The sequence below is a fragment of the Kitasatospora sp. NPDC001664 genome, from assembly GCF_053596675.1.
Window position 1 is genome coordinate 392,204 of record NZ_JBSFGS010000003.1, and the last position, 55,463, is coordinate 447,666.

The window sequence follows — 55,463 nt, forward strand, 5'->3', positions numbered from 1 at the left end:
GCGCTCGCGGCCGAGCTGCGCTGGCTGGGCCGTGCGTTGGGCGGCGCCCGGGACGCCGAGGTGCTCGGTGCGGCCCTGGTCGAGGACGCCCTGGCCCTGCCGCCGGAGCTCGGCCCCGAGGAGATCGCCGCCGAACTGGCCGCCTGGACCCGTCACCGCAGCGAACGGGGCCGGGCCACCGCCCTGGCCGCGCTCGACAGCCCCCGCTACCGTGCCCTGCTCGGCGACCTTGGGGACCTGACGGCCCGTCCGCTCGACGGTGACGGCCTCCCGGAGCCCGCCGAGCTGGTGACGGCCGCCAGGCGACGGGTCCGCCGCCGTCTCAAGCGCGCCCGCAAGGCCACCGGCGCCGAGCGTGACACCGCGCTGCACGAGGCCCGCAAGGCCGCCAAGCGGGCCCGCTACCTCGGCGAGACCCTCGGGGTGCCCAAGCTGGCCGGGCGGATGAAGGCCCTCCAGGACGTGCTCGGGCTGCACCAGGACTCGGTGGTGGCCCGCGCGGCCCTGCGGGAGCTGGCCCGCGAGGGCCACGCCTTCGAGTACGGGGTCCTCTACGCCGGACAGGCGGCGGTCGCCCGGGCGGTCGAGCGCCAGCTCTGCTGACGTCGGGCCGGCCCCGCGCGCCGCCCGCATGACCGTCCGTCATACCGCCCGCGCACGGCCCGCAAGAGCGCCAATCGCACCCTGCCGCCCGGCGCAGCCCCAAGTGGCCGGCCCGCGCCCCGGCGGCGAGCGCATGACGCCCCGTCAGCTCGGAGGCCGGCCGGTCAGTCGATCCCCAGCGGCCCGATGCCCAGGTCCTCGCGCATCAGCTGCCGCATCCGCGCCATGGCCGCGCGCCGCCGCTCGACCAGCGGCGCGTCGTCCGCCGAGCCGACCGCCACGCCCCGGGCGTAGGAGTCGCGGAGCGCCCGCAGGCAGTGGAACGCCTCGTTCCCGGCCTCCACCACCTGGGGCGGGCCCACCAGCCAGAGGCGCTCGCTCGCCGGGTAGACGCCCGAGCGGCGGACGGCCTCCCGCACCGCCGCGTCACGCGCCGACTCGGACAGGTGGTCGCCGAGGGCGACGGCCCGTACCTCCTCGCCGGCGGCCTTCAGCGCGGACACGTACTCGGTGTACGCCTCGCGCCGCACCTGCTGGCCGTGCCGGATCTCCTCCCGACGCCAGCGGCTGCGGTCGGCGAGCAGAGTGGCGGCGATACCGATTCCGGCACCGGTCAGGGTCGAGAGCAGGGGCATCCAGTCCATGGGGCACAGCCTTTCCAGTTGTCCAAAGCGGCACGCGCGCACCGGCGTTCGGGGTGGTGGCCCCTGCGGGCGGCCTAGGATCGGGGGATGCATCCCGCCGAGGCGCACGCACTGCCCGACCTGGCCGCCCTGGACCGCGAGGTCACCCACTGCGGGGCCTGCCCGCGGCTGGTCGCCTGGCGCGAGGAGGCCGCCCGGGTCAAGCGCCGCGCCTACCAGGACTGGGACTACTGGGCCCGTCCGATCCCCGGCTTCGGCCCGCCGGACGCCTCCTTGCTGCTGGTCGGTCTGGCCCCCGCCGCCCACGGCGCCAACCGCACCGGCCGGATCTTCACCGGCGACCCCTCCGGCGACGTCCTCTACCGCACCCTGTACGGCCTCGGCCTGGCCAACCGCCCGGAGTCCGTGGTGCACGGCGACGGCCTGGAGCTGTACGGGGTGCGGATCACCGACCCGGTGCGCTGCGCGCCGCCGGAGAACAAGCCGAGCACCGAGGAGCGCGACACCTGCCGCCCTTGGATCGCACGGGAGTTGGAGTTCCTGCGCCCCACCGTGCGCACCGTCGTCGCCCTCGGCGGCTTCGCCTGGCAGGCCGTCCTGCCCGCCCTCGCCGCCGCCGGCTGGCAGGTCCCGCGCCCACGCCCGAAGTTCGGCCACGGCGCCGTCGCCGTCCTCCCGGCCGCCGACGGCGGCCCGCCGCTGAAGCTCTTCGGCTGCTATCACGTCAGCCCGCGCAACACCTACACCGGCCGCCTCACCACCGCCATGCTCCGCGAGCTGCTCGCCGAGGCGGCCCGCTCCGCGGGGCTGGAGCCCGTGGAGCATCCGCCGGAGTAGCGTGGACGGTGGGTCCGCCGTATCGCCGTGCCGAGGTGACGGGCATGATCGTGCTGGACGTGGTGATCGCCGTGCTGCTGCTGGCCGCGGTGGTGGCGGGGCTCGGGGTCCGGGTGGTGCAGCAGTACCAGCGCGGGGTGGTGTTCCGGTTCGGGCGGGTGCGGGAGGAGATCCGGCAGCCGGGGCTGGCGCTGATCGTGCCGGTGGTGGACCGGATGAGGCGGGTCAACGTCCAGATCATCACCATGCCGATCCCGGCCCAGGAGGGCATCACCCGGGACAACGTGACGGTGCGGGTGGACGCCGTCGTCTACTTCAACGTGGTGGACCCGGTCCGGGCCTCGGTGAACGTGCAGGACTACGAGTTCGCCATCTCCCAGGTGGCGCAGACCTCGCTGCGCTCGATCATCGGCAAGAGCGAGCTGGACGACCTGCTGGCCAACCGGGAGCCGCTCAACCAGGGCCTCGCGCTGATGCTGGACAGCCCGGCCCTGGGCTGGGGCATCCAGATCGACCGGGTGGAGATCAAGGACGTGGCACTGCCCGAGTCGATGAAGCGTTCGATGTCCCGGCAGGCGGAGGCCGAACGGGAGCGGCGGGCCAGGATCATCACCGCCGACGGCGAGTACCAGGCCTCGGCCCGGCTCTCGGAGGCGGCCACCATCATGAGCCGGGCGCCGGCGGCGCTCCAACTGCGGCTGCTGCAGACCGTGGTGGAGGTGGCGGCAGAGAAGAACTCGACCCTGGTACTGCCCTTCCCGGTGGAGCTGCTGCGCTTCCTGGACGTGGCGACCAAGGAGAAGGAGACGGCGAGCGGCGGTGACCCGGTCGTGCCGGAGCCGCCCGCGCCGGAGTCGGTCGAGCGCGCGGTGGAGCAGCTCGAACTGCCGGATCCGGACGAGGTGCTGGGCCACCCCGCGGTCGGACCGGGCAGCGGTGGCGAGGGTCTGGAGGGCGGCCCAGGATGGGAGGGGACCCGAGGTCAGGAGGCCGGACGATGAGTATGGCGAGAGACATCATGCACACCGGCGCCGAGTGCGTCCGGGAGCACCAGACCCTGGCCGAGGCGGCCCGGATCATGAAGGAGCGGGACGTCGGCGCCCTGCCGATCTGCGGCGAGGACGAGAAGCTGCTCGGCATCCTCACCGACCGGGACATCGTGCTCAAGTGCGTCGCCGACGGGCGGGACCCGGGCTCCGTGACGGCCGGTGAACTCGCCCAGGGCAGGCCGATGGTGGTGGAGGCGGACGAGGACACCGAGCAGGTGCTGCGCGTGATGGAGCAGTACCGGGTGCGGCGGCTGCCGGTGATCAACCATCCGGAGCACAAGCTGGTCGGCATGATCAGCGAGGCCGACATCGCGCGCGGGATGCCGCAGGAGCGGGTGGCGGAGTTCGTCTCCGCGATCTGCGCCGAGGCGGACTGAGCGGTCCGCGGCGGAACAGGGGCGCCGGTCCGTGGCAGCGGACCGGCGCCCCTGGCGTGTGCGGGCCTGGCGGTGCCTCGGCCCGTGCGGGCCCGGCGGTGCCTCAGCCCGGGAAGGCGTAGACGGTGGTGGCGTGGGCGGCCACCGCCTCGGTGCCCTCGGCGGTCAGGGTGACGTCGAGGAAGGCCAGCCGGCGGCCGAGCTTGGTGATCCGGGCGTCCACCAGGACGTCGGCGCCGAGCACCGCGCGCTGGAAGGTGATGGACTGCTGGGCGGTGGTCATCGGGCCGAAGCCGCCGAGGGCGGCGGAGACCGCGATCACGCTGGCGGTGTCGGCGGCGGCCATCAGGGCCTGCCCGGAGAGCCCGCCGCCCTCCCGGGCCAGCTGGTCGGACCACGGCAGCCGGAGCACCGCGTGCCGCTCGCCCGTCTCGGCCACCGACAGGCCCAGGGCCTGCACCCAGGGCGCGAAGTTGTCGGCCAGGATCTTGTCCGCCTCGGCGGTGGTGATGGTCACCGGGTCATTGTGGCGTCCGGGAATGCCCGGACGCCAGGGACCGGACGGGGTGACGGGGCCTGACGCCCGGTCAGGCGGCCAGTGCCACGCCCGTGGTGGCTCCGGCGAGGGCGGCCCAGACCACCTCGGGGTGTCTGATGTCGCTGTGTGCGCCGGAGAACGGCGACTGGTCCTCCTTGATCACCTCGTCGCCGCGCAGCCGGTAGAAGTGCCCGGCCCGCAGCGGGTACGGCTGCCCGGCCGGCCGCAGGTCGAACTGCTCGGCGCCGCCCTGCTGGAAGCCGTCGTGGCCCATGCCGCCCCAGCGGTAGGTCAGGTCGGATGCGGCCTGGCCGTCCTCGTTGTTGAGCAGGGAGGCCGCCGGGTACCACCAGCCGACCGCCCGGTCGCCGAGCGAGAAGGTGGAGAGCAGCGGGCCGGCCACCCGGTCGAAGTAGGGGGCCAGGAAGCCGTTGTGGCCGGTGTCGACCGGGATCGGCGCGGCGAAGGAGAAGTGCGAGAAGGCTCCTTGGACCAGCAGCAGCGAGGCGACCGGGCTGCCGATGCCCTCCGGGAGGCCGGGCAGCGCGAAGGAGACCAGCCGGGCGCCGAAGCTGTGGCCGATCAGGTGGACGCGCAGCCCGCCGCGCGCTGCGGTCGCGTGCGCGCAGCTGCCGAGCAGCGGGCCGAGCCCGTCGCGGCCGACCACGCCCGCCCGGTTCTTCATCTCGTAGTAGCTGGCGGTGCGCAGCGCCTCCCGGGCGCCGTGCCAGAGCACCTTGAAGGGGTTGGGGAGCCCCTGGGCGTCGCCCGGTTCGCTGGAGAGACCGGCCAGCGCGCTGAACACCTCGCCGGTCGGCCGGTCCAGCACCGCCTGCTGCCCGCTGTCCTCCCCGGCCAGCGCGGGGGAGGTGACCAGGCCGCTGACCAGCTGGTGGCACCGGCTCAACTGCTCGGCGCTCTCCGGCTGTTGCTCCAGCAGTGCGGTGACGGCGGCGAGCTTGTCCTGTTCGGCCGGGGCGAAGGCGGGGCCGAGCGCGGCGGCCAGCTCGGCCGGGGTGGAGGGGTCGGAGGGGGTGTCGGGGGCGTCCTCGGGGAAGAGCAGCGAGGGCCAGTACACCCCGGCCACCCCCACCTTCCCCTGCCAGGACGGGGCGAACGCGGCCAGCTGGCGGGCCAGTTCGCCGAAGGTGTAGGCGTAGAGCGCCCTGGCTCCGGCGTCCGAGGTGTTCCAGCCGTGGGAGAAGACGAACAGCTCCCGCACTCCGCTGCCGGGCAGGTCGGCCACCAGGCCGTCGTCCGCCAGCAGTGTCCCGTCGCTGTCGAACCGCAGCTCCCAGTACGGGAGTCCGGCAATCGGTGCAGCCATCTGTGGTCAACTCCTCATCGCAGGTCGCTAGACGGCGGACATCACGCGCATCAGGTCGAGCAGGCCGTGGCCCTCCAGGTAGCGGTCGCGGCCGAGCGAGGTGGCGTTGGCGCAGAACAGCTCCTTGATCTCGCGCGGCCGGCCGATGAACTCCGACCGGACGGAGAGGAAGGCGGCGACCGCGCCGGAGACGTGCGGGGCGGCCATCGAGGTGCCGCTCAGCTCGGTGTAGACGGCGGTGCCCGAACTCCCTTCCGGCAGAAGACCGGTGAGGTCTCCGGTGAGCGATCCGGTGGCGCAGGAGGTGATCAGCTCGCCGGGGGCCAGCAGGTCGGGCTTGAGGCGGCCGTCCAGGGTGGGGCCCTTGGAGGAGTTGTAGGTGACGCCGTACTCGTGCGGGCGGTCGCGGTGGGTGGAGCCGACGGTGATCGCGCCGTCCGCGTTGCCCGGGTCGGTGATGGAGGCGAGCACGCCGCGGGCGTCGGTGCCGCCCTCGCCGGGCAGCCGGGTGCCGAAGCCGCCGTTGCCCGCGCTCACCACGACCACCACCCCGCTGGCGGCCAGCAGGTTGACCTCCCGGCAGACCGGGCTCTGGCCGCAGGCGTACTCGCTGGCGTCCCAGGGGCAGCCCAGGCTGAGGTTCACCCCGTGCACCACCAGCATCCGGCCGCCGGTGTTCACCTTCTCGCGCAGGTAGTAGAGCGCCTCGATCACCGCGCTGGACGAGGTCACCAGCGAACTCCCGCGCTGCGCCAGGACCTTGAGGCTGACCAGGCGGGTCCTGGGGGCGATGCCGCGCAGCGTCCGGCCCTCGGTGAGCTCCCGGGTCTTGCGGACGGGCAGGCCGCCGATCTGTTCCAGGTGGGTGATCAGCGGGACGGTGCCGCCGGGCAGCGCCCCGGCGATGATGCCGGCCACGTGGGTGCCGTGGCCCTCGGGGTCGGCGAGCGGCCGGTCCAGCCCGCCGACCGGGTCCTCGCCGGGCACCAGGGCGGTGAAGTCCCGGTGCAGGGCGGCGGCTTGGCCGCCCAGGGTGCCGCCGGCGAAGTGCGGGTGGTGCTCGTCGATGCCGCTGTCCATCACCGCCCAGACCACGCCCTCGCCGCTGGCCCCGTAGCAGCGGGCCACGGCGTCGGCCTTGATGGTGGAGACCGAGCGGTCGATGTGCGCCTCCAGCGTGTAGTCCGGCCAGACCCGGAAGACGGTGGGGCGGCCGGACTCGCGGTCGCGGCGCAGCAGGCGCTGGATCTCCTCGGGGCTGAGCAGGCAGCGCAGGTAGCTGGCGGCGATCCGGACCGGCACCCGCTCGGTGGAGAACAGCTCGGCGTAGAGCTCGACGAAGGCCGTCCTGGTCACCTCGGTGTCCGCGTCCCGGGTGAGGTCCACCTCGACCAGCACCGGGCTGCGGTCGCCCGCCATGACCGGCACCACGTGCTCGCGGGTGGAGGAGGGGGTGGAGGGCTGGAGCATCGGGCCGACCTGACTCCGGGACGGGTCCGTCCGCATCCCGACCACCTCCCGAGGCGGCACGACGACACCCCCTCGCTCCACCATGCGCCCGGCCGCCGGGGCTGTCATCCGGGCTCGGTGCGGAGCGCCTCCCGCAGCAGTTCGGCCAGGTGGACGGCGCGGCGGCCGTCGGCGAGTTGGGCGATCTGGGTGCGGCAGCTGAAGCCGTCGGCCAGCACCACCGTCTGCGGGTCGGCGGCCCGGACGGCGGGGAGCAGGACGCGTTCGGCGGCCGCGGTGGAGACCTCGAAGTGGCCGCGCTCGAAGCCGAAGTTCCCGGCCAGTCCGCAGCAGCCCGAGTCGAGCACCTCGTTGTGCAGGCCGAGCCGGGCGTCCAGGCGGCGGTCGGCGGCGGTGCCCAGCACGGCGTGCTGGTGGCAGTGGGTCTGGGTGATCGCGCGCACGCCGTCCAGGCGGGGCAGCTCGACCTCGTCCAGGTCGAGGAACTCGGCCAGGGTGTGCACCCGGCCCGGGACGTCCCCGGCGGCCGGGCCGAGCAGCCGGGGCAGCTCCTCGCGGAGCGCCGCGGTGCAGCTCGGGTCCAGTCCGACGATCGGCAGATCGGGCGGCAGGGCGCGCAGGCTGCGGCGCAACACGGCCCGGGCGACGCCGAGTTGGCCGGTGGAGTACCAGGTGAGCCCGCAGCAGACCGGGCCGTCGGGGAGCCGGACGGCGTAGCCGAGGTGCTCCAGCACCTCGACGGCGGCCCGGGCCGGGGCCGGGTCCAGGTGGTTGGTGAAGGTGTCCGGCCAGAGCAGCACGGGGGTGCCGGCGGCCGGGGGCCGGGCGCGGTGCCAGCGCTCGAAGGTCTGCTCGGCGAGCGGTGGGAGCGTCCGGCGCGGTTCGATCCCGCCGATCCGCTTGAGCAGGGCCGCCGCGCGGGAGCGGAACAGGCGGTTGACCAGCCGCGGCGCCACCGCGGCCCGAAGGGTCAGCGGCAGCCAGCCCATCGCGTAGTGCGAGCGCGGGCGCAGCCGGCGGCGGTGGTGCTGGTGCAGGAACTCGGCGCGGTAGGTGGCCATGTCCACGTGCACCGGGCAGTCGCTCGCGCAGCCCTTGCAGCCCAGGCAGAGGTCCAGTGCCTCGCGGACCTCCTCGGAGCGCCAGCCGTCGGTGATCAGCGACTCGCCGGGCAGCAGCTCGCCCCGGAGCATCTCGGCCAGCAGCCGGGCCCGGCCCCGGGTGGAGTGCCGCTCCTCCTCGGTGGCCATGTAGCTCGGGCACATCACCCCCGTGCCGGTGTCCACGCACTTGCCGACCCCGACGCAGCGGTGCACGGCCCTGAGCAGGCTGCCGCCGTCCCGCTCGTACGGCAGCGCCAGCGGCAGCAGGTCCCGCCCGGGGAAGCGCAGGTCGGCGTCGAGCGGGCGCGGGTCGACCAGGGCGCCCGGGTTGAGCAGGCCGGCCGGGTCCCAGATCCGCTTGAAGGCGCCGAACAGGGCGATCACCTCCGGCGGGTACATCCGGGGCAGCAGCTCGGCCCGGGCCTGGCCGTCGCCGTGCTCGCCGGAGAGCGAGCCGCCGTGCGCGACCACCAGGTCGGCCGCCTCGGTCATGAACTCCCGGTACTCGGGCAGGTGTTGAGGATCCGTCAGCGGGAAGTCCAGTCGCAGGTGGATGCAGCCCTCGCCGAAGTGCCCGTACGGGACGCCGCGCAGGCCGTGCCGGGCCAGCAGGGCCCGCAGCCCGCGCAGGTAGTCGCCGAGCCGCTCCACCGGCACGGCCGAGTCCTCCCACCCGGGCCAGGCCTCGCCGCCGGAGGGCGTGCGGGTGACGATCCCGGCGCCGGCCTCCCGGACGGCCCAGAGCTGGCGCTGCTCGCCCGGGTCGGTGACCACGGCCACGCTCGCCCGGCGCTCGCGGCGGACGGCCCCGGCGAGCTCCCGGGCGGCGGCCAGGGCCTCGGCGGGGGTGGCGCCGCCGGTCTCCAGGAAGAGCCAGCAGCTGCCCTCCGGCAGGCGGTCCAGCGCGGGCGGGCGGGGGCCGGCGGCGAGCAGCGCCTCGACCAGGTCGGCCGCCATCCCCTCGGCGGTCAGCGGGCGCAGCGGCAGCAGCGCGGGCACCGCGTCGGCGGCGGCCGTCTCGTCCGGGTAGCCGGCCACCACCAGGGCGGTGGCGGCGGGGGCCTCGACCAGCTCGACCGTGGCGCCCAGCAGCAGTGCGCAGGTGCCCTCGGTGCCGGTCAGCGCCCGGGCCAGGTCGTGGCCGCGCTCGGGCAGCAGGGCGTCCAGCGGGTACCCGGAGCCGCGGCGGGGCAGGGTCGGCATCCCCTGCCGCAGCACGGCCAGGTGGGAGTCCGTCAGCTCCTGGAGCGCGCGGTGCAGTTCGCCCTCGCGGCCCGGGCGCCCGCGCAGCCGGGCGCGTTCGGCGGGGGTGAGCGGGCCGGTGACGGTCAGTTCGGTGGAGTCGGACAGCAGCAGGTCGAGGGAGCGCAGGTTGTCGGAGGTGCGGCCCCAGGCGAGGGAGTGCGAGCCGCAGGAGTCGTTGCCGATCATCCCGCCGAGGGTGCAGCGGCTGTGCGTGGACGGGTCCGGCCCGAAGCGCAGCCCGTACGGGCGGGCGGCGGCCTGCAGGGTGTCCAGCACGGTGCCCGGCTCGACGGTGGCGGTGCGGGCCTGCGGGTCGATCTCCAGCACCCGGCCGAGGTGGCGGCGGAAGTCCAGCACCACCGCGCCCGGGCCGATCGCCTGGCCGCCGATGCTGGTGCCCGCCCCGCGCGGCACCAGGGGCACCCCGTGCTCCCGGCAGAGCGCGAGGGCCGCGCGGACGTCGTCCAGGTCGGCGGGCTTGACCACGCCCAGCGGCGGGTGACGGTAGTTGGAGGCGTCGTGGCCGTAGACGGCCCGCTCGGCGGTGGAGAAGCGGACCTCGCCGCGGAGCTCTCGGCGCAGGGCACGGGCCAGATCGGCAGTCGGCATGCGCCCGATCATCCCAGCTACCGCCAGACCCCGGTGGGAGGTGACGCCATGTCATGTGGCACTGTGTGGGGGCATGAGCGATCTTGAGGAGAACCCTTACATCGCAGGGCTGCCCTACGGCCAGGACCTGCCCGTGCCCGACGCCGCCTCCTGGGAGATCTTTCCGCTGGCCGGCGAGCTGACCGTCAAGCGCCTGGAGCGCCCCGTGCTCCCCGAGCCGCCCCGGCACGGCGAGGACGGCCCGGAGAGCTGCGACGAGTGCAAGCGGCCCGACGAGTCCTTCCTGTGGACGGACGAGCACTGGCGGCTGACCGCGATGCGCGAGCCGGGGGCCCTGCCCGCCACCCTGCTGCTCTTCCCCCGTGCCCACCACGACCTGGCCGACCTGCCGCTGGAGCGCTCGGCCGAGATCGGCCCGCTGCTCCAGCGGATCGAGCGGGCGGTCAAGGAGATCGGCGGGATCGGCCGGGTGCACGTGAACCGCTGGGGCGACGGCGCCGCCCACCTCCACCTGTGGCTGCTGGCCCGGCCCGAGGGCATGCTCCAGCTGCGCGGCAGCTTCCTGCCGCTCTGGGACGAGGTGCTCCCGCCGGTCGGCTCCGAGCTCTGGGCCGCGCACAACAAGGTGATCGCCGCCGCGATGGCGAAGGACGGCGGCACCGCGCACGTCTGATCCGCCCGCCGGGCGCCGCTGACCGGCCGTCAGCGGCGCCCGGACACCGCCGTGCGGGCGATCTGGCCCAGCTTGGCCACCTCGAAGGCCGGGTAGGCGCCGTTCGCCAGCAGGGAGAACTTGACGCCCTCGCGCCCGCCCGGGCGGCGGTAGCCCTCCGGCAGGTACCTGCGGTAGGCCTCGGCGGCGCGCTGGAAGAACTGCGGGCGCTCGGCCCGGTCCACGCAGCCGGCCAGGTCGAAGACGAACAGCAGGTGCCGCACCATCCGGGTGAACAGGTGTGCGCGGAACGGCTCCAACTCCGGCTGGTCGTCCAGGAGTTCGAAGCCGTGCTGGTACTGCTCGAACAGGTCGAAGTGGCTGCTGCCCGGCGAGCCGGTCGGGTGCACCGTCTGCCGGCGGCGGATCCGCACGCACTCCCGGTCCAGCACCGCGACCCGACGGGCCGTCAGCATCGCCCGGTGCACCACCGGGACCTCCTCGTAGGCGCCGTCCGGGAAGGGCGGCACCAGCCCCCGCCGGAGCAGCCGGTCCCAGGCCAGCGGCGGTGCGCCCAGCAGCTCCGGGTGGTCCAGCGGGGAGAACACCTCCCGCCCGGTCGCGGCCCCGGCGGCCGCCAGCTCCGCCAGCAGCCCGGCCGAGCCGCCGGGCCAGACCCGGCCGCCGTGCTCGCGGGTGTGGCCGAACAGCAGCACGTCCACCGGCCCGGTCTCGGTCAGCCGCTCCGCCATCACGCCGAGCGCGTCGGGGTCGAGCAGGTGGTCGCTGTCCAGGAAGAGCAGGTACTCGCCGAGCGCACGGGCCGCCCCCGCGTTCCGGGCCCGGCCGATGCCGACCGCCGCGTTCAGCCGGAGCATCCGCACGCGCGGGTCGCGCAGCTCGTACGCGGCCGCCACGCGCTCGGGGGAGTCCGGGGAGCGGTCCACGACGAGGAGCACCTCGAAGTCGCGCAGGGTCTGCGCGAGGAGGGAGTCCAGGCAGTCCGTCAGCTGGTGCTGCCGGTCGTAGACGGGGAGCACCACGGAGATCAGCGGGTTGTGCATGGCCGGGAGGCTAGGTGTGCGTACACGGCCAGGCAAAGGTCGGAAAAGCCGCATAGCGGCTGATCATCGGGCAGAGCCGGAGCAACGTGCCCAGGATCTTCACCTCGCCCGCACGGAATGCCGCAGGGCGGTCACCCTCTGTTCGGGTGACCGCCCTGCGGGTGGGCTGACCTGGGATCAGTACCAGTTGTGGGACTGCCAGAAGCTCCAGGCGGCGCACGGGCTGCCGTAGCGCTCGTTCATGTAGGACAGGCCCCACTTGATCTGGGTGGCGGCGTTGGTGCGCCAGTCCGCGCCGGCCGAGGCCATCTTGGAGCCGGGCAGCGCCTGGACCAGGCCGTACGCGCCGGAGGAGGCGTTGGTGGCGGTGACGTTCCAGCCGCTCTCGCGCTCGACGATGTTGGAGAAGCACTGGAGCTGGCCGGCCGGGACGATCTGCGCGGCGATCTGCTTCGGCGAGCCGGCCGGGGCGGCCAGCGCGCTGCGCTGCTGGCTGCGGGAGGCGGCCTCGGCGTCGGACTTGGCCTTCGCGTCGGCGGCGGCCTTGGCATCGGCCGCGGCCTTCGCGTCGGCCTTCGCCTTGGCGTCGGCGGCGGCCTTGGCGTCGGCGTCCGCCTTGGCCTTGGCATCGGCGGCGGCCTTGGCGTCGGCGTCCGCCTTGGCCTGGGCGTCGGCGGCCGCCTGGGCCTCCTGGGCGGCCTTGGCGTCGGCCGCGGCCTTGGCGTCCGCGTCGGCCTTGGCCTGCGCCTGGGCGGAGGCCTCGGCGAGCGCCTTGGCGTCGGCCTCGGCGGTGCGCTGGGCCTCGGCGGCGGAGCTCGCGGCGGCGGCCGACACGGAGGCGGCGGCCTGCGGGGCGGCCTGGGCGTTGGTGGTGTCCTGCGGCAGCGCCAGCGCGAGGGTGGCGGAGCCCGCCACGGCGAGGGTGGCGACACCGGTGATGATGGCGTTGCGGCGGTTCTTGGGGAGCGGGAACTGCATGGAGGGGACGACCTCTTCCGTCGGGCGGCCGCACCGGGCACGCGGGTACCGCAGAACCTGTTCGGGGGAACAGTCCGCGTGCCGTGCGTCGGCGGCCAGGGCGCTCCGGGTGAGCCGGGGCTGGCGGGGGAGGGCGGGACCGGGCCTGCTGGACCGACCGCGCTGCCTTGTGGACCTGGCCATTCTTGGCAGACCGTTCCGACGGAGGCAAAGACCGCCGAAACGACTCCCGGTAGTAGATGCGGCGACGGGCGCGGCCGCCGTCGGACGGCCCGCAAAGCCATGCCCGGGCCGCCCCGGACCTCCGATCCCGACCCCCGGCACCCCCGGGACCAGCACGGTTCCCGGCCCCGGACGGGTCCTGGGGGCGGGTCAGGGCGGGATAAGGGGGCTTACCCCGTGTTTATCTCCTACGCAGGGCAGTAGACCCGTCGGAGCGTGTGGGCGGCCTCACAGGTTTGGCGCCCCGAGGTCGGCGCAGCGTGGCCGGCCGCTCACGCACCCGGGGCCGCCGCGAGGGCGGACCCGCTGCCGGGGCGCGATCGGCCACCTTCCATACTGGGGCCCGTGATCTTCCTGCTGATCGTGCCGCTGGTCCTCGGTCTCTACGCGCTGGTGCACTGGTACCTGTGGCGCCGGTTGGTCCGCGACGTCTCCGCGCCGGGCGGACGCTGGCGCCGGACCGGCACGGTGGCGGCGGTGGCACTGCCGCTGCTCGGGCTCGGGGCGCTGGTCGGCGGCCGGGCCCTGCCGCTGAGCGCGGAGCGGTGGGTGGCCTGGCCCGGGTACATGTGGCTGGCGACGCTGATCTACCTGATGCTGGCGCTGTTCGCGGGCGAGGTGGTCCGGGCGGTCTGGCTCCGGCTGCCGGCCCGTGCGGCGACGCCCGCCGACGCGGCCCGGTGGACGCCGCAGGAGCCCGGCGAGGACGGGCCGGGGTCGGGCGCGGAGGTGCCGGAGCCCGTCACCGCCGAGGAGAAGAAGGAGGAGACGGCCGGGGATCCGTCGCGGCGGCTGTTCGTGGCCCGCACGGTGGCGATCGGCGCGGCCGGGGTGGCCGCGGCCGTGGTCGGCACCGGGACGTACGGGGTGTTGAACGGGCCGAGCCTGAAGAAGGTGACCGTGCCGCTGGCCAAGCTGCCCCGGCGGGCGCACGGCTACCGGATCGCGGTGGTCAGTGACATCCACCTCGGCCCGATCCTGGGCCGCTCGCACACCCGGCGGATCGTCGACACGATCAACGGCGTCCAGCCCGACCTGATCGCGATCGTCGGCGACCTGGTCGACGGCACCGTGCCCGAACTCGGCCCGGCCGCACTGCCGTTGGCCGATCTGCGGGCCAAGGACGGCGCGTACTTCGTCACCGGCAACCACGAGTACTTCTCCGGCGCGCGCCCCTGGGTCGAGTTCGTCCGCTCGCTGGGCGTGCGGCCGCTCGAGAACTCCCGCACCGAACTGCCCTGGTTCGACCTGGCCGGGGTGAACGACCTCGCGGGCGAGAGCGAGGGCGAGGGCCCGGACTTCGTCCGCGCGCTCGGCGACCGCGACCCTTCGCGGGCGGCGGTCCTGATGGCCCATCAGCCGGTGAACATCCACGACGCGGTCCGCCACGGCGTGGACCTCCAACTCTCCGGCCACACCCACGGCGGCCAACTCTGGCCCGGCAACTACCTCGCGGAGCTGGCCAATCCGACCGTGGCCGGGCTGGAGCGCTACGGCGACACCCAGCTCTACGTCACCCGTGGCGCGGGCGCCTGGGGCCCGCCGGTCCGGGTCGGCGCCCCCTCCGACATCACCGTCCTCACCCTCGCCTCGCTCCAGGCCTGACCGCCCGGGGGCCTCCCGGGGCGGTGAACGAGGGAGAACTTCGGGGCCAACAGAGCGTCGATGCGGTCGGCAAGTCCCAAGTGCACACGTAGCGTTGGGGAGCGCACCGGGACGGGTCCGTGGCGCCCTGGGGAGGCGACGCGGATGTCAGTGCAGCGGGTGGGCTGCGAGGCGGAAGCCGTGACGGTCCGCCGTGCCACGGTGCAGACCGACCGGGACGTGAACGGGCGGTACCGCTGGTCGCTGAAGGCGCCGAACGGGCGGATCGTCGCGATCTCGGCCCCGGTCTACGAGACGGCCGTCCGGGCCTTCCAGGGCTTCGAACAACTCTGTTCGGACTCCGGGGACCTGGTGGCCCGGATCACCCACGTGCAGGGCGGCATCGGCTGGACCTGGGCGGTGCCCGGCCCGGACGGCGTCCCGTCCGCCTGCTCCCAGCGGGCCTACGAGCGCTACGCGACCTGCCAGAACGCGTTCCGCCGGGTGCGGCTCCTGCTGAACCAACCGGAGCTCATCCAACGCGTCGGCCCGCACGGTTAGCCCTCCCGCAGGCCCCCGCCCGCCGTGCCGCTCGCCCGCCGTGCTGGTCGCTCGCCGTGCTGCTGGCGCGGCCGGGGGCCGCTCAGCGCCAGGCGGCGGTACTGCCCGCCCGGCGGCGGACCTGGGCCGGGACGGCGCCGGGGGCGGGGGCGACGGCGGGGCGGGGAGCGACGAGGTGGCCGGCGGCCGGAGGGCTGCCGACGGCGGCCTCGGCGGCCCGGGCCAGCTCGCGGCGGTCGGTGCCGGACACCGGTGGGTGGAAGGTGAGTTCGGCCACCAGGCCGCGGGCCGCCAGCACCCGGCGGATCGAGGGCAGCAGCTCGTCGTCGCCGACGAAGGCGGCCGCGGTGCTCGGCGCGCCGTCGGCGAGGAGGTAGCGGATCGTCACCGGCTGGACCGGCACCCCGGCGTCGAGGGCGGCTTGGAAGGCGGCCCGGCGGAAGGTCCCGCCGGCCCGGCCGCACCAGGTGCTTCCCTCCGGGAAGACCCCGACCGCCCGGCCGGCCCGCAGTGCGTCCGCGATCTGCCCGACCGTCTCCGGGAGGCGGCGGATGCGGTCGCGGTCGACGAAGATCGTGCTGCCCCGGGTGGTCAGCGGCCCGAGCAGCGGCCAGCTCCCGACCTCGGTCTTGGCCACCATCGGGCCGGGCCGGACGGTGCCGAAGAGCACGATGTCCAGCCAGGAGACGTGGTTGGCCACCAGCAGGACGCCGCCCGGCTGCGGGGCGGCACCGGTGACGCGCAGCCGCACCCCGAGCGCGCCGACGACGGTGCGGGTCCACCGGCGCAGCAGCGCGTCCCGCAGGGCGGGCACCCGCCCCCAGCCGGGTACGAACCGCGCCGCCAGCACGCCCGCCAGCAGCGCGGCGGCGGCCGCCGCCCCGCGCGCGGTGCGGCGCGGGGCGGACACGGTCGGGCCCGGATCGGTCAGACAGCTCTCGGGCGTGCAGGGAGAGGTGGGAAGCCAGACCGACACGGTGTCAGTCCGAGGTGGTGGAGGCGGCGGGCGCGGCGGGGGCCTGCGGGGCGGCGCCGGCGGAGAGGAAGTGCCGCAGGTAGCGCGGGTCGGTCCGCTCCAGCGAGAGCAGCACGTACAGGTCGGCGGTGTTGAAGTCCGGGTCGTGGGCGGGCTCGCCGCAGACCCAGGCGCCGAGACGGAGGTAACCGCGCAGCAGCGGCGGGATGTTGGTGCGCTCGGGGCGGAGCACGCCGGTCGGGTCCCAGCGGCGGATCGGGGTCACCCGGTACTCCTCCGGGGAGAGGTGGCGAGCCGTCATGGCGTCCCAGACCCCGGCGGCGGTGGCGCCGCCGTCGGCCAGCGGGACGGAGCAGCAGCCGGCCACCCAGGTGTTGCCGGTGTCGACCAGGTAGCGGGCGATGCCGCCCCACATGAGGTTGATCACGGCGCCGTTGTCGCGGTGCCGGATGTCGATGCAGGAGCGGCCGACCTCGACCATGTCCGTGCGGATCCCGGCCAGCCTGCGGAGGTCGAACTCGGTCTCGGAGTACAGGCGTCCGGCCTTCGCGGCCTGCTCCGGGCGGAGCAGGCGGTAGGTGCCGACGACCTCGCCGGTCTCGTTCTCGCGCACCAGCAGGTGGTCGCAGAACTCGTCGAACGGGTCGATGTCCAGGCCGGGCTCGGGGGTGTCGAGGACGGCTCCCATGCCGTTGGCGAACACGTCGTGCCGCAGCCGCTGGGCGGCCCGGACGTCCGCCTCGTCGGTGGCGAGGGAGACCGAGTAGGCCGGGGCGGCGCCGTTGCGCGGGGTGGGCAGCTTGGCGGCCGGTGAGGTGGCGGTGGCAATGGCCATGGCAGGCTCTCCAGGGGCGTGGGTTGGAGCGCGAGATCGTGTTGCCCCTATGTCTCTCCAGACCGGTTGGCGTTCGTATGACGAACCGGGGGAGTTGAGATGTGCACCTGTTGAATGCCGGACCCTTATCGGACCTTTATCCCCGACGGTCAGTGCGGCCGGGTCCCGAGCGGGGCCGTTCCCTGCGTCGCGAGTGCGTGGGCGAGGCCCAACAGTTCGTCCACGCCCGCGCGTTCGGCCCTCCGGCGGGCCGGTGGCGGGGTCGGGCGCGCGGCGAGTGCGGCGAGTGCGGCGGCCTCGGCGGGGGAGAGGGCGGCCGGAGGACGCTCGAGGAGCGCGCCGGGGTGGTGGAGGTCGTGGACCAGGGTGACCCACTCCGGGGACGGGCGCCGCCGGGAGGGCTCGGCGGTGGGACGTCCGGCGGCCGCGACGTACCGGCCGTCGGGCGAGACCGCGACCACCTTGAGCTGGAGGTCGGTGGCCAACTGGACCGGGACGGGCACCGGCTCCAGCGCGTACGGGTCGAAGAAGTGCACCCGCCCCTCGCCCGGCGCGTAGCCGCCGACCACCCCCCAGGCCGGGACGGCGAACAGGTTGTGCAGCAGCGGCCCGGGCAGCCAGGCCGTCAGCCGCAGCACCGTGCCGTCCGGCTCCCAGCGCCCGAGGCCGCCCCGGGCACCCGAGGTGATCAGCGCGTCCGGCCCGGCGAAGGCCAGGTCCAGCAGCTCGCCGAGCTCGGCCGGCACCGAGGCGGTGGCCAGCGCGGCCCGCAGCCGGGAGTCCACCGCGACCAGCCGGGACCCGTCCGAGACCACCAGCCGCCGCCCGCTGGGCTCCACCGCCAGCAGATCGCCCCGGGTCAGGCCCCAGGGCCGCAGGTCCACCGGCCGCGCCGCGTCCCGGCCCTCCTGGACCAGCGCCCCCGGCGCCAGCCGGAGCCCCGAGACCTGCCCGTCGCGGGTCGGCACGGTACGGGCCCCGGCCATCGCCGGGCCGGTGCCCAGCACCGCCGTCGCACCCTCCGGGCCGCGCCGCACCAGTTCGAAGACCCCCGCCGCCTCCGGGCCGGGCAGGGCCGGCCGCCAGGCGGCCACCACCTCCTCCGGGCCGAGGCAGGCGATGGCCGAATGGCCGATGGCACCCTGATGGAGCGTCAGGCTGCTGCCCCGCTCCAGGTCGAGCACCCGTACCGACTCCTGCTGCGCCGCCGAGTCGATCGCGGCCACGGCCAGGGCGGGGCGGCCGTGCGCGAAGGCCAGGTAGTCGGCGCTGAACAGGTCGAACTCGGCGGGCAGCCGGACCGGCACCGAGGCCGCCTCGGCGGCCACCAGGTCGGCCGTCCGGCGGATGCTCAACCCGGCCAGTCTGCGGGCGAGTTCGAGCTCGGCCGGGTGGTCCGGCTGCCAGCGGCGCAGCGGGAGGCGGCGGGCCAGGCGGGCGGCGTCGGCGACCGGCACCGACCGGGCCAGCGCCCAGAGGCCGGGCCAGTCCCGCTGCCGGGCCAGACGGTCGGCGAGGGCGGCCAGGGCGGCCGGGTCCTCGTGGGGCCGGGTGCGTGGTTCGGGGTGGCCGGCGCGCCAGCCGTGCACCGCGAGTGAGGGCGGCGGCGAGGGGTGGCGGTCGGGGGCGGCGCCGACCGCCGGGGTCGCCGGGGTGTGCCGCTCCCCGGGCCCGGTCGCCCGGTCCTCGCCGTGCCCGTGCACGTCTTCCCCGTGGACGTCCGCCCCGGGCCGGTCCTGTCCGGCTCCGTCCTGTCCGGCGCCGCCCTCCCCGGGACCGCCCGCGGCGGCGAACAGGCGCTGTCGGGACGGCCGTTCGGGAGCGGGCCGGTCCGAGGTGTCCGGGGCGGCGTCCTCCTCCACCCACTCCTGGCGCAGGTGGCCCCCGGACGGGCCCTGCGGGGTGGCGGGAGCCTGCGCGGGGTCGGCGGTGCGGGGGAGGGGGACGGCGGTGGCGGCGGGGCCGGGCGCGGCGAACGAGCGGCCCGGGGCGGCCGGGTGGGGCACGCGCGGGGCGGTGTTCCTCGGCTCCGGCTCGGGCGGCAGCCCGGCGGCCCGCAGCACGTCGTTCTGGCCGTGCAGGGCGCCGAGCAGCGAACGCCGGTGCACGGCGGGCGCGCGCTCCGCCAACTGCCGCCAGACGCCCACCGCTTCGGCGCCGACGGACACCGCCTCCGGGTGGCGCCCCTCCTCGGTGAGGCTGTTGCGCAGCTTGCCGAGCGCGGCCGCGAAGGCGGCGGTGTGCCGCTCCGGGTCGGTGGCCGCCAGCCAGCGGTGCACCGCCACGCCCTCCTCGGCCGCCGCCACCGCCTCGCCCCGCCGCCCGGCCCGCGCCAGGTCGTGCCGCAGCCGCAGCAGCGCGGCCGCCAGCGCAGGACGGTGCGCGGCCGGGTCCTCGGCGGCCAACTCCCTCCAGAGCCCGACCGCTTCGCGGGCCGGGTCCAGCTCGTCCGTCTCGTCGACCCCGCGCAGCGAGAGCGCACCGGCGGCCGACAGTGCGGTGGCCAGCCCGGCCCGGTGGCCCGGGTGCCGCCGCGCCAGTTCGCGGTAGCGGTGCACCGCCGCCCACCCGGCCCGGTGCGCCTCGCCCCAGCGGCCCGCCCGCTCCAGCAGTGCGCTGTGCGCGACCAGCGCGGCGGCCAGCCCCGGCCCGTGCCGGGCCGGATCGGCCGAGGCCAGCGCCGAGCGCACCTCGACGGCCCGCTCCTGGGCGGCCAGCGCCTCCGCTCCGTGCCCGGCCCGGTCCAGCAGCACGGAGAGTGCGCCGAGGGCCTCACCCAGGACGGCCCGGTGCTCGGCGGGCTCGCCCGCAGCCAGCGCGGTGAGCAGCTCCACCGCCCGCCGCCCGGCGGTGGCTGCCTCCTCATTCCGTCCCAACTCGGCCAGCGAAGAGGCCAGTTCGCGGAGCACGGCGGCGTGCTCGGCCGGTTCGGGGTGCTGCGCCAACCGGTGGCCGGCGAGCTTGACCAGCAGGGCTGCCCGGCCCGGTCGCAGGTCCGGAGGAGGATCGGCGGGCAGGGTGGCGAGCACCCGCTCCAGCAACTCGTGATCGATCCCCGGGAGTTCGGTGAGGGCCAGCAGGACGGGCGTGCCGCCGGCGGTGGCCAGGGACGGATCGGCGGAGAGCAGCGGGTGCAGCAGCTGCGGCAGGACATGGGGCCAGCGGGCGGCGGTGAGCGCGAGTTGGAGCACGGCGGCGCCGGCGGCGGGGTCCGTCCCGTCCCCTCGGGTGCCCGCGCTGCTGACGGTGCGGCCGCCGGGGCCACCGGGGTCGCCGTGGACGCCCTGACCGGTCCGGGGGCTGCTCTCCGCACCGGGGCCGACCCCGTACCCGTACCCGGAGCCGGAACGGCCGGCCGCCCCGAGGCCGAGCACGACGGCGGCGTCACCGGCGGCCCACGGCTGCGCCGGGTACCCGACGGCGTGGCCCGGGAGGGTGAGGGCGAGGAAGTCCTCGGCGAGGGTGGCGGGCCGCAACGGCGCCAGCTCGCGGCCCGGTTCGGAGGGCGGGTAGCAGAGCGCATGGTCGGCGAGCACCGCCGAGACGGGGTGGTCCAGGCCGAGCGCGCCGAGCAGCTCGGCCGCCTGGTCGGAGGCCCGGGGGCCGCCCAGGGCGGCGGCGAAGACGGCCCTGCTCATCACCCACGGCGGAGTGCTGAACCTGCCCGCCGCCGGTCTGCGGTGCAGCAGCGCCCAGTGCGCCTGCTCGCGGTCGAGCAGCCGCACGGTGAGCGCGGCGCGGTCGACAGCGGTCGCCTCGACGACCGAAGGCTCCGCGGTCTCGGCGGGCTGCGCGGCGTCGAGGACGCTGTCCAGGGCGGAGAGCAGCACGGTGAGCGCCAGGCCGAACTCCGGATGGCCCAAGTCCCGTTCCCGCAGCGGCTGTCCGACCCCGTACTGGGCGGCGAAGGCGGCCACCGCCGCCCGGTGCAGCGCGCGCCGGGCCTCCGGCCCCAGCGGGCCGAGCGCCTGGGAGTCCGTGACGGTCGGCTGCTCGGAGGCGGCCTCCAGCGGGTACCGCAGTCCGTCGCCGCGGGCCAGCAGCAGCACCCTGGTCGGCACCCCGGGCACGGGCGGCACCGCCGAGGCCAGCAGCCGGGCGAGCTCGGAGACCGGCCGCCGGTCCGCCTGCTCGACCAGCACCAGCAGGCCGGCGGCCCGTTCGTCCGGGGCCGTACCGCCCGGGCCGGCCGGACGCCCCGGCCCGCCGCCGCCCTCCGGCCCGTCGACGCTGACCACCTGCCAGCCCGACTGCCGCTGCTCCTCGGCGAGTTGGTCGGCCAGTCGGGTCTTGCCCTGACCGCCCGGGCCGTGCAGCCACCGCACCGCGTGCGGACGGTCCTGCGCGCACCAGACCCGCAACGACACCAACTCCGGCTCCCGGCCGGTGAACCCGACCACCGCGAACCGGGCGTCCAGCAGCCTGCTCGGCTGCTCCACCAACCACCCGGAGTCCAGCGGCGGCGGCGACTGCCAGGCCGGCGGAAGGTACCGCCCCGCGGCATCGGCCGCGCCGGTTCCGACACTGGTGCCCCACGACTCAGCCAGCATGGACAACCCCGATCAGCTGCGCCCTCCCCGGGGCCCACCCCACCCGCTCGGTCGGGGACCATGCTGCCACCAAGGACACGGATGTGACAGGTGATTGACCTGTTTCCGGAGGAACCCCGTGCGCTCCGCGCCCGGGGGCGCCGGTCCGTCAGCTGTCGAAGCCCAGGCCGAGGCGGTCCAGCGTGCGCAGCCAGACGTTGCGGTGTCCGGCGTTGGCGTCGGCCCGGGTCAGTGACCACTGGGTGACCCCGATGCCGGCCGAGCGGATCGGCTCGGGCGGGAAGGGCAGCGGCTTGCGGCGCACCATCGACAGCTCGGTCCGCTCGGTGCGGTGCCCGGCCAGCAGGTCGAGCATCACCTCCGCGCCGAAGCGGGTGGCGCCCACGCCGAGGCCGGTGTAGCCGGCGGTGTAGGCGACCTTGCCCTGGTGCGAGAGGTCGAAGAAGGCGCTGAACCGGGTGCAGGTGTCGATGGCCCCGCCCCAGGCGTGGCTGAACCGGACGCCCTCCAGCTGCGGGAAGGTCTCGAAGAAGTGCCGCGCCAGGGTGGCGAAGGTCTCCGGCCGCTGGTCCCGCTCGGCCCGCACCCGGCTGCGGTACTGGTGGACGACGTCGTACCCGCCCCAGAGGATGCGGTTGTCCGCGGAGAGCCGGACGTAGTGGAAGTGGTTGGAGCTGTCGGCGAAGCCCTGCCGGTTGCGCCAGCCGACCGAGGCGAGCTGGTCCTCCGTCAGCGGTTCGGTCATCAGCGCGTAGTCGTAGACCGGGACGGTGTACGGCCGGTGACGGCGCAGCAGGGAGGGGAAGGCGTTGGTGGCCAGCGCCACCCGCCGGGCCGCGACCCGGCCGTACGGGGTGCGCACCACGACGCCGGGGCCCGACTCGGCCAGCCCGGTGGCCCGGGTGTGCTCGTGCAGCCGCACGCCCAGCTGGAGGCAGGCCCGGCGCAGGCCCCAGGCGAGCTTGGCCGGGTTCACCATGGCGACGCCCTCGCGGTCCCAGAGGCCGCCCAGGAAGGTGGGGGAGTCGATCTCGGCGCGCACCTGATCGCGGTCCAGCGGCGTGAGGCGGCTGCCGTAACGCTCCGCCAGCTCGGCGAACTCGCGCAGCCCGTCGAGCTGGTAGGGCTCGGTGGCGACCACGATCGAGCCGGAGCGCTCCCAGTCGCAGTCGATGGCGTAGCGCTCGAGGGTGTCCTCCATGCCCTGGAGGTTGCGGGCACCGAGGCGCTCGAGGGTGGCGAGCTCGTCGGGCCAGCGCTGGTGGCCGTTGCCCAGTCCGTGGGTGAGGCTGGCCTCGCAGAAGCCGCCGTTGCGCCCGGACGCGGCCCAGCCGGTCTCCTGGGCCTCGATCAGCATCACGTCCAGGGAGGGGTCGCGCTCCTTGGCGATGAGCGCCGTCCACAGGCCGGCGTAGCCGCCGCCGACCACCAGCAGGTCGCACCGGGTGTCGCCGACCAGTGCCGAGGCGGCCGAGGGCCGGCCCGGGTCGTCCAGCCAGAACGGAACGGGCTTCGCGTCTTCCAGCGCGCGGACGGCGTCGGCCATGGCGGGGGCCTCCTACGGGTACGGAGGAGTGGGGGCTCCTCGTCGGACCGCCATCAGAACCCCGGCCCGACTTTAAGGTCAACCGTGTTGACATAAGCGCCGAGGCCCCGGCCACCGGGGGAGGGTGGTGACGGGGGCTCAGCGCGGGCGGGGGCGTGCTCAGCGCGGGGGCAGTGCCCGGCCCGCCGTGCTCAGCGCGCGGTACAGCCGGTCGAGGTAGTGGTGCAGCTGCTCCACCATGTCCACCGAGGCGGGGGCCAGCACCCACTGGAGCTGGAGGCCGTCCATGACCGCCAGCAGCTGCCGGGCCTCGGCGGTGCAGTCGGTGTCGCCCCGCAGCTCGCCGCTCTCCACACCGCGCCGCAGCGAGCCGCCGGCCTCCTCGACCAGGGTGCGGTAGCGCCGGGCGAAGAAGGCGTGCGCCGGGTGGTCGGGGTCGCCCGACTCGCCGACCAGGGCGTTGAACATCCTTGTGCGGCCCGGCCGTTGGGCGTTGTGGGCGGTCAGGTCGAGCAGTCGGTGGAACCATTCGGCGACGCTCTCGCACTCCTCGGTGAAGAACCGCACGGCGTCGTTCTCGTCGCTGGCCTCCAGGACCGAGACCAGCAGCGCCTCCTTGGTGCGGAAGTGGTGCAGGAGCCCGCCCTGGGTGATGCCGACCTCCTTGGCGATCCGGGTCAGCGAGGTGGCGTGGAAACCCCACTGGGCGAAGTGCTCGACCGCGGCGTCCAGGATGCGGGTCCGCCGCTCGTCCCCCACCGCGTAGCTGCCGCGCGGCCCGCGCCGGCCTGTGGCTCCACCCTTGACGTCCATGTCCGCCACCTTAGTCACGGCCCCTCCGGCGGGCTCCGTGGTGTGACCTGGGCCACATGCTGAAAACCTATTGGGTGCTCGGTTTTCATGGTTCCCTTTGGGCACCCCAGCGAACGATGCCCCGAGGCGCCGTCGGCCCCCCACCCCAGCCGACCCGCGCCGTCGCCGTGCTGCTCCCCTCTCCGCTCCGCTGACAGTCCTTCGCCCCCACCTCGGAAGGCCCCACCATGAGATCCGGTCACCGCCAACTCGCCGCCGCTGCATGCGCGTTCCTGCTGGCTTCCGCTGCCGCCCCCACCGGCGCCTCGGCCGCCCCCGCCCCCGCCGCCCCGGCCCGCCCGCTCGCCGGCCTGCGGGTCCTGCTCACCAACGACGACTCCATGCAGGCCGCCAAGCCGGGCAACGCGGACGGCCTCGGCCTCTACGAACTGCGGCGCGCCCTGTGCGCGGCCGGAGCCGACGTGGTGGTGATCGCCCCCTGGCAGGTCCAGTCCGGCCGGGGCACCGCCGTCACCAACGGCGGGGTGGTCACCCTCGCCCACCGCACCCAACTCCCCGCCGGCTACCAGTCCGACTGCTCCGGCACCCCGTCCGGATCGCCCGTCCACGGCCTCTGCCTCGGCGCGGCCCCCTGCGGACCGGCGAGCGCGAGCGCCACCCCCGCCGACACGGTCAAGTTCGCCCTCCGGGCCGGCCTCGCCGACCTGGCCGGCTGGACCGACGGCCCCGACCTGGTGGCCACCGGCATCAACTCGGGCCCCAACGTCAGTGCCCAGGTCAACGACTCCGGCACCGTCGGCGCCGCCCTCGCCGCCGTGGAGCTCGGCGTCCCCGCCGTCGCGTTCTCCACCGCCGGCGACGCCGACAACCTCACCTTCCCCCTGGCCAACTACCGTGCCACCGCCGACTACGGCGCCCGCCTGATCGCCGCCCTGCGCCAACGCTCCCTGCTGAGCAGCCACTTCGCCCTCAAGGTCGACCACCCCGACGTCACGGCCGGCCGGCCCGTCGGTGCCCCGCGCCTCACCACCGTCGGCGAGGGCCGGGTGGTCTGGCACGCCTACCAAGCTCGTGACTCCGACTCCGCCAGCTACGACATCACCTACGGCCGCTGCTCCGACCTCCCCGGCGACCCCTGCACCGAGACCCGCCCCGACGCCGACTCCACCGCCCTCCTGCGCGACAACCGCGTCTCCCTGACGCCCGTCACCCCGGACCGCACCCTCTCCGCGCACCTGACCGCCACCCAGGACCTCCTGCGCCTGCGCCACTTCGTGGACCGCCAGGCCCCGCGGCCTTGACCCGCCCCTCGCCGCCGCGGGCGTGCCCGGGAAGCCGGGCACGCCCCACTGCCGATGTTCACCGAGATCGAGTTCGGAATTCCCGGGCCCGCCGTTTCGGTCGAGGGGGGCGGCGAGTAGCATCCGGTGGCCCGCGCGGGAGGGCCCGCGATCTCCGGTGATGAAAGAGGCGTCAGTGCAACACGTCGATTCCCCTTCGGCCTCGGTGCAGGAGCAAATACCCGGGGACGTCGCGGCCCTCGCGGCCGCCGAAGGGCTCGGGGAGCTCCGGGCGAGCTTCGGTCCGAAGCGGATGAGCGCCATGGCCCTGACCGGCATGGCCTTCCTCACCCTGCTCGGGCTGGCCCTGGTGCTGCCCGGTCTGTACTTCGGCTGGCGGCTCCTGCAGACGCCCAACCTCAACGCCAAGCAGGCCGCGAAGCGGATCCGCTGCTTCGAGCACGGGCTGGTCGTGAGCGACCGCACCGGGCCGGTCGCGTTCCGCTGGGACTCGACCGCCGTGCTGCAGCGGGTGACCAGGAACCACGTCAACGGGGTCTACGTCGGCACCAGTTACCTCTACACGCTGTTCAAGCCGGACAACTCCAAGATCGAACTGACGGACTTCTACGCGACCCCGGAGGTCTGGGGCGCCGCCATCCAGCACGAGCTCACCAGGGCCCAACTGCCCGGCGTGCTGGAGATGCTGGGCCGGGGCGAGCACGTGCGGTTCGGTGACATCGTGGTGGGGGCCGGCGGGATCTCGACCGTGAAGCGGGGCGGGCTGCGGTGGGGCGAGATCAAGCGGATCGAGGTCAAGGACGGGGTGGTGTGCGTGGCCAAGGAGGGCAAGACGCTCGCGTGGTCCAACACGCCGGTCCACAAGATTCCCAACTTCTTCGTGTTCCTGGCCGTGGTCGAGCACCTGCACGGCTGAGCCCTTTAACAATTCTTTGCATCTCACTTGAATCACGGGTGGCCTGGTAGGTCGCCATTGTCCGAAACGCGCGCAATAGCTGCGGATAACCTGCGCCCTGCACTGCCACGCAGCCACTGACGCAGAGGACCCCATGAGTACCCCGCAGAACCCCCAGGGCCAGCCCGTGCCGCCGTCGGAGAACGGCGCCCCGGCTCCCTTCGCCTACGACGCCGCCATCCAGGCGGAGGCGGCAAAGCCCAAGAAGAGCATGGGCAAGAAGCTGCTCTCGCTGCTCGGCATTCTCCTGGTGATCGTGATCGTGGCGGTCATCAAGGTCGCGGTGCGGGACGCCTTCACCGACGGTCCGGTCCGCGCCAAGGTCGGTGACTGCGTCACCGTCACCGGCAGCGAGAACAACCCGGAGGTCGAGACCGTCGGTTGCGGCGAGTCGAAGGCCACCCACACGGTCTCGAAGGTCATCGACAACACCTTCGACGGGAATCAGTGCGGCGACGAGTTCGACGCCCTCTCCCAGCAGCTGGGCAGCGAGAAGTTCGTGCTGTGCCTGACGCCCAAGAAGTAAGCGTCGGCTGAACACCGCCCCGGGGGGATTTCCCCCCGGGGCGGTGTCGTTCCCCGGCCCGTCCGACGCCGCGTCAGGTGCGGTAGCGGTACAGGACGCGGCCGCGGGTCAGGTCGTACGGGCTGAGCTCGACCAGGACCCGGTCGAACGGGAGGATCTTGATGCGGTTCTTCCGGATCTTCCCGCTGATGTGGGCCAGTACGTGGTGCCCGTTGGCGAGCTCCACCTTGAAGACCGCGTTGCGCAGGCACTCCACGACGGTGCCCTCGACTTCGATGCCGTTCGCTGTTCTCGGCAAAGGTCCCTCGTTCCTTGGGGGTTGGGTTGATGACGTGCAGGAGGACACGGAGTCCTCAGTGGCGGATCAGCTCCACGACGCTGTCGACCCGGCGCGCGCCGAAGCCCTCGACGAGGGCCGTGCCGGCGAGGTTGGACGCGTCCACCTCCGCCGTGGCCGACGGCAGCCCCGCCGCGTGCAGCGAGCCCAGGGCGTGGGCCAGCAGCGCCCGTCCGACGCCGCGCCGCCGGGCGCCCGCCAGGACGGCGACCAGCCCGATCCGTGCGCGGCGCGGGACGACCGCCACCCGCACCAGCCCGACGTACGCGCCGTCGTCCGCGACGGCGACCGCGTACCGCGCCGGATCGCCGAGGACCGTCCCCGCCGGGCGCGGGATCACCTCGGCGGGCATGGTGTGCCAGCCCACCGCGGCGTCGATCTCCTCGCGCAGGGCGCGGTCGAGTCCGCGCACGAGCTCCTCGTCGGCCCCGGTCCCCGGCAGCACCGTGAAGCCCGCGGGGAGGGAGACCATGAGGGGAGCCGCCGCATCGGGTGCGGTCGGCAGCCGGTACTCGACCTCGCGCCGGGAGAAGGCGTAACCCGCCTGCCGCCAGCGCGAGTCGGGTCCGGAGTCGGCCTCGCCGACGAGTGCGTGGAGCGGGGCCGGCAGGGCTGCCGACATCGCCGCGGCGAGCGGGGAGAAGGCGGTGTCCCGCCAGACGTCGATGCTGAGGAAACGGCGGCCGTCGGGCCGGTGCGAAACGTCGCCGTGGCCGATGACGTGGCCGTCGTCGTCCACGGCCTGCCACTCGGTGTCGGTGACGCGGTGGACCAGGGGGGAAGGGTGCATGGCTGTCGCCCTCTCAGGAGTGCCTGTGTGGAGAGGCGCTCCCGACGACACCGTCCTGGTCAGTCGCACACCGTGAAGAAGAGGGGGAGCACCCACGTCGATACTGCGTTCACGGGTCTCACCTCCTGGCGTGCGGTCACGGTGATCGACACAGTAGCAAGGCCGGGACGGCGGGCCCAAGCGATTTCCCACCGCCCGGGCCCCGCGCACGACCTGACGGACGAGATCGCGTCAAAGGCTCAAATTTCGCGCAAATCATCCCCGAACGTGACATCGGCCACAGCCGGATTCCCCTTCGACCGGTGAGGATGTGCCGCTCGGTCATGCTCGCGACGACCACCCACTCCGTCCCCGCCCGACCGCGCGACCACACTCCCCCTCACGAAGGCGACTCGACTCCATGAGTGACCGCACGACGACCACGGAGCCCCAACTCGCGGACGGCACACCGCCGTCGGCGCGATCGGCACACGTGGACGCCGGTGACGCCGGGTACCGCAAGGACCTGAAGTCACGGCACGTCAACATGATCGCGATCGGCGGGGCGATCGGCACCGGCCTGTTCCTGGGCGCCGGCGGCCGGATGGCGAACGCGGGGCCGTCGCTCTTCATCGCCTACGCCGTCTGCGGCGTCTTCGCCTTCCTCGTGGTCCGGGCGCTCGGCGAACTCGTGCTCTACCGGCCGTCCTCCGGCGCCTTCGTCTCCTACGCCCGCGAGTTCATGGGCGAGAAGGGCGCCTACACGGCCGGCTGGCTCTACTTCCTCAACTGGGCCACCACCGCGATCGCCGACATCACCGCGGCCGCGACCTACGCGCACTTCTGGGCGATGTTCAGCGAGGTCCCGCAGTGGCTGCTGGCACTGATCGCCCTGGCCGTGGTGCTCACCGCCAACCTGATCTCGGTCAAGTACTTCGGTGAGATGGAGTTCTGGTTCGCCATCATCAAGGTGGCCGCACTGGTGGCCTTCATGCTGGTGGGCATCTACCTGGTGGTCACCCGGCACCAGGTCGACGGCCACACCCCCGGCCTGGCCACGATCACCGACAACGGCGGGATCTTCCCGAGCGGCGTGATGCCGATGCTGCTCCTGCTGCAGGGCGTCGTCTTCGCCTACGCCTCGGTCGAGTTGTGCGGCGTCGCCGCGGGGGAGACCGAGAACCCGGAGAAGATCATGCCCAAGGCGATCAACTCCATCATGTGGCGGGTCGGCCTGTTCTACGTCGGCTCCGTCGTCCTGCTCGCGCTGATCCTCCCCTACACCGCGTACTCGGCCGGCCAGAGCCCCTTCGTCACCGTCTTCGACAAGCTCGGCATCCCGGGCGCCGCCGGGGTGATGAACCTGGTGGTCCTCACCGCGGCGCTCTCCAGCCTCAACTCCGGCCTGTACTCCACCGGTCGGATCCTGCGCTCGATGTCGCTCTCCGGCTCGGCGCCGAAGTTCACCGGGGTGATGAACAAGGGAGGTGTCCCGTACGGCGGCATCCTGCTCACCGCCGGGTTCGGCGTGCTGGGCGTGGTGCTGAACTACGTGATGCCCGGCGAGGCCTTCGAACTGGTCATCAACTTCGCCTCGATCGGCATCGTCGGTACCTGGGCGATGATCATGATCTGTTCGCTGCTCTTCTGGCGCCGCGCGGGGCAGGGCGTGGTCGACCGGCCGTCCTACCGGCTCCCGTGGGCGCCGTACACGCAGATCGTCACGCTCGGCTTCCTGGTCACCGTGCTGGTCCTGATGTGGCTGGACGGCGGCGTCGGCCGCACCACCGTGGCCTGCCTGCCGCTGGTCGCCGCCGCGCTGGCGGGTGGCTGGTACCTGGTGCGGCGCCGTGTCGCGGAGACGGCGGCGGCGGACCGGGCCTGATCCGCCTCACGAGGGCCGGTGGCTCAGGACGTGGGCCAGGAAGCTTCCGGTGGACGGTAGTCGTGCGAACGCGCGGAGGTCGGCAGGGGTGACGGACGTCTCCGGGCCGGGCAGTGAGCCCGGACGGGTGAGCACCAGGGCGGGGCGCCCGGCCCGCTGGTGGGAGGGTGCCCATCCGGCCGGGCGGAAGCCGGACCGGTGGAGCCGGTCCAGGTGGAGCGCGGCGTCCGGTGCGCCGAGCACGTCGTCCTCGACCACGACCCGGTCGGAGAGCCCGGTGGAGGCGTACGCCCCGTCCGGCCCGACCCGGGCGGGCACCTCCGGGACGGGCCGGCCGCCGCGGGGAGGCCGGGCCGAGAGCAGGTGCAGCGACTCCACCGTCGCGGACGGGGCGGCGAGTTGGTGCAGCGTCACCAGCCCGGACGCCGCCCCGGTCACCGCCGCCCCGGTCGCCGCCGCCTCGGTCGCCGCCGCGCTCGTCGCCCCTGCCGAGGTACCGCAGCCGGCGGGCGGGAGCGGGGCCGCCCCCACGCCGGTGGTCTCGGTCCACATCGCTGCCAGCAGGCCGTAGTCCGGGCCGTCGGGCAGCCGGAGGGGGTGCTGCCTGGCGCTGGCCCGCCAGGAGGTCGGGTCGCGCGGGGCGAAGGTGGCGACGAAGGGCTCGGCCGCCGTCCGCGCGACGATGTGGGAGTGCACGGCGTGGGTGGCGGTGAAGCCCTGCGCGAGCTGACTGCCGATCACGGGGCCGACCGGTGGCCGTCCGGGCCGGTTCAGCGCCACCCGGGTGTGGGTCACCAGGTGGTCCGCCTCCGGGAGGTGCTCGCGGGCCCAGGGCACCCGGGCGTCGAGCAGGGCGGCCGCCAGGCCCGGGCGGGCGCCGGGACGCTTGCCGGTGCGGCCGAGTTCGTACCGCACGGGGCCGTCCTCGAAGAGCGGCTCGACCAGGGTGTACCTGGTCGTCGCCATCACCTCGCCCCGGCCGTCCAGCAGGAGGAACAGCCGGACCCGTCCGGCCACCGCGTCCTCGGCCAGCTGCCGGGCCTCCGCCGCCAGCGCGTCCTCGCCGGGCTGCCGCCGGTAGACGAGCGCCAGCAGCTCGGCCACCTGCCGGGCGGAGCGCAGCAGGGCGGCCCGCCCCAGGGCAGCCACCTCCTCGGGTGGGAGGAGCTCGAACCCCTGTTCCATATAGGCTCGTTGGGCGTCGATCAGACCGTTCCGGCGGTTGTCCACGGCACCAGCCTAGAACGGCGGATACCGCCGACCGGAGGTCGATTCCGGTCGGCGGCACCGAGGTGCGGTGGGCCCGGTCAGCCCTGGTCGGGTGCGGCCAGGATGCAGAGCAGGGAGCAGGCCACGGCGGAGGACGCGGCGGTGGTGGTGGGGACGGTGCCCGGGGGCGAGTTCGCGGGGACGAAGGTGGCGGAGGCGGTGTTCTTCATGGGGAGGGCCAGCAGGAGCGAGCTGCAGTGGATCTGACGGCTCGTCCCCGCGGCCAGGTCGAAGGTGCCGGCCGCGCTGCGGCAGGCGGGCGTGGCGGCGTCGTTGACCTGGACGCCGGTGGCGGCCACCGGCCCGGCGTTGGTGACGGTGATCCGCCAGTGGGCGGTGCCGAGCAGGCGGAGGAGGCCGACCGGGCTGGTCTTCGCCCAGGGGCCGGGGCCGCCGGGGTCGCAGTCGTGCGGGTGGTCGGAGGCGCAGATCTCCTTGACCACGGTCACCTTCGGCTGGCAGCCGCTGCCCGGGGCGACGGCGAGGGCGACGGTGTTGGAGCCGAAGGAACCGGCCGCGTCGACGCCGGTCGCGGTGTTGGAGAGCTGGGTGGCCGCGCAGTCGGCCGAGACCACGGTGCGGAAGCAGAGCTGCGGGGCGTCGCCCTGGTAACGGACCGTCAGGAACGGCTGGTTGCCGTTCTCGAAGTCGACGGCGGAGGTGAGCACCAGCTGGGCCGAGACGGTGACGGCGGGGTGGTCGGCGGCGCTGATGCCGCTGAGGTCGATCACCCCGTCGGCGGTGAGCGGCGGACTGGCCAGCACGGTGCCGTCCGGGTCGGTGACGCTCACCCGGGAGGCGGCCAGGTCGGCGTGCGCGAGGTCGATGCCGGTCAACTCGGCCCGGGTGTACGCCTGGACGTGACCGGTGGCGCCGTCGCAGTAGAAGTCGGCGGGCCGCAGCGTGACGGTGGCCCCGCTGTGCACGCACGGCGAGGTGCCGGTGGCCGGGTCGACCGAGAACAGCACGCCCGCGTCGCCGAGGGCGATCAGGCAGCGGGTGGTGGAGTCGTAGGCGTAGCCGTAGTCACGGGTGACGCCGCCGTTGACGCCGGGGTGCTTGGCCGGGAGCGGGAAGCCCGCGCAGGGTGCGGCGTGGGTCCAGTCGTGGCAGGCCGTGGCGCCGTTGATGCCGCCGCTCCAGAGCGGGAAGTAGCTGCGGGTCTCGCCGTTGGCGGTGACCACCTCGGGGTTGAAGGTCAGCACCCCGCCGCCGATCCCGGCCAGGGTGGTGGGCTGCGTCAGCGGGGCGCCGCCGAGGGTGAAGCAGGCCGTGTTGAGGGTGGCTCCGCCGACGGTGGTGGTGCAGACGCCGTTGGCCTGGCCGGCGGTGTCGTAGGCGGTGTACGCGTTGTAGGTGTAGTACGCGGCGCTCGGGGCGGCGGGCTTCGGGGTCTCCCAGCCGGCGCAGGCGGTGCCGGTCGCCGGGTCGAAGCAGCCCAGCGCGGGCGGCACGGCGACGGTGGATCCGCCGCTCTGCGGGGAGGAGGAGGCGAAGACCTTGCCGTCGGCGACGGTGGTGGCGCCGAGGTAGAGCGCGCCGGGGGAGCCGGGCAGGTCGTGGTTGGGCGGCACGATCGCGGCGTACGGCTGACCCGCGCACGGGGTGCGGGAGCTGATGGTCAGACAGAGCACCTGCCCGGTGCTGGCGACGCCGTACAGCCGGCCGCCCGTTCCGACCAGGCCGGCCAGCCCGTTGGCGGCGGACGGGGTGCTCGCGACGGGGGCCAGCGGGAAGAACCCGCAGTTGGCCTGGGCATCGAGGTCCAGGCAGCCGACGCCGACGCTGCCGCCCGAGACGCCCGGGTAGTAGACGGTGCCCGGCCGCTGCGGGTCCTCGACGTACTGCGGGGTCAGGGTGGAGGCGATGTCACCGGTGTTTCCCGAACCGAGCGGCCCCGGCGTGCTGTTGAGCGGCCGCGGCCAGGGGCCGCCGGGGCACGGCTGCCCGGTGCCGAGGTCACTGCAGACCACCTGCCGGGCGGCGGCGGCGACGTGGTGGTACATGTTCCAGGACTGCACCTGACCGAGGGCCGTGCGGTGCAGGATCGGGGTGAAGCCGTCCCCGCCGGTGGCCTGCACGGTGGGCTTGACCGGCGGCAGCAGCGGGGCGGAGAGCTCGGTGCCGTCGCGGCGGGCGTCCGCCTTGGACGCGCGGACGGCGGTGGTGGCGGCGCCCTGGTCGGTGCCGGTGAAGGCGGAGCCGTCGGTGGACCAGGACGGCGTCCAGCCGGGCGGCGTGCGCAGCGAACCGGGCACGTACGTCTGGGTGGTGCCCGGTCCCGTCCCGCCGCCCGTGATCGGGTCGGTGAGGGTGACGGGAGCGGCGGCCGGGGAGTCGACCGCGTTGCGGTAGGAGACGGCCCAGTCCACGGTGTCGCCGTGCTCGGCGGTGGTGGCGCCGGGGTGGGTGACGTCGCGGACCGACTTGGTCAGGGTGGACGGCGAGGCGGTGGCGCTCTCGACGGCCGTGGCGGTGGTGGTGGACGGTGCGACTCCGACCAGCAGCGCGGCGGTCAGGGACGCGGCGGCGGTGGTGGCGCGGAGGAGGTGGCTGGTTCGGGATGCGAAGAGCGTTCTCAGCATGGATTCCCCACCTGGGTCGGTGGGCACCCGGCACGGCGCCGGAGCCCTCCCGGGGGCGACCCTAGGGGAGCGGTGCGCGGGCGAAGGAGCGATGAACGGAAGATATGGTGATCGGAAGGAATTCGGACACGAAGCACAACCGGTCGGCTGACGAATCGTCAGGAATAGTGACCGGAACGGTCGTTCGTGGCCCTGGGGTCACGACGAGCGCCCCGGCCGGGGCCGGGGCGCTCGTGGGTCGTGCGGTGGTGGCGCCGTCAGCCGCCGGTGGGCGGTGGTTTGGCCACGCTCAGGGACCAGCGGACGCCGGCCGGTGCGTCGACCTTGACGGCCGCCTCCGGGCGGGCGTTGCGCAGCCCGATCTGGTTGTAGGTGGTGCTCGACTCATGGGCGACGCACTCCAGCGGGAAGCCCAGGCCGGTGGGTTCGAGGGTGACCGTGAGGGTGCCGGCACCCTGGCAGACCACCATTACCGAGACCGGGCCAGGGGTCAGGCCGCCGCTGATGGGCAGGGTGTGACTGCCCGTCCGGTCGGACACGCTCGCGAGCATGGTCTCGTCCGGGACCTTCGGGGCCTCGGTGACCGCCTGCGACGCCACGTGCTCCAGCCGCTCGCCGGGCCGTGCGGACGCCGAGGCCTTCGCCTCGGCCGCCGACCCGGCCGGTGCCGTGCGGTCCGGCCCGCCGCAGGCCCCCACGCCCGCGACCAGCAGCAGGGTCGCGGCGAGGGTGGCCAGTGCGGTGCGTCGCTCAGCGGTCACCGGGGACCGGCTCAGGCGGTCTCCCACACGTACCAGCCGACGTTCTGCGGGGTGTAGGCGACGACGGTCTTCTTGGGCGAGGTCGAGCAGTTGCTGTAGATGGTGTAGCTGGTGCCCGTGGTCTTCAGGCGCCAGACGCCGTAGCGGGCGTGGGTGGTGCGGCGCGGCGGGGTCTCGGCCCAGGTGGTGTTGCCGAGCTTGGCGGTGAGCTTCGCGGAGAGGTCGACGCCGTACTTGCCCTCGACGTTGGCGAGCAGCGCGTTGGCGCTGACCTTGAGCTCGCCGGAGACGGACATCCCGACCTCGCCGGATGCCTCGGCGCTGAACACCGACTTGATGGTGCGGGAGGTGCCGTTGTAGTTGGCCTGGTCGACGCCGACGCCGCGCATGACCTTGCCGTTGTTGGCGGTGGTGTTGTAGTAGCCGTGGGCCGGGCCGCAGTAGTCCGCACCCGGGACGTTGTTCGGGCCCTTGCCCGGAGCCGGCTCGACGGACGGGTCGGTGACCTCCACCAGGTCGCCCTCGGTCTCGGTGACCGGCGGCTCGACCGGGATCTCGGTGCCCGCGTCCTCGACGGCGGCCACGCCGGACGGAGCCGCGGGCAGACCGGCGGAGGCGAAGGCCGGCGCGGTGATGCCGGTGGCCATCAGAACGGTGAACGCGGAGACCACGAGAGCCTTCTTGACCTGCACACTCATTTGAAACCTCTTCACATCTGTGCCGCCCCCCGGCGGCTGATGTGAAGAAGTTATGGCCGGTCTTCATCTGCTGTACAGCCTCAAGTTGATCTTCTGAGCAAGACTTGAGCTTGATCGACTCCGATACCCGGACATGCCCGGCTATGTCGGCCGGGTTTCCTGAGCATCCCCTGAGGAAGTCCTGGGGGAGCGCTGTGACACCAGGCCAACTTGGCAGCTTCTGGGGAGATTTGGGCGAGAGGGAGCGGTCTGCCGCAAATCCGCTGGACCGGCCCGACACCCCGCGGTGAGACTGGCGCCGATGAGCACCCACCCGCCGTACACGGGCATGGACCCGCGCCACTTCGGAACGCCCCTCGGCTCCGAGGACCTGGAACCCCTGCTCGCCGAGCCGGCCCTGCCCGACCCCGGCGGCACCGTGCTCGACCTGCTGCGCGACGCCGCCTCCGAGGGGGCCGGCCGCCCGAGGCCTAACCGCACGCCGGGCCGGCGGGCCCGGCTGGACGGCTACTGCTGAAGGCCCGGACGGGAGTTGAGGCGGGCGGCCTGGCGGAAGAGGTGGTCGCGTTCGGCCGGGCTGGCGGCGTGGCGGGCGGCCTCGGCGTAGAGGCGGGCGGCGGTGGCGAGGTCGCCGTCGCGTTCGTGGAGGTGGGCCGAGACGGCGGTGTGACGGGGGACGGAGGGGGCCACCTCCGCGAGGGCCGCCAGGCCGGCGCGCGGGCCGTCGGCCTCGCCGACGGCGACGGCGCGGTTGAGGCGGACCACCGGGCTGTCCGTCAGCCGCGCCAACTCGTCGTACCACTCCACGATCTGGACCCAGTCGGTCTCCGCGGCGGAGGGCGCGTCCGCGTGCAGCGCGGCGATCGCGGCCTGCGCCTGGTACTCACCGAGGCGGTCCCGGGCCAGTGCGGACTGGAGCACCGCCACCCCCTCCGCGATGGCGGCGGTGTCCCAGCGGCCGCGGTCCTGCTCCGCCAGGGGGACCAGGGCGCCGTCCGGATCGGTCCGGGCCGCGCGCCGGGCGTGGTGCAGGAGCATCAGGGCGAGCAGGCCGGCCACCTCGGGGTGGTCGACGGCCGCCGCCAACTGCCGGGTCAGCCGGATGGCTTCGGCCGCCAGGTCGAGGTCGCCGCCGTAGCCCTCGTTGAAGACCAGGTAGAGCACCCGCAGCACGGTGGCCACGTCCCCGGGCCGGTCGAGGCGGACCGTCGAGACGGTGCGCTTGGCCCGGCTGATCCGCTGCGCCATGGTGGCCTCGGGCACCAGGTACGCCTGGGCGATCTGACGCGTGGTCAGCCCGCCGACCGCCCGCAGGGTGAGCGCGACGGCCGAGGAGGGGGTCAACGACGGGTGCGCGCACAGGAAGTAGAGCCGCAGCGTGTCGTCCGCTTCCGGCACCGGACCGGGCTCGGGTTCCTCGTGCGCCAGCTCCTCGCGGCGGCGCCGGGCGCTCTCGGCCCGGGCGCCGTCGAGGAACTTCCGCCAGGCGACCGTGACCAGCCACCCCTTGGGGTCACGCGGTGCCCCGGCCTCCGGCCAGGTCCGGAAGGCCTCCACCAGCGCCTCCTGCACCGCGTCCTCGGCGGAGGCGAAGTCGGCACCCCGGCGGACGAGGGCCGCCAGCACGCCCGGGGTCAGGGTGCGCAGCAGCACCTCGTCCACCGGCGGGGTCACCCCGCCGACCCGTGGCAGTCCAGGTCGGCGTCGACGGGCGGCATCGACAGGAACGGGCGCAGCTCCAGCCACTCGTGGATCGGCTTGCCGTCCTTGCCGGGCGCGGCCGACAGCTCGCCGGCCAGCTCCACCGCCCGCTCGTAGGTGTCCACGTCGATCACCATCCACCCGGCGATCAGGTCCTTGGTCTCGGCGAAGGGCCCGTCCGTGACCGGCGGCCGCCCCTCCCCGTCGTAGCGGACCCAGGTCCCCTCCGGTGCGAGCGCCTGCCCGTCGACGTACTCGCCGGTCTGCTCCAGCTTGGCGGCGAAGTCGCGCATGTACTGGACGTGGGCGGTGATCTCCTGCGGCGTCCAGTGCTCCATCGCCACGTCGTTGGCCGGCGCCGGGGCGCCGCGGTAGTGCTTCAGCAGCAGGTACTTGGCCATGATCGTCTCTCCTCCGTGCGGTGCGGCGGGGCCCATTCTGGCCGCGCTCACCCCTGGGACGGAGCCGGACACGGCTTCTCGACATCCCCGGCGGACTTCTTTTCCCGGAAGTTCTTGCGGAGGCCTCCGGCGGGCCCGGAGTCTGGGAGGAGGCACGCCGTCGCCCGGCGCGTCGTCCGGACCCGACAGGAGGTCGGCACCGAATGACCGGTCACGAGGCCCGCCCGTGGTGGCGGGACGCCGTCATCTACCAGATCTACCCGCGCAGCTTCGCCGACGGGAACGGGGACGGCGTCGGCGACCTCGCCGGCATCAGGCGCCGCCTCTCCCACCTGGTCGAGCTCGGGGTGGACGCGCTCTGGACCTCCCCCTGGTACGTCTCCCCGATGGCCGACGGCGGCTACGACGTGGCCGACCACCGCGACGTGGACCCGCTGTTCGGCACGCTGGCGGAGGCCGAGGCCCTGATCGAGGAGGTGCACCGGGCCGGTCTGCGGATCGTCGTCGACCTGGTGCCCAACCACGTCTCCAGCCAACACCCCTGGTTCGGCGCGGCGTTGGCCGCCGGTCCCGGCTCGCCGGAGCGCGAGCGCTTCCACTTCCGGGCCGGCCGGGGCACCCACGGCGAGCTGCCCCCGAACGACTGGACCTCCTACTTCGGCGGCCCCGCCTGGCACCGCGTCGACGGACCGGACGGCACCGAAGGCGAGTGGTACCTGCACCTCTTCGCCCCGGAGCAGCCCGACCTCAACTGGGAACACCCGGACGTGCGGGCCGACTTCGAGCACACCCTGCGCTTCTGGCTCGACCGCGGCGTCGACGGATTCCGGATCGACGTCACCGACGCGCTGGTCAAGGAGGCCGGCCTCCCCGACCGGGCCGACCACCGCCCCGGCACCCCGCTGCCCTGGGCCGACCAGCCCGGGGTGCACGAGATCTACCGCTCCTGGCGCCGCCTGACCGACTCCTACCCGGGAGAGCGGATGTTCGTCGGCGAGCTGTGGAGCCCCGACCCGGAGCGCTTCGCCCGCTACCTGCGGGCGGACGAACTGCACACCGCCTTCAACTTCCCCTTTCTCAGGGCCCCTTGGGACGCCGACGCACTGCGCGAGGTGATCGACAGCACCCTGGCCGCACACGCGCCGGTCGGTGCGCCCGCCACCTGGGTGCTCTCCAACCACGACACCACCCGGCACGTCACCCGCTACGGCCGCCGCGACACCGCCTTCGCCTTCGACGGCGGGGCGCGCCACGCCAGCCCCGTCGACCTGGGCCAGGGCACCCGCCGGGCCCGGGCGGCCGCCCTGCTCTCGCTCGCCCTGCCCGGCAGCGCCTACGTCTACCAGGGTGAGGAGCTCGGCCTCTGGGAAGTGGAGGACCTGCCCGCCGCCGTCCGCCAGGACCCGACGCTCCATCAGTCCGGGGAGACCGACCCGGGCCGCGACGGCTGCCGCGTCCCCCTCCCGTGGTCGGGCTCCGCCCCGCCGTTCGCCTTCAGCCCGCCCGGCGCCGCGCGGGAGCCCTGGCTGCCCCAGCCCGGTGCGTGGAAGGACTTCACCGCCGCCGCCCAGAGCGGTGACCCGTCCTCGACGCTGGAGCTCTACCGCAACGCCCTGCGCCTGCGCCGCGCCGAACCCGGCCTCGGCGAGGGCCCCCTCAGCTGGCTCCCCACCGCTCCCGGCGTGCTCGCCTTCACCCGCCCGGGAGGGTTCACCTGCGTGGTCAACCTATCGGCGGGCACCGTCCCGCTGCCCACCCACGAGGCCGTCCTGCTTGCCAGTTCGCCGCTCGACGGCGCTTCGCTCCCGACCGATACCGCCGTCTGGCTCCGCGCGGGCGCCCGGAGCTGACGAGGTGACAGCTGGAGTGCGCCGAAAGCGGGGCGAGGTGACATAGGGAGGGCGTCCGCAGCACGAGCGAAACAAACCGGCCATACCGTTTTGCTATGGCCGACATTTTCGACTCGTACACGACAGCGGGAGCGTGGGACGAGATGTTCGAGCGACCCGGGGTGGTGCGACCGGCCTACCAGGCCGTCCTCGCCGCCCTGAGCCCGCTGGACTCCCTCGAACTGCGGTACCGCACCGACCAGATGGCCCGGGCCTTCACCGACCGGGGCGTCACCTACGCCTACGGGGGCGAGGAACGCCCCTTCCCGCTCGACCTGGTGCCGCGTCTGCTCGACGCGGTCGAGTGGGACCGGCTGAGCCGCGGGGTCAGGCAGCGGGTGCTCGCACTGGAGGCCTTCCTCGCCGACGCCTACGGCGCGCAGCGCGTCTTCGCCGACGGTGTGGTGCCCTACCGGCTGCTCTACTCCTCACCGCACTTCCACCGCGCCGCGCACGGCATCGAGCCCGCGAACGGGGTCCGCATCCACGTCTCCGGGATCGACCTGGTCCGCGACGAGGAGGGCCGGTTCCGGGTGCTGGAGGACAACGTCCGCGTGCCGTCCGGCGTGTCGTACGTGATCGAGAACCGCCGGGTGATGACCCGGACCTTCCCGGCCCTCTTCGCGGAGCAGTCCGTCCGCCCCGTGGACGAGTACCCGCAGCGCCTCCTGGGCGCGCTGAGAGCCGGCGCCCCCGAGGGCGTGACCGATCCGGTCGTGGTCGTGCTCACCCCGGGGGTGGCCAACGCGGCCTACTTCGAACACGCCCTGCTGGCCCGGCTGATGGGCGTCCAGCTGGTCGAGGGCCGCGACCTGGTCTGCTCCGGCAACCGGGTCCGGATGCGCACCACCCGGGGCGAGAGCCCGGTCCACGTGATCTACCGCCGGCTGGACGACGACTTCCTGGACCCGCTGCACTTCCGGCCGGACTCGCTGATCGGCGTCCCCGGCCTGCTGGCCGCCGCGCACGCGGGGAACGTCACCCTCGCCAACGCCGTGGGCAACGGCATCGCCGACGACAAGCTGCTCTACACCTACGTCCCCGACCTGATCCGCTACTACCTGGGAGAGGAGCCGCTGCTCCCGAACGTGGAGACCATCCGCCCGGAGGAGCCGGGCCGGCTGGAGGAGGTGCTGGACCAACTGGACCGGCTGGTGCTCAAGCCCGTGGACGGCGCGGGCGGCCAGGGCATCGTGATCGGCCCCCGGGCGGACCGGAGCACGCTGGAGCGCCTGGCCGGTCAGGTGAGGGCGTGCCCGCGCAGCTGGATCGCCCAGCGCCCCGTCGCGCTCTCCACCTCGCCGACCCTGAGCCGCGACGGCGACGGCCGGGACCGCCTCGCCCCGCGCCACATCGACCTGCGGCCGTTCGCCGTCCACGACGGCGACGACGTCTGGCTGCTCCCCGGCGGCCTGACCAGAGTGGCCCTGGGGGAGGGCAACCTGATCGTCAACTCCAGCCAGGGCGGCGGCTCCAAGGACACCTGGGTGCTGGCGACCGGCACTCCGCCCGGCCCGGTGGAGGAGGAACGGCCGAGCCCCGTGAACGAAGTGGTCCCGCGTCAGTCCGGCCCCGGCGGCACGCCCGGCGGCCCGCCCCAGGAGGAGGAACAGCAGTGATCACCACCGACACCATGCTCTCCCGGATCGCCGAGTCGCTGTTCTGGCTCGGCCGCTACGTGGAACGGGCCGACGACACCGCACGCATACTGGACGCCTATCTGCACCGGCTGCTGGACGACCCGTGGAGCGGGGAGGACGCGGCCTGCCGCTCGCTGCACGCCATCCTCGGCGTGTCGGCCCCGCCCGAGCGGCAGTGCGACACGGACTCGGTGCTGGCCCGGCTGGCCTTCGACGCGACCGGCCCCGACTCCATCGAGGGTGCGCTCGGGGCGGCCCGCGAGAACGCCCTGACCGCCCGGGACGTGGTCTCCACCGAGATGTGGGAGACCCTCAACTCCACCTGGCACCAGCTCGACGAGCACCGCCGCGCCGCCCGCCGCACCGGCCCCGACGCCTACCTCGGCCTGGTCCGCCGCCGGGCCGCGCTGTTCTTCGGACTCGCCGACTCCACCATGAGCCGGGACGACGGCTGGCGCTTCGTCATCCTCGGGCGGAGCCTGGAGCGGGTCGACATGACCGCCCGGCTGCTCGCCGTCCGGGGGTTGGCGGGGGTCCACGCCCCGGACTGGCCCACGCTGCTGAGCGCCAGCGGGGCCGAGGAGGCCTTCGTCCGCTCCCGCGGGGCCGGCAGCGATCCGGCCGAGGTGGCGTCCTTCCTGCTGCTGGACCGGGGCTTCCCGCGCTCCGTCCTGCACGCGCTGAGCGCCGCCGAGGAGTGCCTCGCCGACCTCGGCGGCGGCACGCCCTCCTGGCAGCCGCCCGAGCCCGCGCGGCTGGCGGTGGGCCGGATGCGCACCAGGCTGGAGTACCTCTCCGCCTCCGAACTCGACCGGCTGCCGGCCCTGTTGAAGGAGCTGCAGCTCGCCTGCGGCGAGGCCACCCGGGCCGTGGCCGAACGCTACTTCCCCTGCGACGGCCCGATCGAGTGGTCCCACCACGCCGTGACGCGCGAGGGGGTGTGAGCGCGGTGGCCAGCCGACTGCGGATCCGCCACGAGACCCGGGTGGGATACCCGAGCCCGGCCGGCTCCTCGTACAACGAGCTGCGGATGAGCCCGCTCACGCTGCCCACCCAGACCGTCCTGGACGCACGGGTGGAGGTGACCCCGAGCGCCGAACTGTGGACCTACCGGGACTACTGGGGCACCCGGGTCACGGTGTTCGACCTGGCCGACTCGCACACCAGCCTGGTGCTGACCGCGACCAGCCTGGTCGAGACCGCGCCGCCGGCCGCGCTGACCGCGCCGCTCGGCCGGGCCGAGATCGTCGCACGGTCGGCCGACAGCCGGCTGACCGAGTACCTCGCCGGCACGCCGCGCACCACCGTGGGGCCGGAGCTCGCGGCGCTGGCCGCCGGGGCCGCCGAGGGCCTGGACGCCCACGAGGCCGCGGCGGCGCTGACCGACCTGGTCAGGGAGCGGGTCTCCTACACCCAGGGGACCACCGGGGTGCACAGCGGAGCACAGGACGCCTGGGACCAACGGGCGGGCGTCTGCCAGGACTTCGCCCATCTGACCGCCGCGCTGCTCCGCGCCGCCGGCATCCCGGCCCGGTACGTCTCCGGCTACCTGCACCCCTCGGCGGACGCCGGGTCCGACCGGCCGGTGGCCGGTGAGAGCCACGCCTGGGTCGAGTACTGGTCGGGCGAGTGGACCGGCCACGACCCGACCAACGGGACCCGCCCCGGCGAGTCGCACGTCATCGTCGCGCGCGGGCGGGAGTACGGCGACGTGCCGCCGCACAAGGGCGTCTACCGCGGAGCGCCGGGCGAAGTGCCGCGCGTGCGCGTGGAGTTCACCCGCCTCGCCTGAGAGCTGCACGCGGTGCGCGGATGCTCGGGGGCGGTTCCCGTCACGGTGGGACCCACCCCCGAGCCCGGTACCGGAGGCTGACGGCTCCTCAGGCGGTCACGCCGAGGGTGTCGTCGAGCCAGTCGTAGACGCGGGCCTGGGTGAGCCGCATGGCGCCGGGGTGGCAGTGGGCTCCGGCGCCCTCCTCGGTGGTGAAGCGGATCAGCGTCTTCGGGCAGGTGAGGTGGTCGAAGAGCAGCTCGGGCTGGCCCTGGAAGAACATGTCCTCCTCGGCGTCGCAGACCAGGGTCGGGCACTGGATCCGTTCGGCGATGCCGCCCGCGAGGGTGTGGTCGAGGTAGGAGGCGTTGAAGGCCCGGGGCGTGTCGGCGCCCATCACGTACATGCCGTGGTTGATCGCCCAGCGGGCGATCGGGTCCTGGGCCATGATCCGTTCCATGGCGGCGTCGAGTTCGGGGGCCGAGGGTGCGCGCAGCAGCCGCTCCGCCTCCTCGCGGGTGCCGGGGATGTTGCGCACCGCGGTCAGGCCCAGGTCGTAGAGGCCGTCGACGGCGACCAGCGCGGCCAGGCGGTGCTCGAAGGCGGCGGCCCTGGGGGCGAGGATCCCGCCCATGCTGATCCCGAGCAGCGCGATCCTGTCGTTGTCCACGTCCGGGAGGGTCTCGGCGAAGTCCACGACGGGGGTTATCACCTGCTCCCAGTCGGGCCGGAAGACCAGGCCCTGGTGGTGGCGCGGGCCGGGCATGCCGGGGCCGTCGAAGACCAGCACGGTGTAGCCGCGCTCGACGCCGGCCATCGCCCCGAAGAAGTGCATCTCCTCCGCGGTGCCGTCGAATCCGTTGTGCGTGATCAGCGTCGGTCGCGGGGTGCCGGAGTCGTCGACGCGGTACAGGTAGCCGGGCAGCGTGGTGCCCTCGTACGGGATCTCGACGGGCTCGATGACCGGGGTGAACAGGGACGCCGCCGCCCGGAAGCACTCCACGCTCCGGTCGTAGGCGTGGTCGTGCCGCGGGTCGCACGGGTTCCCGTGCAGGAAGAACTCGGCCGACCGGTAGTAGTTCGACGCCCGCAGGAACCCGTCCCGGGCGCTCACCCGGTGGCCGGCGGCCAGCGCCTTCTCCGCCTCGCCCGACACCCGGTCGGCGGTCGCCGTCCACTCCGTGTACCAGCTGGCGTAGTCGCCCTCGACGATGCGCTCGCCGGTGGCGACCACCTCGCCGAAGTCGGCTCCGCCGTAAGCGATGTGACTCATCGACCGCAGGGTCTCGTACCAGAACTGGATGTTGTCCGGGAACAGCAGCTGCTTCATTCGCCCACACTCTCCTCGACCGCGCCAAGCACTGATCTGTGCTTACGGGGAGGGCTGTAGCCCCCCGGGGGAGACTAAGCAAACATCTGTGCTTACGATGTGGGGGTGACTCCGAACCAGCCGACCGCACGCGTCCGCAAGAGCCCCGAACAGGTCCGCGCCGCCGTCCACCAAGCGGTCATCGACCTGCTCTGCGACCCGGCGGGCGAGGACCTCAACATCCCCGCGATCGCCCAGCGCGCGGGCGTCAACCACACCAGCCTCTACCGGCGTTGGGGCAGCCTCGACGCGCTGCTGGCCGACGTGGTCACCAGCCGGCTCGAACGCGACTCACCGCTCACCGACACCGGTTCCCTGCGCGGCGACCTCCTCGCCTGGGCCGAGGCCAGCGCCGCGAGCATCCGCACGGCGGAGGGGCGCGCCCTGGTGCGAGCCGTCATCCTCTCCATGCCGGGCGGTGTCCGAGCACAGGCGCCGGACGAGCGCACCCAGCACTTCCGCCGCCGGATGCACTCCATCGAACAGATCCGGCAGCGCGCCACCGCCCGGGGCGAGCACCCGCCGCCGCTGGAGCAGATCCTCGACCAGCTGATCGCCCCGTTCTACCTCCGGGCGATCTTCGGGATCGAGCTCCCGGCCACCGGCTACCCGGAACTCCTGGTCGACCGCCTGCTCGGGAGCCCGGCGCCCGGCTGACCCGCGGTGGGCCTCCCACCGGGCCGGCGCCGGGCTGGGCTGGGCCGGCCGTGTCCGGGCCGCTTCCGCGGTGCGGCCCGGACGGTCCGTCAGGTGCCGACGGGCCGGCGCCGCCGCAGCCACTCGGTGATGAGCAGGTTGGTCTCGGCCGGCCGCTCCTGCTGGATCCAGTGGCCGCAGTCGAGGCTGACCACCTCGACGTCGGGCACGAACGCGGCCAGGTTCTCGGACCGCCTGACGGTGTCCCGGTCGCCGTAGATCATGAGCGCGGGCCGGCGGACGATCGGGTCCACGTCCGCCAGCAGCCGCCAGTTGCGGTCGAGGTTCCGGTACCAGTTGACGCTGCCGGTGAACCCCGTCGACTCGAAGGCGGCCACCAGGACCGCCAGTTCGGCGTCGCTCATCACCGGCTCGCCGCGCGGGGCCTCCGCCCGGGCGAGCTCGATCAGCGCCATGCCGGGCCCGGGCTGCGCCGGGGGCTCGTCCTTGCGGTAGAGGTTGCGCAGGAAGCGGGCGGTGTTCCGGTCGAACACGGCGTCCGCGACGCCGGGCTGCCGGTTGAAGTGGACGAAGTAGAAGTCAGCGCCGAGCACCTCCTCCATCGCCTCGATCCAGGGCTTCGCGCCGCGTTCCTGGTAGGGCAGGCTGAGGTTGACGACCCGGTTCACCCGGTCCGGGTGCAGCAGGGCCAGCCCCCAGACGACCATGGCACCCCAGTCGTGGCCGACGAAGGCGGCGTCCCGGTACCCGTAGTGGTCGAGCAGGGCGACCAGGTCGCCCGTCAGGTGCGCGAGGTCGTAGGCCGTCACCTCGGCCGGACGGGACGAGTTCCCGTAGCCCCGTTGGTTCGGGACGATGACGTGGTGGCCCGCCGCGACCAGGGCGGGTATTTGGTGACGCCAGGAGAAGGCGTGCTCGGGCCATCCGTGGCAGAGCACGACGGGGCTTCCCGCGTTCTGGCGGCCCGCTTCGAAGACCTCCAGCTCGACACCGTTGACCTGGACGAGGGTGGGTTCGGGGAAATCGGCCGGATCGAACATCGCGGTCTCCTTCTGGTCGGTTCGGAATGGCCGCCCCCGGGCTGACCGGCTGACCGGGCGTCAGGCCGCGGTGCGGGTCGCCGCTGGAGGCGTGCCGCCATCGTGCCGAGCGAAACCGGTCACCCCGTGACCGGTTTCCCTGGAAGTCTTGGCGAGGTGCGAACCGACCGGCTGGTGGCCGTCCTCCTGATGCTCCAGCGGCGCGGCCGGGTGACGGCGGCGGAGGTCGCCCGCGAACTGGAGGTGTCCGAGCGCACCGCCCGCCGCGACCTCGACGCCCTCGCGATGGCCGGGGTCCCCGTGTACTCCCTGCAGGGCCGGGGCGGCGGCTGGCGTCTGGTCGGCGGCGCCCGCACCGACCTGTCCGGTCTGACGGCGGGTGAGGCCCGGGCGCTGTTCCTGGTGGCCGGCCCGGCCTCGGCCGCAGCACCGGCCGTGAAGGCGGCGCTGCGCAAGCTCGTCCACGCCCTGCCCGAGCCCTTCCGGTCGCAGGCCGAGGCAGCGGCGGCCGCACGGGTCACGGACCCGCTCGGCTGGGGATCGAGGTGGGCCGAGCCCCGGCCGCCCCGGCACCTCGACGTGCTCCAGGACGCGGTGATCCGGGGCGTCCAGGTGCGGCTGGGCTACCTCGACGGCCAGGGCGCCGGTACCGAGCGGACCGTCCACCCGCTGGGCATCGTCGCCAAGGCCCCGTCGTGGTACCTGGTGGCCGGCACCGAGGCAGGCCGGCGGACCTTCCGGATCGACCGGGTGTCCTCCGCCGAGCCGACCGGAGACCCGGTGCACCGGCCAGATGGCTTCGACCTCGCCGCGAGCTGGCGGGAGATCACCGACGAGGTCGACCGCCGCCGGCTGCCGCTGGAGGCCCGGGCGCTGTGCCCGCCCGACGCGATCGGGCTGCTCCGGATGGCCTTCGGCACCCGGCTGGAGGTCGGGGCCCCGCAGGCCGACGGACAGGTCCGGGTGGCGGTCCGCGGCTACGACGAGCACACGCTCGCCGGTGAACTCGCCGGACTGGTCGCATGGTTGGAGGTGACCGACCCACCGGGTCTACGGGACCACATGCTCGCCATCGGCACCGCACTGGTCGAACGCTACCGCTGACACCCGTCGCTGGGCCCGGCGGCTTTCACTCCGGCCCAGCCCGCCCGGATCGACGAACTCGCGGACGGCGAGCGGCGGATCGTCGGCGCCGGCCTCCAGGACCGGACCGTCCTCGTGGACGAACGCTTCCGCGCCCGGGCCCAGCCGACCGGGACGGGCCGCACCGCCGCCTCGAACGGCGCGGCAGCGGCCGGTCCACCACTGCCACCGCTCTCGAAATGCGCTGGCCAGGACCCTCGCGCCCGGACGAGGATGGCGCCATGACGTCCTGGATCCTGACCCCCGAAGCCTTCGACTCGGCGAGCGCGAGCAGCCTGCGCCGCGACTACTACGACGAGGTCGCGAGCCGGTACTGGAAGCGGCCGGCGACGCCCGAGGAGGTCGACCGGGGCCTGGCCGGGGACGGGGTCGAGCTGCTCGCCCCGCCCACCGGCCAGTTCGTGGTCGGGCGCTACGGCGGAGAGGCCGCGGCGTGCGGCGGGATCCTGATGCTGGACGCCGAGCGGGCCGAGCTCACCCGGGTCTACGTGCGCCCGGCCTTCCGCGGCAAGGGCGGTGCGGGCCTCCTGCTGGAGCAGCTGGAGGAGGAGGCCCGCTCGCTCGGCGCCGGTCGGACGGTCCTCAACACGCGCCTCGACCTGGTCGAGGCGCGCGCGCTGTACGTCCGCCACGGCTATGCCGAGATCCCGGCGTACTGCACGGGGCCGTACATGGAGATCTGGTACGGCAAGGACCTCGGGCCGGGCCGCTGACGGCCCGGCAGGTCGCCTCAGAACCGCAGCACCTCGCGGTCCAGCGGGTACTCCGCCCGGTGCGGGCCCTCGTACGGGGACGGCGTGATCGGCAGGACGCCGGTCGGCTGGATGCCCAGGTTGTCGTCCCAGAGTCGGGGTTCGACCTGCCCCAGGACGTGGAACTCCCGGAAGGTGAACGGCGGGCTGTCGGTCGGGAAGAACTCGGGCGTGGTCATCACCTGGAAGTGCAGGTGCGGGGTGGTGGAGTTGCCGCTGTTGCCGATCAGGCCGAGCTCCTGGCCGGGCTCGACGCAGTCGCCCTCCCGGACCCGGAGCGAGCCGGGCCGCAGGTGGCCGTAGAGCAGGAAACGGCCGGGGGCGACCTCCACGGTGACGTGGTTGCCGGTGGTGTCCTGGATCGGCGGGACGGGCGGCGTGATCGGCGGCGTGTTGTCCGGGACGCCGTCCTGGACCTCCACCACCCGGCCGCCGGCCGCGGCCAGCACCGGCTGACGGTAGCTCAGGTAGCTGTCGAGCAGCGTGGGGTCACCCGCCCAGGTCTCACCCTGCTCACCGACCCGGTACCAGTCGATCGCGAACCGCTGCGGCACGAAGAAGCGGCCGTTGATCGGGGCGAAGCCGCGCCTGTGGTGGGTGTTGCCGCAGCACGACTCGCTGGCGAACCAGGCGCCCGGGGCGACCGGTGCGGCGAGGTCCAGGGGGGCGGTGCGGCCGAGCGGGGTGGCCTGCACCGTCTCCTCGAACGGGGCCTCGCCGGAGGGGCCGAGGATGGTGCCCGCGAAGTGGTGCTCGACCACCTCGGGCACGGGCTGCCCGCCGTCCAGGACGAAGTCGAGCCAGATGACCCACTGTTGGGAGCCCTGGAGGACGGTCGGCTCCGGTGGGGGCGGCGCCGGGGTGTACGCGTCGGCACCCGGAAGCGGGTCGCCGACGGGGTTGGCGGCCGCGGCCAGGTCCTCGCCGCTCAGTGACCCGATCACCCGGTGCGTGCGCGCGTCCTGGACGTCGACCCGGTCCAGCCGCACCTGCGCGCGGCTGGACAGCGCGTTGGTGGCGAGCAGTTCGTAGGAGAGGTGCGTCCGCCCGTCGGTGGCCTCGAAGGGTGTGGGCTCGGTCATCACGGACGCCGTCAGCGGGGTGAACCGCGTGTCGGGCGGCAGGGCCTTCGGCGCGGCTCCGGCCACCGGGGCGGCCGCCGCCAGCAGGACGGCCGCGGCGAGGGAGGCGGTGCCGAGTCCGCGGCGGCGCGGGGTACGGCCGGCCCGGCCGGCCGCGGTGGTGAGGGCGGGAGTGGGTGCTGTCATGGTGCTGCTCCGTTCTCAGCGGGCGGCCTGCTCCTGGAGCAGGGCCGCGATCCTGGTGACGTCCGCGACGGTCTCGATCAGGCCCTCGATGTCCGGCGCGGAGGCCCCGTTGACGCCCACGAAGAAGGTGTGCAGGCACCCGTCACGGGTCTCCAGGAAGCCGCCGAGGGTCTGCGCCCCGATCGCGAGCCGCTGGTTCACGCCGTCTTCGCCGGCCACCGTCCCGGGCTTGGCGAACACCTTCCCCTTGGCGGCGCAGTCCGGGCAGAACGGCGCGAGGCTGCCGTCCACGCCGAGGACCGGCAGGGCGTACCGGAAGCGCTCGGCGTCGGGGGTGGCGAGCCAGTGCGCGAGGACCTGGTTGACCGCGCGCGGGGTGACCCGGTCGACCGGGTTGCCGCCGCGGCCGTCCAGCAGCTGCACCTGGGTGGGGTCGACGCCGGCCTGCTCCAGGAAGGACCGCAGCACCGGGAAGCCGTCGTCGCAGGCGTGACCGCCGGCCGTCACCGCCATCAGGCAGATCGCGAGGTTGGCGCCGAGGTTGTGACTGACCTTCAGGACCAGCCGGGCGTACTCGGCGTAGACCGGGGAGACGTACGCCGCGACCTGCGGCGCCCCGGAGTAGTCGGCGGGCAGCGTGCCGACCGGGTTGGGCCCGGTCGGCGGGGCGGTCACGGTGACCCCGGCGCGGGCGAGGGCCTCGATCAGGGCGGTGCGGCCGAAGGCGTTCGGGTCCTGGACGGAGGAGACCCGCAGCACCGGTGCGGAGTCGGCGGCCACCGTGCCGGAGAGGGTGATCCGGGTGCCGTCGGGCGAGGCGGTGACCTGGACGTCGGTCGGGCCGCCGGGGGCGACCGTCCGCACGGTCGACGTCACCTGGTACGGCGCGACCTGCGGCCGCCACATCAGCTCGGCCGGCCGGCCCGGCTGGGTGGGCGTGCTCAGCAGGTCGATCAGGTTGTCGTTGACGATCAGGGGAGTGGGGGCCGGGTCGAGGTTGGACCCGGCGGTGAACAGGCGCGGGTCGACCACCACGTCGCCGCGGACCTCGGTGATGCCCGACTCCCGCACCTGAGCCGCGATCAGGTCGAGCCCGGCCAGCGGGTCCTCGGGGGTGAGGGTGGCTCCGGGGAGGTCGTTGGCGTAGGTGTGGTCGATGTCGGTGAAGTCGACCGAGCCGTCCGGCTCGGTGCGCCCGCCCATCGTCAGGTCGCCCTGCGCGACCAGGGCGAGGGCGCCGTCGAGCACCGAACCCTCGCGGGTGCCGAGCGCGTGCACCGGAGTGGTGAAGCGGTGCTCGGTGCCCAGGGCGTGCCAGGCGCCCGAGACGCTGAACAGCTTGGTCACCGAACCGGGGACGAAGAACTGGTCCGGCGTCAGCGCGTGGACGGTCTCCCCGCTGACCGGGTCCATCTCCAGCAGGCCCCACTGGCCGTGCCGGTAGGCGGGCTTGTCCATCACGGCGTCGATCTCCGGGCCCAGCGAGCCCCGGGGGTCCTGCGGCGCGGCGGCGGTCAGGGTGGCGGCCGTCAGCAGCGCGGCCCCCACCCTCAGCCGGACCTGCGCCCGACGGCTCTTCGGTCCCATGCGGTGCACCTCACGGCGAGTCGGCAGAGCCCGTCCGAACGGGCTCGTTCCGCTCGCACCCTAGGCAGCCACCGCCCCCGGAATCCCCGCAGGCGGGGCCCCGACCCGCCGGAGCCCCACCGATCGGCCCAGCCGGGCCGGTGCTCAGGCGAGCTCGTAGACCACGGTCACCGGGGCGTGGTCGGACCAGCGCTCGGGGTGGGTGGCGGCGCGCTCGACCACGGCGGAGGTGGCGCCGGCGGCGAGGCCCGGGGTGGCCATCTGGTAGTCGATGCGCCAGCCGGAGTCGTTGTCGAAGGCGCGGCCGCGGTAGGACCACCAGGTGTAGGGGCCAGGCTGGTCGGGGTGGAGGGTGCGGACGACGTCCACGTAGCCGGCCTCGGTGAGGACGCGGGTGAGCCAGGCGCGCTCCTCGGGGAGGAAGCCGGCGCTCTTCTGGTTGGCCTTCCAGTTCTTGAGGTCGATCTCCTGGTGGGCGATGTTCCAGTCGCCGCAGACCACGACCTCGCGGCCCTCGGCCTCGGCGCGCTTGCGCAGGTCGGTGAGGTGGACGAGGAACTCCGCCATGAAGCGTTCCTTCTCGTCCTGCCGTTCGGTGCCGACTTCGCCGGAGGGGAGGTAGAGGCTGGCCACCGTGACGCCGGGGAGGTCGATTTCGGCATACCTGCCCGAATTGTCGAATTCGGCCGAGCCGAAGCCGATCGCGGTACGGGTCGGCTCCTGCCGCGAGAGGACGGCCACGCCGGCCCGGCCCTTGGCCGCGGCGGGGGCCCAGACCGCGTGCCAGCCGTCCAACTCGCGCAGCTCGACCGGGAGTTGGCCGTGCTCGGAGCGGACCTCCTGGAAGCAGATCACATCCGCCCGGGTGGCGGTGAGCCACTCCAGCAGGCCCTTCTTGGCGGCGGCCCGAATGCCGTTCACGTTCGCGGTAGTCACAACAAGAGTCACCGGGGAAGGGTATCCGGCCGGTCGGGTGGCCGGTGGAAGGCGGTGCGGTGACGGCTGCGCGTCGTGAACGCGATGTGAAGTCTTGTCCGGCGAAGGTCAAGGAAGCGCATTGGTCTTGACCATCTCGGCGGGCAAGCCCTACTGTCACTTACTGCAAAGACCTTTAATAAAGAAGGACGGATAAAGCCCGCCCCTCCCACCTGCCAGAACGTCGGGCGCGGGGCAGGCCCGGCGACCTTCAGGGCGGAGGACACGGTGGGGCAGAACCAGCTCGCGGCAGTACCGGAGCCGAAGTACTGGCACCTGCGCACGGTCCTGGTGCGCACCATCGACGCGGAGTTCTCCACCGGTCAGGTGCTGCCCAACGAGCGGGAGCTCGCCGCCCGCTTCGGCGTGGCCCGGGCCACCCTGCGCCAGGCGCTCGACCAGCTGGAGCTGGAGGGCCGGCTGGTCCGCCGCCGTGGCATCGGCACCCTGATCGCCGCCCCGCGGGTCGGTGTCCCGGTCAGCCGCCGCGAGGAGGGCTGGCCCGGGGTGAGCCGCAGTCAGGCCTGGCGCGAGGTCGGCTGCGAGAGCGCCCCCGCCACGCCGCAGCTCGCCCTGTCGCTCGGGGTCGAGCCCGGGAGCCTGGTGCACACCGTCCGCCGGATCCGTCTGGTCCAGGGCCAGGCCATGGCCACCGAGTCCCTGCACGTGCCGGACGCCGCACTGCGCGCGCTGCCCCGGGTGGTCGGCGGTGCCGCCCAGTCCGAGGCGGATCCGGCGCGGCTGGTGCTCCGTCAGCTGGAGCGCCTGGTGATCGACGGCGAGTCCCGCGCGGTCGAGCTCGGCGTGGCCGAGGCCGAGGAGGCCGGACTGCTGCAGCGCCCGCCGGGCACCCCGGTCCTGGTGGTCACCACCCAGTACGCCGCGGCCGGCCGCCTCGCCGCCCTCTCGGTCGCCACCTACCGGGCCGACACCTGCAAGCTCACCTTCGGCGAGACCGGCCTGGTCGAGGTCACCCCGGTCGAGAACAAGCAGCCGGTCGGCGCGGCCGCCGCTTCCTGACGGCCCTTCCGACCGCCCTTGTGACCGCCCCTTCTGACCGCCCGGAGGGCGGTCAGGGGCGCGGGGAACTGCGCGGGACGGAAGAGCGAGACCCGTGTGCCGGGTACGGACAGCCACGTGCAAGTGGAGCTCCGTACCCGGCACATGGGTCTCTGCCTTCCGAATTCGCGCAGTTCCCCGCGCCCCTGACGCCCCCTGCGGGGCCGGCGGCGGGTCAGCGCGGGGAGTCGACCGCGAAGAGCTGGTCCTCGACGTGGTCGAGGGCGACGCGGAGGGCGCCCATGGCGACGACCTCGGTGCCGAGGGCGGCCAGGGCGACGTCGGGGGCGCGGAGGCAGTAGAGGGCGAGCTGTTGGCGCAGGGGTTCCAACACGTCGTCAAGACCGGCCGCCCAGCCGCCGACCACCACGATCTCGGGGTCGAGGGCGAGGACCAGGGCCGCGACGTCGTGGACCAGGCGGCGCAGGAAGCGGTCCATCGCGACGAGGGCGACCTCGTCGCCCTCGCGGGCCAGCCGCAGCACCCGTGCCACCGCGGCCTCGTCCAGCGGGTCGAGCGGCTTGCCGGTGGTGGAGAGCAGGCGCTCCGGGGTGGCCTCCTGGCCGAGCAGGTGCAGTGCGCCGATCTCGCCGGCGGCGCCGCCGAAGCCGCGGTGCAGCCGCCCGTCGATCAGTGAGCCCGCGCCCGGGCTGAGGCCGGCCATCACGAAGACCAGGTCGCCCTTGCCGACCGCCGCGCCCTGCCAGTGCTCGGCGATGGCGGCCAGGTTGGCGTCGTTCTCGATCATCACCGGGCAGCGGAACGAGCGCCGCAGCCGGGCGCCGAGGTCCAGCCCGGTCCAACCGGGCATCGCGGTGCCGAGCTTGACGTTCCCTTCGCGGTCCACGATGCCGGGGGAGCCGACCGCGACCGCCCAGAGGCTGTCCCGGGAGACCCCGGCCTTGCGGAGCACCTCGGCCACGGTGGCCCGGACCAGGGTGAGCCGCTCCTCGGGTTCGAGGGTCTCGACGGCCGGCTTGGCGTGGCTGCCCAGCACGGTGCCGGTCAGGTCGGCCAGGATGACCCGGATGTCGTGGACGCCGATCTCGATGCCCAGGATGTGCCCGGCCTCCGCGCGGAAGCGGAACCAACGGGCGGGGCGGCCGCGCTGACGGCCCGTGTCCTGGGACTGCTCGACCTCGGCGACCAGCCCGGCCTCGATCAGCCCCTCGATCACGCCCTCCACCGTCGGCCGCGACAGTCCGGTGTCCCCGACCAGCTGGGTCAGGGTGACGGCCTGTCCGTCGCGCAGCGCCCGCAGGGTGACCGCGGCGTTGATCCGACGCAGCAGCGAGGAGTCCCCTCCGGTGAGCCGATCCGCCAAGTCGCTGCCCTTCCGCCGTCTCACGCGCGACTGCACCGGCACGCGTGAAGGAGTACGCGGGCGACACTGTCCGGGCCCCCACGGGTGGGCCCACCGGGCAGCGCGACACGGGGTACGGCGCCGGAGGGCGTGAGCCGGATGCTACTCGGAGCGACCTCGGCCCGCGAGCGTTTCCGCAGCTCATCACCGGTTCGGTATCGAAACGGTACGTAGGCCCCGTCGCCCGGCGGGGTCGGCCGGGCCCGAACGGCGGGCGCCGGAACGCGGCGGTGCGCGACGGTGCGCGGTCGCGGCCGCGCACGGACGTGACCGCGCACGGACGTGACCGCGCACGGACGTGACGGGGCAGCGACGGGGGAGTGGTGGCGGGGCGTCAGCCGCCGAGGCGCCAGACCGTGGTGGTCTTCACCCGGCTGTCCTCGAGGTCGGCCGCCGTCGGCACCTGGTAGACCGCCACCTCGGTGAAGGCCCCGCGCGGCAGGTAGGCCCGCCCGGGGTCGCCGACCAGCACCAGCGCGCCGCGCTCCTGAGCCCGGGTCAGGAACGGCAGCACCCGCTCGGCCATCGCCCGCTCGTAGAACACGTCCCCGGCCAGCACCACCTCGGCCGGTCCGCCGTCCCCGCCGAGCAGGTCCGCCAGGACGGCGTCGAGCCGCACCCCGTTGGCCTCGGCGTTGAGCGCGATCGCGGCCACCGCGTACGCGTCGATCTCGGCCGCCGTCACCTCCGCCGCGCCGCGCAGCGCGGCCGCGACCGCGACCAGCCCTGAACCGGCCGCCAGGTCCAGCACCCGACGGCCCGCCACCACCTCCGGGTGGTCCAGCACGTAGCGGGCCACGGCCTGGCCGCCGGCCCACGCGAAACCCCAGAACGGCGGCGGCAGGTCGGCCTGGCCCTTGCTCTCCTCGGTGTGCTCCCAGAGCGAGATGGCCGAGGCGGCCTGGTGCAGCCGCACCTCCGGCACGAACGGCACCGGCGCCAGCTCGGTCTGCTCCCGCACGAACCCCCGCAGGGCCTGCTCGTCCACCGTGGCCACACCCATGCTCCGCGCCTTCCTCTCACCGGTGCCCGGATCCTACGCCGGGGCCGCCACCTCGCCGACCGGCCGCAGCAGGGCCCGGGGCGGTCGGGGGTGACCCAGACCCTACGGCATCTGACGGCCCGTCACGTGCGCGTCACGTGTCCGTCGTACAGCCGCAGCACGGCGGCAGCACGGAGGCAGCGCGGCTGCCGCGCGCACGAGGCGCACCGGGACCGCAAGGGACCGTCCCACCAGCTGGAATTCGCTCGTCCGGGTGGGTCGGCGCTGCTAGACATGCCCGTCATGAGCGACCTACGACTGCGCCCCGCCGACCCCGACGAGATCCCCGCCCTGCTGGCCTTCTGGGCCAGGGCCGCGGAGGGCACCAGCATCACCGACGACCCCGAGGGGGTCGGACGCCTGATCGCCCGTGACCCGGAGGCGCTGATCGTCGCCGAACGGGACGGCGCGGTGGTCGGCACCGTGATCGCCGGCTACGACGGCTGGCGGTGTCACCTCTACCGGCTCGCGGTCGACCCGGAGCAGCGGCGGCAGGGCATCGCCGCCGCACTCCTGGCCGCGGTGGAGGAGCGGTTCGCCGCACTCGGCGGCCGGCGGGCCGACGCGATGGTGCTCGACCACAACGAGCTCGGGCAGCACGCCTGGCGGGCGGCCGGCTACGGTCCCGAGCCGGCCTGGACCCGCTGGGTGAAGCCGCTGGGCTGAGCGGCCCCCCGGATCTCCCCGCAGGTCGGTCACGGCGAGGGGGCGACGTCCGCTCCGCGCCGCTCGGGGTGCGGCGTCGTCGGACGGGGCGTCAGGGGTGCAGCGGCGCGGAGGCGTGGCGGACGTGCGCCCCTGGCGTGCGCTCGCACAGGCGGCGCAGCCCGACTGGTGGTAGTGGCCGGAGTACGTACGGTGAGATCAGGTACGAGTAGCCACACCCGCAGGAGTCCGGGACATGCGCATATCCACCCTCGCCGGGGCCGCCGCCCTGCTGGCCGTGAGCGCGCTGCCGCTCGCCGGCCCGGCCGCCGCCCGGACCGAGTCCGACCACAGCTCCACCGTCCCCGGTGGGACCCCGCCCCCGCTGACCACCCCGGCCCCGTCCGCCCCGGCCGCGCCGGCCGCACCCCTGCCGCACGGCCCGGTGCGGGCGGGCAGCGGGCCGGTGCCGGACGGCGGTGCCCCGGTCCT

Annotated in this window: 49 protein-coding genes (2 of these 49 running past the window's edge); 22 read left to right on the forward strand and 27 right to left on the reverse strand. The window is 74.3% G+C overall.

What is annotated here, in order from left to right; translation table 11 throughout:
* On the forward strand, positions 1–603 hold the 3' portion of the coding sequence (locus ACWCYY_RS06560; protein ID WP_449795312.1) for a CHAD domain-containing protein. Its footprint begins 171 nt before the window's first position; the window shows 603 of its 774 coding nt (coding positions 172–774); its start codon lies off the left edge, out of view; the stop codon is at positions 601–603.
* Positions 604–767: 164 nt separating this feature from the next.
* Here ACWCYY_RS06560 and ACWCYY_RS06565 read toward each other — a convergent pair whose 3' ends face one another.
* Positions 768–1,247 (reverse strand): hypothetical protein, encoded by a 480-nt coding sequence (locus ACWCYY_RS06565; protein ID WP_449795313.1) that lies wholly within the window; start codon positions 1,245–1,247, stop codon positions 768–770.
* 87 nt (positions 1,248–1,334) lie between these two features.
* Here ACWCYY_RS06565 and ACWCYY_RS06570 point away from each other — a divergent pair, with 87 nt between their 5' ends.
* From ACWCYY_RS06570 to ACWCYY_RS06580, 3 genes are read left to right on the forward strand one after another with little or no spacing between them, the layout of a single operon-like run.
* Entirely contained in the window at positions 1,335–2,084 is a 750-nt protein-coding gene (locus ACWCYY_RS06570) for a uracil-DNA glycosylase (protein ID WP_449795314.1), read from the forward strand.
* Positions 2,085–2,128: 44 nt separating this feature from the next.
* Entirely contained in the window at positions 2,129–3,085 is a 957-nt protein-coding gene (locus ACWCYY_RS06575) for a slipin family protein (RefSeq protein ID WP_449795315.1), read from the forward strand.
* A complete protein-coding gene (locus tag ACWCYY_RS06580) occupies positions 3,082–3,510 on the forward strand; it encodes a CBS domain-containing protein (RefSeq protein WP_380148630.1) in 429 nt (142 codons plus the stop codon). The genes ACWCYY_RS06575 and ACWCYY_RS06580 overlap by 4 nt, the downstream gene beginning before the upstream one ends.
* A gap of 103 nt (positions 3,511–3,613) precedes the next feature.
* Here the strand turns inward: ACWCYY_RS06580 and ACWCYY_RS06585 are convergent, their stop codons facing one another.
* From ACWCYY_RS06585 to ACWCYY_RS06600, 4 genes are all read right to left on the reverse strand, one after another.
* Positions 3,614–4,027, reverse strand: coding sequence for a PaaI family thioesterase (locus ACWCYY_RS06585; protein ID WP_380148632.1), 414 nt, complete (start codon positions 4,025–4,027; stop codon positions 3,614–3,616).
* Positions 4,028–4,097: 70 nt separating this feature from the next.
* On the reverse strand, positions 4,098–5,375 hold the full coding sequence (locus ACWCYY_RS06590; protein ID WP_449795316.1) for a serine-threonine protein kinase: 1,278 nt from the start codon (positions 5,373–5,375) through the stop codon (positions 4,098–4,100).
* Between the two features lie 27 nt (positions 5,376–5,402).
* Entirely contained in the window at positions 5,403–6,881 is a 1,479-nt protein-coding gene (locus ACWCYY_RS06595; RefSeq protein ID WP_449795317.1) for a S8 family serine peptidase, read from the reverse strand.
* A gap of 68 nt (positions 6,882–6,949) precedes the next feature.
* Entirely contained in the window at positions 6,950–9,802 is a 2,853-nt protein-coding gene (locus ACWCYY_RS06600; RefSeq protein ID WP_449795318.1) for an FAD-binding and (Fe-S)-binding domain-containing protein, read from the reverse strand.
* A 73-nt stretch (positions 9,803–9,875) separates the two neighbouring features.
* Between ACWCYY_RS06600 and ACWCYY_RS06605 the strand changes: the two genes are divergently transcribed.
* Positions 9,876–10,475, forward strand: coding sequence for a hypothetical protein (locus ACWCYY_RS06605; RefSeq protein WP_380148639.1), 600 nt, complete (start codon positions 9,876–9,878; stop codon positions 10,473–10,475).
* A gap of 29 nt (positions 10,476–10,504) precedes the next feature.
* Here ACWCYY_RS06605 and ACWCYY_RS06610 read toward each other — a convergent pair whose 3' ends face one another.
* Both ACWCYY_RS06610 and ACWCYY_RS06615 read right to left on the reverse strand, forming a co-directional pair.
* Positions 10,505–11,518: a glycosyltransferase family 2 protein gene (locus ACWCYY_RS06610; RefSeq protein WP_380148640.1), complete on the reverse strand. Its 1,014-nt coding sequence runs from the start codon at positions 11,516–11,518 to the stop codon at positions 10,505–10,507.
* A gap of 177 nt (positions 11,519–11,695) precedes the next feature.
* Positions 11,696–12,496: an aggregation-promoting factor C-terminal-like domain-containing protein gene (locus ACWCYY_RS06615; protein ID WP_449795319.1), complete on the reverse strand. Its 801-nt coding sequence runs from the start codon at positions 12,494–12,496 to the stop codon at positions 11,696–11,698.
* Between the two features lie 558 nt (positions 12,497–13,054).
* Here ACWCYY_RS06615 and ACWCYY_RS06620 point away from each other — a divergent pair.
* Positions 13,055–14,323, forward strand: a complete 1,269-nt coding sequence (locus ACWCYY_RS06620; RefSeq protein ID WP_380148690.1) for a metallophosphoesterase — start codon at positions 13,055–13,057, stop codon at positions 14,321–14,323.
* 144 nt (positions 14,324–14,467) lie between these two features.
* The gene (locus ACWCYY_RS06625; RefSeq protein WP_380148644.1) at positions 14,468–14,863 is read left to right on the forward strand and encodes a DUF1508 domain-containing protein; all 396 of its coding nucleotides are present in this window, start codon (positions 14,468–14,470) and stop codon (positions 14,861–14,863) included.
* A gap of 82 nt (positions 14,864–14,945) precedes the next feature.
* On the opposite strand, the gene ACWCYY_RS06630 is transcribed toward ACWCYY_RS06625, so the two are convergent.
* The 5 genes from ACWCYY_RS06630 to ACWCYY_RS06650 all read right to left on the reverse strand — a co-directional run bounded on the left by ACWCYY_RS06630 (position 14,946) and on the right by ACWCYY_RS06650 (position 23,583).
* Complete coding sequence (locus ACWCYY_RS06630; RefSeq protein ID WP_449795320.1) at positions 14,946–15,839, reverse strand: lysophospholipid acyltransferase family protein; 894 nt, start codon at positions 15,837–15,839, stop codon at positions 14,946–14,948.
* Between the two features lie 4 nt (positions 15,840–15,843).
* On the reverse strand, positions 15,844–16,674 hold the full coding sequence (locus tag ACWCYY_RS06635; RefSeq protein WP_449795321.1) for a GNAT family N-acetyltransferase: 831 nt from the start codon (positions 16,672–16,674) through the stop codon (positions 15,844–15,846).
* Between the two features lie 149 nt (positions 16,675–16,823).
* Positions 16,824–21,224, reverse strand: coding sequence for a hypothetical protein (locus tag ACWCYY_RS06640; protein WP_449795322.1), 4,401 nt, complete (start codon positions 21,222–21,224; stop codon positions 16,824–16,826).
* Positions 21,225–21,372: 148 nt separating this feature from the next.
* A complete protein-coding gene (locus ACWCYY_RS06645; protein WP_380148657.1) occupies positions 21,373–22,770 on the reverse strand; it encodes an NAD(P)/FAD-dependent oxidoreductase in 1,398 nt (465 codons plus the stop codon).
* Between the two features lie 159 nt (positions 22,771–22,929).
* A complete protein-coding gene (locus ACWCYY_RS06650) occupies positions 22,930–23,583 on the reverse strand; it encodes a TetR/AcrR family transcriptional regulator (RefSeq protein WP_449795323.1) in 654 nt (217 codons plus the stop codon).
* Positions 23,584–23,810: 227 nt separating this feature from the next.
* Here ACWCYY_RS06650 and surE point away from each other — a divergent pair, with 227 nt between their 5' ends.
* The 3 genes from surE (at position 23,811) to ACWCYY_RS06665 (ending at position 26,365) form a co-directional block, all read left to right on the forward strand.
* Positions 23,811–24,884 carry a 5'/3'-nucleotidase SurE gene (gene surE / locus ACWCYY_RS06655; protein ID WP_449795324.1) on the forward strand — a complete coding sequence of 358 codons (1,074 nt, stop codon included), beginning with the start codon at positions 23,811–23,813 and terminating at the stop codon, positions 24,882–24,884.
* A 175-nt stretch (positions 24,885–25,059) separates the two neighbouring features.
* Positions 25,060–25,800 carry a DUF6585 family protein gene (locus ACWCYY_RS06660; protein WP_449795325.1) on the forward strand — a complete coding sequence of 247 codons (741 nt, stop codon included), beginning with the start codon at positions 25,060–25,062 and terminating at the stop codon, positions 25,798–25,800.
* Positions 25,801–25,933: 133 nt separating this feature from the next.
* Positions 25,934–26,365 (forward strand): LppU/SCO3897 family protein, encoded by a 432-nt coding sequence (locus tag ACWCYY_RS06665; protein ID WP_380148665.1) that lies wholly within the window; start codon positions 25,934–25,936, stop codon positions 26,363–26,365.
* 73 nt (positions 26,366–26,438) lie between these two features.
* Here ACWCYY_RS06665 and infA read toward each other — a convergent pair whose 3' ends face one another.
* On the reverse strand, positions 26,439–26,663 hold the full coding sequence (gene infA / locus ACWCYY_RS06670) for a translation initiation factor IF-1 (protein WP_449795326.1): 225 nt from the start codon (positions 26,661–26,663) through the stop codon (positions 26,439–26,441).
* A gap of 55 nt (positions 26,664–26,718) precedes the next feature.
* A complete protein-coding gene (locus ACWCYY_RS06675) occupies positions 26,719–27,492 on the reverse strand; it encodes a GNAT family N-acetyltransferase (protein ID WP_449795327.1) in 774 nt (257 codons plus the stop codon).
* A gap of 400 nt (positions 27,493–27,892) precedes the next feature.
* Here ACWCYY_RS06675 and ACWCYY_RS06680 point away from each other — a divergent pair, with 400 nt between their 5' ends.
* Positions 27,893–29,356, forward strand: a complete 1,464-nt coding sequence (locus ACWCYY_RS06680) for an amino acid permease (RefSeq protein ID WP_380148670.1) — start codon at positions 27,893–27,895, stop codon at positions 29,354–29,356.
* A gap of 6 nt (positions 29,357–29,362) precedes the next feature.
* Here ACWCYY_RS06680 and ACWCYY_RS06685 read toward each other — a convergent pair whose 3' ends face one another.
* From ACWCYY_RS06685 to ACWCYY_RS06700, 4 genes are all read right to left on the reverse strand, one after another.
* A complete protein-coding gene (locus ACWCYY_RS06685) occupies positions 29,363–30,541 on the reverse strand; it encodes a hypothetical protein (protein ID WP_449795328.1) in 1,179 nt (392 codons plus the stop codon).
* A gap of 122 nt (positions 30,542–30,663) precedes the next feature.
* Positions 30,664–33,210 carry a DUF7617 domain-containing protein gene (locus tag ACWCYY_RS06690; RefSeq protein WP_449795329.1) on the reverse strand — a complete coding sequence of 849 codons (2,547 nt, stop codon included), beginning with the start codon at positions 33,208–33,210 and terminating at the stop codon, positions 30,664–30,666.
* Between the two features lie 257 nt (positions 33,211–33,467).
* Positions 33,468–33,971, reverse strand: a complete 504-nt coding sequence (locus tag ACWCYY_RS06695) for a hypothetical protein (RefSeq protein WP_449795330.1) — start codon at positions 33,969–33,971, stop codon at positions 33,468–33,470.
* A gap of 11 nt (positions 33,972–33,982) precedes the next feature.
* Entirely contained in the window at positions 33,983–34,669 is a 687-nt protein-coding gene (locus tag ACWCYY_RS06700; RefSeq protein ID WP_345282827.1) for a hypothetical protein, read from the reverse strand.
* A gap of 301 nt (positions 34,670–34,970) precedes the next feature.
* Here ACWCYY_RS06700 and ACWCYY_RS06705 point away from each other — a divergent pair, with 301 nt between their 5' ends.
* Complete coding sequence (locus ACWCYY_RS06705; RefSeq protein WP_449795331.1) at positions 34,971–35,186, forward strand: hypothetical protein; 216 nt, start codon at positions 34,971–34,973, stop codon at positions 35,184–35,186.
* Here ACWCYY_RS06705 and ACWCYY_RS06710 read toward each other — a convergent pair.
* On the reverse strand, positions 35,177–36,331 hold the full coding sequence (locus tag ACWCYY_RS06710; protein ID WP_449795370.1) for an RNA polymerase sigma factor: 1,155 nt from the start codon (positions 36,329–36,331) through the stop codon (positions 35,177–35,179). The genes ACWCYY_RS06705 and ACWCYY_RS06710 overlap by 10 nt on opposite strands.
* An 8-nt stretch (positions 36,332–36,339) precedes the next feature.
* Positions 36,340–36,771: a YciI family protein gene (locus ACWCYY_RS06715; RefSeq protein WP_345282823.1), complete on the reverse strand. Its 432-nt coding sequence runs from the start codon at positions 36,769–36,771 to the stop codon at positions 36,340–36,342.
* Positions 36,772–36,974: 203 nt separating this feature from the next.
* On the opposite strand from ACWCYY_RS06715, the gene ACWCYY_RS06720 reads away from it, so the two are divergent.
* From ACWCYY_RS06720 to ACWCYY_RS06735, 4 genes are all read left to right on the forward strand, one after another.
* Positions 36,975–38,621 (forward strand): glycoside hydrolase family 13 protein, encoded by a 1,647-nt coding sequence (locus tag ACWCYY_RS06720; RefSeq protein WP_449795332.1) that lies wholly within the window; start codon positions 36,975–36,977, stop codon positions 38,619–38,621.
* A 95-nt stretch (positions 38,622–38,716) separates the two neighbouring features.
* Positions 38,717–40,279 carry a circularly permuted type 2 ATP-grasp protein gene (locus tag ACWCYY_RS06725; protein ID WP_345282821.1) on the forward strand — a complete coding sequence of 521 codons (1,563 nt, stop codon included), beginning with the start codon at positions 38,717–38,719 and terminating at the stop codon, positions 40,277–40,279.
* Positions 40,276–41,244 (forward strand): alpha-E domain-containing protein, encoded by a 969-nt coding sequence (locus ACWCYY_RS06730; RefSeq protein ID WP_449795333.1) that lies wholly within the window; start codon positions 40,276–40,278, stop codon positions 41,242–41,244. The genes ACWCYY_RS06725 and ACWCYY_RS06730 overlap by 4 nt, the downstream gene beginning before the upstream one ends.
* A gap of 5 nt (positions 41,245–41,249) precedes the next feature.
* The gene (locus ACWCYY_RS06735) at positions 41,250–42,092 is read left to right on the forward strand and encodes a transglutaminase family protein (protein WP_345282818.1); all 843 of its coding nucleotides are present in this window, start codon (positions 41,250–41,252) and stop codon (positions 42,090–42,092) included.
* 88 nt (positions 42,093–42,180) lie between these two features.
* Here the strand turns inward: ACWCYY_RS06735 and ACWCYY_RS06740 are convergent, their stop codons facing one another.
* Positions 42,181–43,401 (reverse strand): alpha/beta hydrolase family protein, encoded by a 1,221-nt coding sequence (locus ACWCYY_RS06740; protein ID WP_449795334.1) that lies wholly within the window; start codon positions 43,399–43,401, stop codon positions 42,181–42,183.
* A gap of 105 nt (positions 43,402–43,506) precedes the next feature.
* On the opposite strand from ACWCYY_RS06740, the gene ACWCYY_RS06745 reads away from it, so the two are divergent.
* The gene (locus tag ACWCYY_RS06745; RefSeq protein ID WP_380149128.1) at positions 43,507–44,097 is read left to right on the forward strand and encodes a TetR/AcrR family transcriptional regulator; all 591 of its coding nucleotides are present in this window, start codon (positions 43,507–43,509) and stop codon (positions 44,095–44,097) included.
* 89 nt (positions 44,098–44,186) lie between these two features.
* Here the strand turns inward: ACWCYY_RS06745 and ACWCYY_RS06750 are convergent, their stop codons facing one another.
* A complete protein-coding gene (locus ACWCYY_RS06750) occupies positions 44,187–45,137 on the reverse strand; it encodes an alpha/beta fold hydrolase (protein WP_449795335.1) in 951 nt (316 codons plus the stop codon).
* 156 nt (positions 45,138–45,293) lie between these two features.
* On the opposite strand from ACWCYY_RS06750, the gene ACWCYY_RS06755 reads away from it, so the two are divergent.
* Entirely contained in the window at positions 45,294–46,241 is a 948-nt protein-coding gene (locus tag ACWCYY_RS06755) for a helix-turn-helix transcriptional regulator (protein ID WP_449795336.1), read from the forward strand.
* Positions 46,242–46,501: 260 nt separating this feature from the next.
* A complete protein-coding gene (locus ACWCYY_RS06760) occupies positions 46,502–46,993 on the forward strand; it encodes a GNAT family N-acetyltransferase (RefSeq protein WP_449795337.1) in 492 nt (163 codons plus the stop codon).
* A 17-nt stretch (positions 46,994–47,010) separates the two neighbouring features.
* On the opposite strand, the gene ACWCYY_RS06765 is transcribed toward ACWCYY_RS06760, so the two are convergent.
* The 3 genes from ACWCYY_RS06765 to ACWCYY_RS06775 all read right to left on the reverse strand — a co-directional run bounded on the left by ACWCYY_RS06765 (position 47,011) and on the right by ACWCYY_RS06775 (position 50,835).
* Positions 47,011–48,300: a M23 family metallopeptidase gene (locus ACWCYY_RS06765; RefSeq protein WP_449795338.1), complete on the reverse strand. Its 1,290-nt coding sequence runs from the start codon at positions 48,298–48,300 to the stop codon at positions 47,011–47,013.
* Positions 48,301–48,315: 15 nt separating this feature from the next.
* Positions 48,316–49,887, reverse strand: a complete 1,572-nt coding sequence (dacB, locus tag ACWCYY_RS06770) for a D-alanyl-D-alanine carboxypeptidase/D-alanyl-D-alanine endopeptidase (RefSeq protein ID WP_449795339.1) — start codon at positions 49,885–49,887, stop codon at positions 48,316–48,318.
* A 144-nt stretch (positions 49,888–50,031) separates the two neighbouring features.
* Positions 50,032–50,835, reverse strand: coding sequence for an exodeoxyribonuclease III (locus ACWCYY_RS06775; RefSeq protein WP_345282806.1), 804 nt, complete (start codon positions 50,833–50,835; stop codon positions 50,032–50,034).
* A gap of 255 nt (positions 50,836–51,090) precedes the next feature.
* Between ACWCYY_RS06775 and ACWCYY_RS06780 the strand changes: the two genes are divergently transcribed.
* Positions 51,091–51,882: a GntR family transcriptional regulator gene (locus tag ACWCYY_RS06780; protein WP_345282804.1), complete on the forward strand. Its 792-nt coding sequence runs from the start codon at positions 51,091–51,093 to the stop codon at positions 51,880–51,882.
* A 214-nt stretch (positions 51,883–52,096) separates the two neighbouring features.
* Here the strand turns inward: ACWCYY_RS06780 and ACWCYY_RS06785 are convergent, their stop codons facing one another.
* Positions 52,097–53,245 (reverse strand): ROK family protein, encoded by a 1,149-nt coding sequence (locus ACWCYY_RS06785; protein ID WP_345282802.1) that lies wholly within the window; start codon positions 53,243–53,245, stop codon positions 52,097–52,099.
* Positions 53,246–53,618: 373 nt separating this feature from the next.
* On the reverse strand, positions 53,619–54,287 hold the full coding sequence (locus tag ACWCYY_RS06790; RefSeq protein WP_345282800.1) for a class I SAM-dependent methyltransferase: 669 nt from the start codon (positions 54,285–54,287) through the stop codon (positions 53,619–53,621).
* A gap of 273 nt (positions 54,288–54,560) precedes the next feature.
* On the opposite strand from ACWCYY_RS06790, the gene ACWCYY_RS06795 reads away from it, so the two are divergent.
* Entirely contained in the window at positions 54,561–54,992 is a 432-nt protein-coding gene (locus tag ACWCYY_RS06795; RefSeq protein WP_345282798.1) for a GNAT family N-acetyltransferase, read from the forward strand.
* Between the two features lie 235 nt (positions 54,993–55,227).
* Positions 55,228–55,463: the 5' portion of a hypothetical protein gene (locus ACWCYY_RS06800; protein ID WP_449795340.1), read on the forward strand. It continues 76 nt past the right edge of the window; 236 of the gene's 312 nt are visible here — the first part of the coding sequence; its start codon is at positions 55,228–55,230; its stop codon lies beyond the right edge, outside the window.

Bases quoted from the DNA above. Each gene is read 5' to 3' on its own strand.
- ACWCYY_RS06760 (WP_449795337.1), top strand. From the start codon at position 46,502: ATGACGTCCTGGATCCTGACCCCCGAAGCCTTCGACTCGGCGAGCGCG.
- ACWCYY_RS06675 (WP_449795327.1), bottom strand. From the start codon at position 27,492: ATGCACCCTTCCCCCCTGGTCCACCGCGTCACCGACACCGAGTGGCAG.
- ACWCYY_RS06635 (WP_449795321.1), bottom strand. From the start codon at position 16,674: ATGGCCATTGCCACCGCCACCTCACCGGCCGCCAAGCTGCCCACCCCG.
- ACWCYY_RS06640 (WP_449795322.1), bottom strand. From the start codon at position 21,224: ATGCTGGCTGAGTCGTGGGGCACCAGTGTCGGAACCGGCGCGGCCGAT.
- ACWCYY_RS06595 (WP_449795317.1), bottom strand. From the start codon at position 6,881: ATGCGGACGGACCCGTCCCGGAGTCAGGTCGGCCCGATGCTCCAGCCC.
- surE (WP_449795324.1), top strand. From the start codon at position 23,811: ATGAGATCCGGTCACCGCCAACTCGCCGCCGCTGCATGCGCGTTCCTG.
- ACWCYY_RS06605 (WP_380148639.1), top strand. From the start codon at position 9,876: ATGAGCGATCTTGAGGAGAACCCTTACATCGCAGGGCTGCCCTACGGC.
- ACWCYY_RS06795 (WP_345282798.1), top strand. From the start codon at position 54,561: ATGCCCGTCATGAGCGACCTACGACTGCGCCCCGCCGACCCCGACGAG.
- ACWCYY_RS06720 (WP_449795332.1), top strand. From the start codon at position 36,975: ATGACCGGTCACGAGGCCCGCCCGTGGTGGCGGGACGCCGTCATCTAC.
- ACWCYY_RS06575 (WP_449795315.1), top strand. From the start codon at position 2,129: ATGATCGTGCTGGACGTGGTGATCGCCGTGCTGCTGCTGGCCGCGGTG.
- ACWCYY_RS06715 (WP_345282823.1), bottom strand. From the start codon at position 36,771: ATGGCCAAGTACCTGCTGCTGAAGCACTACCGCGGCGCCCCGGCGCCG.
- ACWCYY_RS06740 (WP_449795334.1), bottom strand. From the start codon at position 43,401: ATGAAGCAGCTGCTGTTCCCGGACAACATCCAGTTCTGGTACGAGACC.
- ACWCYY_RS06700 (WP_345282827.1), bottom strand. From the start codon at position 34,669: ATGAGTGTGCAGGTCAAGAAGGCTCTCGTGGTCTCCGCGTTCACCGTT.
- ACWCYY_RS06765 (WP_449795338.1), bottom strand. From the start codon at position 48,300: ATGACAGCACCCACTCCCGCCCTCACCACCGCGGCCGGCCGGGCCGGC.
- ACWCYY_RS06750 (WP_449795335.1), bottom strand. From the start codon at position 45,137: ATGTTCGATCCGGCCGATTTCCCCGAACCCACCCTCGTCCAGGTCAAC.
- ACWCYY_RS06680 (WP_380148670.1), top strand. From the start codon at position 27,893: ATGAGTGACCGCACGACGACCACGGAGCCCCAACTCGCGGACGGCACA.
- ACWCYY_RS06705 (WP_449795331.1), top strand. From the start codon at position 34,971: ATGAGCACCCACCCGCCGTACACGGGCATGGACCCGCGCCACTTCGGA.
- ACWCYY_RS06650 (WP_449795323.1), bottom strand. From the start codon at position 23,583: ATGGACGTCAAGGGTGGAGCCACAGGCCGGCGCGGGCCGCGCGGCAGC.
- ACWCYY_RS06725 (WP_345282821.1), top strand. From the start codon at position 38,717: ATGGCCGACATTTTCGACTCGTACACGACAGCGGGAGCGTGGGACGAG.
- ACWCYY_RS06590 (WP_449795316.1), bottom strand. From the start codon at position 5,375: ATGGCTGCACCGATTGCCGGACTCCCGTACTGGGAGCTGCGGTTCGAC.
- ACWCYY_RS06565 (WP_449795313.1), bottom strand. From the start codon at position 1,247: ATGGACTGGATGCCCCTGCTCTCGACCCTGACCGGTGCCGGAATCGGT.
- dacB (WP_449795339.1), bottom strand. From the start codon at position 49,887: ATGGGACCGAAGAGCCGTCGGGCGCAGGTCCGGCTGAGGGTGGGGGCC.
- ACWCYY_RS06570 (WP_449795314.1), top strand. From the start codon at position 1,335: ATGCATCCCGCCGAGGCGCACGCACTGCCCGACCTGGCCGCCCTGGAC.
- ACWCYY_RS06645 (WP_380148657.1), bottom strand. From the start codon at position 22,770: ATGGCCGACGCCGTCCGCGCGCTGGAAGACGCGAAGCCCGTTCCGTTC.
- ACWCYY_RS06690 (WP_449795329.1), bottom strand. From the start codon at position 33,210: ATGCTGAGAACGCTCTTCGCATCCCGAACCAGCCACCTCCTCCGCGCC.
- ACWCYY_RS06610 (WP_380148640.1), bottom strand. From the start codon at position 11,518: ATGCACAACCCGCTGATCTCCGTGGTGCTCCCCGTCTACGACCGGCAG.
- ACWCYY_RS06600 (WP_449795318.1), bottom strand. From the start codon at position 9,802: ATGCCGACTGCCGATCTGGCCCGTGCCCTGCGCCGAGAGCTCCGCGGC.
- ACWCYY_RS06665 (WP_380148665.1), top strand. From the start codon at position 25,934: ATGAGTACCCCGCAGAACCCCCAGGGCCAGCCCGTGCCGCCGTCGGAG.
- ACWCYY_RS06580 (WP_380148630.1), top strand. From the start codon at position 3,082: ATGAGTATGGCGAGAGACATCATGCACACCGGCGCCGAGTGCGTCCGG.
- ACWCYY_RS06685 (WP_449795328.1), bottom strand. From the start codon at position 30,541: ATGGAACAGGGGTTCGAGCTCCTCCCACCCGAGGAGGTGGCTGCCCTG.
- ACWCYY_RS06790 (WP_345282800.1), bottom strand. From the start codon at position 54,287: ATGGGTGTGGCCACGGTGGACGAGCAGGCCCTGCGGGGGTTCGTGCGG.
- ACWCYY_RS06615 (WP_449795319.1), bottom strand. From the start codon at position 12,496: ATGCAGTTCCCGCTCCCCAAGAACCGCCGCAACGCCATCATCACCGGT.
- ACWCYY_RS06625 (WP_380148644.1), top strand. From the start codon at position 14,468: ATGTCAGTGCAGCGGGTGGGCTGCGAGGCGGAAGCCGTGACGGTCCGC.